We start from the raw sequence: 57,671 nt of genomic DNA on the forward strand, positions 1-57,671 counted from the left end.
TAATGAGCGGTATTGCATGGGATCATATCAACGTATTCAAAACGTTTGACGATTATATAGATCAGTTCAGGAAATTCGTTGCAAGCATTACCCCGGGTGGTGTTCTGGTATACAATGAAGAGGATGCGGAAGTGGTAAAAGTAGTTGAAGCCGCTGAAAATTATTTCAGAAAAATCCCTTACAAAACTCCTGAATATGAGATCAGCAACGGAAAAGTATATCTGAAAACTGAAATGGGCGATGTTCCGCTTTCTGTTTTCGGGTCACACAATCTGCTGAATATGGAAGGGGCAAGACATATCTGCCAGCAGCTGGGTATTATGGATGAAGATTTCTACGAAGCCATTATGAGCTTCAAAGGAGCTTCAAAACGTCTTGAAAAAGTAGAAAGAGAAGATCAAGGTGTTCTATACAAAGATTTTGCCCATGCTCCGAGTAAAGTAAAAGCTACGGTAAAAGCTTTCTGTGAGCAGTTTAAAAAGGAAAAGAAATATGGTTTCCTTGAACTTCACACCTATTCAAGCTTAAACCCTGTGTTCCTGGAACAGTATGACCATGCAATGGATGGCCTGGATGAAGCTGTTGTTTTCTATTCTGAGGATGCTTTAAAAATCAAAAGAATGGAACCTATTTCTCCGGAATTCATTAAAGAAAAGTTTAAAAATGATACTTTAAGAGTATTCACAAATGCTGAAGACCTGCATGCCTACTGGGAAACTTTGGATAAAACAAACGGTGTTTTCCTGATGATGAGCTCCGGTAATTTCGGAGGTCTGGATCTTACAAAATAAATAATACATTCCCTATATCTTAAAAACGTTCTTTCATCAAAGGACGTTTTTTATTTTATATTTCCAATGAATTCATTCTGCTTTTAACAGGTGGATTATTCTGCTTCCAGGATAAGCTTTTTCAAAATATCCTCCGTTGAAAGTCTGCTGTAATCATGAACAGACTGCCCTGCCCAGATGCTTACAAAATCTGCATTGCTTACCATTTTTGAAACCCTTCTCAGCTCATTGGTTAGCTTATTCTGATAAGGATATGGCATGATATAGCCTGACTCTTCGATGCTTTCTATGAATTTATTTTTTATTCCTCTTGCATACCGCCCCGAAAAGCTTTTGGTGAGAACAATATCTTTTTCCGTTATATTTTGAAGTCTCTCTTTTTCAAATGGCTGCAAAGTGCTTTCCTGCGATGCCAATAACATACTTCCTACCTGAAAGCCCTGTGCACCCAGTTCTTTTGCCGCTCTTAAAGTTTTTCCGTTATAAATTCCGCCTGCATAGATCAAGGGAACCGTTACATGATCATAAACTTTTGAAAATAAGGACATTCCCCCGATTTCAGGAATATTATCTGCTTCAAATGTTCCTCTGTGTCCTCCGGCTTCAATTCCCTGTACACAAATAATATCAATTCCGGATTTTTCCAGGACTAATGCTTCTTGCAGTGAGGTACAGGTTCCGATAAGCGTCACTCTGTTTTCTTTCAGTCTTTCAATACTCCTCTCATCCAGATTCCCGAAAGTAAAGCTTAATATTTTGCACCCTTCTTCGATAACAGCCTCTACCTGATCGTGGTAACTGTTCAGCCTGATCTCTTCAAGATCCGGGAGTTTCACCTCTATATGATTTTCCTTCGCCAGATCAATGATCAATTGTTTTGCCTTAATAAATTTTTCTCTCAGAGAATCGGTAAGCTCAGGAATATCGTGAACAAAAATATTAACCGCAAAAGACTGATCTGTAAGTTTTTTGGTTTCTCTGATCAGTTCAGCCGATTTGTCCGCAGGAAGATCAGCCAGGGCCAATGACCCAAGACATCCGGCTTTTCCAGCTGCTGCTGCCATTTGGGGAGTACTTACTCCAAACATCGGGGCCTGGATAACAGCGTATTTTACTTTTAAAAGTTTATTGATGGAGTCTGGCCAAAACATAAGAATAATTTTAACCTGAATTTACAAAATCTAACAACAGCTTCAGGTTGATAAGATATGATATTGCTCACAGTATTTAGCAGTCATGCTTTTTTCTAACTAAAAATCCCGCAGATCAAACTGATTCAGCAGATGATTATATTAAAAAATCTGTGTTATCTGTTTGATCTGCGGGAAATATAGGTGAAATTTTCTATTAAATATCTGCTATGGATTTCAGCATCTTTTGCTCCCATTCAGGATCTTTAGGATCAAAGAACAGCCTTTTCCCTGTATCTAAAGAACGGACAATATTCATCTCATCTTCAGTCAGTTCAAAATCGAAAACGTTAAAGTTTTCTTCAATTCTGGAAGGGGTAACCGATTTCGGGATTACAACAAATCCTTCCTGAAGGTGCCATCTCAGAATCACCTGTGCTACTGTTTTATTGTATTTTTCTGCAATCGATTTCAGCTGGGAATTGTTCAAAAGATCTGCATTTCCGTTTCCAAGCGGGCTCCATGGCTGTGTTACAATATTATTTTCCCTGTCGTATACCTGAAGTTCTTTCTGCTGGAAAACCGGGTGAAGCTCAATCTGGTTGATCACAGGAAGAACCGTTGAATTGGCTTTCAGCTCTTCTAATTTCTCAACCGTAAAGTTGCATACTCCAATAGCTTTAATTTTTCCTTCATGGTAAAGCTCTTCCAGTGCTTTCCAGGCACCCAGAAAATCTCCAAAAGGCCAGTGAAGAAGATACATATCCAGATAATCCATTTGCAATCTGTCCAAAGTTCTCTGGAACGCACTTTTTGCTTTTTCGTAGCCGTGATCCTGAACCCAGATTTTTGAGGTAATAAACAGCTCGTCTCTGCTTACACCACTATCTTTTACAGCCTCCCCCACTGCGGTTTCGTTTAAATAAATAGCTGCCGTATCAATCATTCTATATCCTGTATGAATGGCTTTTACCACTGCTTTTTTACATTCATCCAGGTTTTCCATCTGCCATACTCCAAAGCCTAAAGCCGGAATATCCACTCCGTTATTTAATGTTACTACAGGCTGCCCTGCATATGTTTTCTTTTGCATTATTCTTTAATTTAAATTTTTAATATGAATCTAAGCTTAACAAATTTGCGATAAAAATTGGAAATTCTGCCTACCAATTTTACAGTTTTTTCATCTATTTTCAACCATTTGTTTTTTACCCCGAAAGCCTCTATGGCTTCAGATATTAAGAGAAAATCCCCTATTTTCCTTATTTTTGTGAGAAACCAAAACTATGTTATATCAAATCAGGCTGGCAAAAGCCGAAGATTATCCCAAAATCATGGAAATCTGGGAATCTGCCGTTACAGCAACCCATGATTTTCTTTCTGAAGAAGATTTTAATTATTTTAAACAAGCCATTCCGGAAAATTATCTCCCGCAACTTGATGTTTATCTGATTTCTGAAGATGATGAGGCAAAAGGTTTCGCTTCTGTAGTCGGGGATACCCTGGAAATGCTGTTTATTCATAATGATGCCAGAGGAAAAGGTTATGGTAAAAAGCTGTATGAATGGATGAAAGAAACCACAGGTCTCACTAAGGTAGATGTGAATGAACAAAACCCTCAGGCCATCGGTTTTTATGAAAAGATGGGGTTTAAAAGAGTCGGGAGATCGGAAAAAGATGGCTCAGGGAAAAATTATCCGCTGATCCATATGAGTTTATAAATGGAAAATTTTGTTTTTAATAAGATCACTTCAGGAGCGGATATTCCGTATGAATTGCTGCTGCTTGCTGACGAAACTCTGGAAGCCATCAACAAATACATCTTTGATTCCTCTATTTATGTTCTACATAACGGCTTTCAGGATATTGCTGTAATGGCGCTATACCCGAACAACACTAAAGAACTGGAAATTAAGAATATCGCGGTCATTGAAAGCTACCGAAGCAAGGGAATCGGCAGTATTCTGATGGATAAGGCAAAAGAAATAGCCAGGAAGAGCGGATATACAACCTTAACTGTAGGAACTTCGGACACAGGATTCCAGCAGATCAAATTCTATGAAAAGAACGGTTTTATAAAAAAGGGAATACGTAAAGATTTTTTTACAGACCATTACCCATTCCCTATTTATGAAAACGGATTACAGATGCGCGACATGGTTGTTCTTGCCCATAACCTTTCTGAATAAACCTTTAATATGATCGATCTCAGACTGATAACTTGTTTTCTTTCTGCATCCGAAATAAAGAGTATTTTCCAGCTTTTTTCTCCCTCCCAGATCAGCTTGATTTCTCCGCTCTCTATTTCATTTTTGCATAGAAAATGAGGAACTACGGCCAGACCGGTTCCGCCTTTCAGACAGCGGATGATGGAATTTAAATTGGGGACTATATAATTGGGACGGAAATTCGGTTTATGACCGAAATTCATGATCCAGAACTGGAAAAGATGTTCCATATCACCCGTCGTACCATACCATTTTTCCTGTTTCAGCCATTCTTCGGCATGCTCTATTCCTTTGGTTTCCAGTGTTTCCCGGAAACTTTCCGTATCTATATCTTTTCCGCCTACAAGAATGATCTGCTCGGAAGAGAAAGCTTCATGTTCAATATTGGGAGAAACCCCTTTTTAGGGGTAATGATCAGGTCCAGAATGCCTTTATCCAGCTGGTCCAGCATTTCCGGATATTCCCCGAAGCTGATAATCAGGTTGAAAGGCAAAGTAGAGACATACTGCTCCAGAGTGGTCTGAAAAGTCTCGAAACACATTCCAACACTGATGGTAGGAGTTAGTTTTTCCGTGGATTTCTGAAAATTTTTCTCAACATCTTCCAGTCTTGCAATGGGTTCAGAAACAGCATTAAATAACACTTTTCCCCGTTCCGTAGGTATCATTTTCCTTCCGGTCCTGTCGAATAATTTATATCCTACATATGCCTCCAGTGAACTTAAATGGAGGCTCACTCCAGGTTGTGAAATGAACAGGGAATCTGCAGCTCCTGTGAGGGTTCCGGTTTTATATATCGCTTTAAAAGTGCGGTACCATTCTAAATTGACCATAACTTTAATTATAAATATTCTGATACAAAATTACAAAATAATTATAATACTGATTGAATTATACAGATAGTAAATGTCAATGGTGAATTTTGCTTCACAAGTGAATGGTGAATTTATATTGACGGTTTCATAATTCACTATTCAAAATTGACAATATACTTTCCATAAAAATTCTGATAGTTTACTATAATTTATATTATTTTTATTATACAATGTCCGAATGTAACTTTGCATCATAAAATTTAAACAATCATAAAATGAAAAAAGTATTGATCATTAACGCAGGACAAAATTTCGGACATTCCGGAGGAAAATATAATAACACGATTGCAGAAAATACACTTGCAGTACTTAAGAAATTTGAAAATATAGAAGTAAAAACCACGCATATTGCAGACGGATTCGATAAGGATGAAGAAGTAAAGAAATTTGTATGGGCAGATTTTATTATCTACCACACTCCGATCTGGTGGTTCCAGCTTCCTAATGGATTCAAAAAATATATCGATGAAGTTTTCACAGCCGGTCATGCCAAAGGAATTTACATGAGTGACGGAAGAAAAGCTGAAAACCCGGAAATCAATTATGGAACCGGAGGAATGCTGGGCGGAAGAAAATATATGGTAACCACAAGCTGGAATGCTCCTGAAACAGCCTTTACACTTCCCGGAGAATTCTTCAATGAGACCAGTGTAGATAATGGACCATTATTTGGATTCCATAGAATGAATGCTTTTGTTTCTTTGGAAAAAATGGAAAGCTTTCACTTCCATGATGTAGAGAAAAACGCCAATATAGAGCGTGATATGAAACTTTACAGAGACCACGTTAAACAGGTTTTTGAAAAAGAACTTAAACCCCAACTAGCCTGATGAAAAATATACTGATCACTGGAATCACCGGTTATATCGGGGGCTCCGTAGCTAAGAAGCTGACAGAGCGTAACTACAAGGTTACAGGACTTGTCCGTAATGCAGAGGCAGCAGAAAAATTGAAGGAGGAAGGAATTGAATCCATTATAGGTAATATCCATGATGAAGCTGTTTTGAATGCAGCCATTTCTAATGCTGATGCCATTATCCATACCGCGGATTCTGCTGATGATGCCTATGCAGCTGACAGTTTTATCAATGCGCTGGAAGGAACCGGTAAAACGTTTATTTTTACTTCAGGTTCAGCTATTTTCGGAGGAAAAGAGAACGGAGAAAAAATGATTTTGTGTACACAGAAGATATTCCGCTGGATCCAAGGCTTGAAATGGCATCAAGGGTGCTGATTAACCAGTACATTCTTCAGTCTGCCAAAAAAATATAAGAAGCATCGTCATTGTACCTACGATGGTTTATGGTGAAGGTCTGGGCTTAAAAAAGACAGCATTCAGCTTCCGGCCCTGATCAATTTCTCTAAAGAAAAAGGATTTGGAGCTTACTTTGGAAAAGGTGAAAATATCTGGTCGAACCTTCACATCGAAGATCTTGCAGATCTGTATGTACTTGCGCTGGAAAAGGCAAAACCAGGTTCTCTTTATTATGCCGAAAACGGTTCTTCCACCATCAGGAATCTGGCAGAAAATATAAGCAGGCAATACAATCTACAACCGGCACAGTCTGTCAGCATACAGGAAGCTGTCAATACATTTGGCCCTGCGGGAGGGTATTTCGGATTTGCTTCAAACAGTTTATGTAATGCGGATAAAGCCAAAACAGAACTCGGCTGGAATCCACAATATCAATCCATCGAAAATTTTATTTAATATGAAAATTTATCTTACAGCAGTTATAAAAGCCAAAGAAGAATATCAGGCGGAAGTACTGGAAACCCTTCAGAATATGGTGCAGGAAACAAGAAAAGAAGAAGCCTGTGAGCTTTACAGTCTTCACCAGGGAATTGAGGATAAAAACCAGTTTATTTTCTATGAGATCTGGAAAAGTGAAGAAGGGCTGGCCCACCATAACCAGCAGCCTTATATTCAGGCTTTCGGGGCTATCATTAACGAAAAACTACAGGAAAAACCACAAATTTATACCACCCATATTCTTTAACATGAAAAAATTAGCATTTTTATTCTTAGCCTTACTGACTGTAGGGTTTATACAGGCACAACACCAAAAATCTAAACTTATGAAAAAGAAAATTTTATTTGTCGTAACAAGTCATGACAAAAAAGGAAGCACCGGCGAAGATACCGGATATTATCTTGGCGAAGTTTCCCATCCGTGGGAAGTGCTTCACAAAGCAGGATATGAAATTGATTTTGTAAGTCCGAAAGGCGGAACTCCTCCGGTAGACGGATTCGATTTAAAAGATCCCGTAAATAAAGAATTCTGGGAAAATACGGAATATAAAAACAAGATCGACCATTCTTTACAGCCTTCTCAGGTAAATCCGGACAATTATGCCGCAATTTTCTACGCAGGAGGCCACGGCGCCATGTGGGATTTCGCAGATAATACGGAACTGGCAGGTATTGCTTCAAAAATTTATGAGAAAGGCGGCATTGTATCGGCAGTATGCCACGGCCCGGCCGGTCTTGTGAATATTAAACTGAGCAATGGGAAATATCTTGTAGACGGCAAGAAAATCAATGCTTTTACCAACGAAGAAGAAGCTGAAGTGAAGCTTACCAATGTAGTTCCTTTCCTTCTGGAAGAAAAACTGAAAGAAAGAGGAGCAAAATTTGAAAAATCAGGACTTTGGCAGAATCATGTGGTAACAGATCAGAGAGTGATTACAGGACAGAATCCACAGTCTGCAAAAAGCGTAGGCGAAGCTATTTTAAAAGAACTTAATAAATAATCATTAACCACAAAAGAATAAAGCTTTTGTCTTTTGTGGTTAAATTTTAAATATAATTTATTCAAAACAAAAATGGAATACAGAAAATTAGGAAATACAGAACTGGAACTGTCTGCTATTACTCACGGAGCATTTGCCATCGGGGGAAATATGTGGGGCGGAAATGAAAAACAGGATTCCATCAATTCAATTCATGCCTCTCTGGACCATGGCGTAACTTCTATTGACACGGCACCTTTCTATGGTTTCGGGCTCAGCGAAGAAATGATCGGAGAAGCTATTAAAGGAAAAGACCGTACAAAAATCCAGCTGCTGACCAAATTCGGACTGGTATGGGACGGAAGCAATAACGGAAAAGGAGAATTTTTCTTTGATGCTGAGGATGAAGGAAAAACCCTTCCGGTTTATAAATATGCTTCAAAAGCCAATATCATCAAAGAAGTAGAGGAAAGCTTAAAAAGACTGGGAACAGATTACATCGATCTTTTACAGCTTCACTGGCCGGACAGTACCACCCTGATCTGCGAAACAATGGAAGCTATGGAACTTCTTATCCAGCAGGGAAAAATTCTTGCAGCAGGAGTGAGCAATTACACTGTTTCACAAATGCAGGAGGCTAACAGAACCCTTCATCTGGCGAGCAACCAGGTTTCTTACAGCATGCTGAACAGAGCTATTGAAAATGATCTGGTTCCTTACTCTTTAGAAAATAATTCGGGAATTATTGTTTACAGCCCGATGGAAAGAGGACTTTTGACCGGAAAATATTTTAAAGAAGATAAATTAAAGGATAACGACCACAGAAACGGCTATTTTTCACAGTTTGATTTAAACAAAGTGAAAACATTCCTTGAAAAAATCGAACCTGTTGCCAAGAAAAAAATGCTTCCCTTTCGCAGCTTGTACTACGCTGGACCACTATGCAGCCGGCAATTACCGTTGTACTGGCAGGGGCCAGAAACGCTCAGCAGGCTATCGAAAACGCCCAGGCTATGTCTATTGAACTTTCTCAGGACGAACTGAATTTCATCAATACAGCATTGAGCGAGATATAATATAAAAGCTGGAAGAGGGAGGCATGAAGATGGAAGGCTTACTAGTGTATTAGTAATTAAGAGGCTTCTATTGTATTTTTCTGAATATACTGAATATAAAAGAGATTCCTCCTTCGTCGGAATGACAATCTTGAAGTTATACACGAATCCAATCGATACAATTCCATCTGTTATCCGACTTCTATTACCCCCAACTTCCCTCTTCCGGCTTCCTTTCTCTTAAATCATAAATCTTTAAAAAACGAAAAAGAACCTGATTAAAATATTCGGGTTAGTAACCCTATTGACTATAAGCAGCATCACATTAAAGGCTCAGACACTTGTTAATCCGGAAGACCAATCATGGTATCCTTCTGCTTACGGTGCACAAGATGAGATCGGCGCAGCTAATCTGTTAACTCCTGAAGTCATAAAACAAGCTTTAGGACTGGTAAAAAAAGGTAAAACGCTGGCACTTGCTGTCCCTATTGATAAAAATCTTCCGGCTTTCAGACACAGAAGTTTCAACTTATACAATATCCAGCCCGGAGAACAGGGAGGAAAAAGTATAGGTCCCAATAAATTTACCTTCAATGATGAGCTTGTGAACGGATGGACCGGAGTGGGAACCCAGCTCAACGGCATCGGCCACATCGGAATTGATAATATATACTACAATGGAAACAAAGCGACCGACTTTGTAACTGTGGAAGGAGTAAAAAAACTGGGAGTTGAAAAAGTGCCGCCTTTCGTTACCCGTGGTGTCGTTCTCGATATGACATCTCATTATGGAAAATCAATTGTACCCGGAGGAACAGAGTTTACTGTTGAAGATATCAAATCCGTTTTAAAGAAACAGAAATTAACTTTGAGAAAAGGCGACATCGTCCTGTTCAATACCGGATGGCTGGAGCTGATCGGAAAAGAAAACCGGAAATTCCTGGAAACCGAGCCCGGAATTGGTATGGAAGCCGCGCAATGGCTTGCTGACCAAGGAATTGTTGCCTTCGGGGGAGACACCTGGGCATCAGAAGTTTATCCCAATCCAAAGTCTAAGGAAGAATTCCCTATTAACCAGTTTATGCTGGCCAAAAAAGGTATTTACAATCTGGAGCTGATTGACAGCCGTCCATTGGTGAAAGATAAGATCTGGGAATTTCTGTTTGTTCTGGGACAGCCATTATATGTAGGATCTACACAGGTGAATATCAATCCTGTAGCCATCTATTAGAATCTGATTCATCAAAATAAAATAGCCTTCAGTTTTGAAGGCTATTTTTATAATATTTTAAATATTAATTATTTAATAACTATTTTCTTGGAAACAGTATTCCCTTCAGCATTTATTTTTACGAGGTACACTCCTGACTGTATCCCGCTGCCATTCACTTTATTGATGCCTTTTTCCAGTTTCTCAGCCGGCTTGATCAGCTTGCCTGAAAGATCATAGATTTCATAATCTGCGGCACCTTTTATATTGGATTCAATAGTAAATTGACCGTTAGTAGCCGGGTTCGGATAAATTTTAATATTTTGAAGTTCGGATTTAATGGTTTCATCAACGGCGAGCAATTTGGCACAATTACCAATTCCTACCGCACACCATGCATTTTCTACCTGCTGCAGCTCGTTGGAATTTGCCCCGTAAAGATCAATAGCAGCCTGCTTGGATTGATCATAAGCGTTAATATAACCGCTGTTCGCCGTAAGGTAAGTAGTCAAAGTCCTGAATGCAATTTTTTCCGCTTTCTGGATGGTAAGTCCAGTCACATTGAATGCAGTTCCGTTATCATTAGTCCCTGAACCTCCCTGGGAAAGCAGATAAAACCAATAGTTTCCTACTCCACTGTTTTTGTGCACGCCTCCGTGATCATTGGTCTGGTTATACGGAGGGGCTGTACTTGCCCAGTTAGTCCCCTGATAAGTATCAGGCTGCTGCCCGCCAATCTGGTTGGAGCCTGCATTAGGATTGGCCATATTTCTGAAATAATTAGCTCCTAAACCAGGATTAGGAATTCCCTCTGCAATAGTCCAGTTTGGATTTACATTGGAATAGAATTCTATAGCTGTACCGAACATATCCGCAAAAGATTCATTCAGCGCTCCGGACTCGGCCTGATAAGCAAGGTTAGCTGTTCTGCTGACCATTAAGTGTGAATATTCGTGTCCTGCCACATCTATTCCCACAATAGGACCAAAATATCCTGCCTGTCCCTGGTATAACCCACTGCCATACACCATGGCTACAATTCCCTGCTGGTCAATTGCCGCTGCATTAGTCCCGTCAATTGGGGTTTGGCCTGCACCGGTGGTTGCATTCCTGTTAAAATTAATATTATAATAGTTTCTTATGATAGATCCGCTGCCGTCATAAGAGTTCCTGTTATGTCTGTTTACATAATAATCATGCGCTTTTTCCATTGCCCAATGTACTTCTACAGCGGGTTTGGTAGCTGCAGCCGTGTAGTTGGCCGTACTGTTGGAATATTCATTAATTGTACCTGTTAAACCTGAAGCAGCGCTTCCGTTACCGTCCCAACCGGTTCCGTCGAGGGTATGTACGTTTCTTGCATTATCCTTCAGACGGAAAGCTCCGTTGTAAGAATCTACAGTAATCTGCTGGTTTCCTTTATAATAGGTCGCACTTGTTGACGAAGTATCCAGAAAAGGAATTACCACAGATGTAAGTGCTGCTGAAAGCTTAACGGTTGAAATATTATTAATAACAGGAGCTACATTATGATGATGAATTTTTTCCAGCTTCTTTACGATCTGCTTTGTTTCGTTATCTATATAGTACATGTACCCCTGCAAAGTTTTCAGAGACAGGGCATCTATCTGGGAAACCGAATGCAGTTCTACGCCTTTACCGGCATATACTTTTGTTATTACCTGCTCAAAATCTGCAAAAGTTGTATCCTGTGTTCTCAGGTCGGCATTGACAATACTTTCAACTTCTGCTTTGGTAAGAGACTGCTGAACAGTCAGGTTGATATTCGCAGTTAATTCTCCGTTCACATAGGTTACTTTTCCATCCCTTTCATGTACAAGGATTAATTCATCTGCAACTCTTACATTTTTAAAGTAATGCTGAAAAACAGAATGTTTGATACCCAATTCATCCGTTTTGGCACTAACCAGTTCAAAAGTATGGTTGGCATCTGTTCCCAGCCACTTTTTCAAATTCGTCATTAGAAAATCCGTCGGAATATTCTGTCCGTTAAAACTTGCATAAAAGTTTCCCATTGCAGAAGAAGTGGAAATTTTAGGCAGATTCTTTACTGAAACCTCGGTCTCTCTGTCCTGTGCGTGTACTAAGACAAGAGGAGCAGATCCCAAAGATAATGTGATGGCTAAAGTTTTGATAATTGTAGTTGTTCTTTTCATATTATTTTTATTGATTTAGCAGTTAGTAGTAAAATGTCAAAAATGTTACAAATAGCATCATAATTCATGATAAAAAAATCAAAATCACATTATTTTTAATAAAAAACAGGAATAAAATTTTTAAACATAACAATCCCCAGCAGCGATCGCAACAACAAAATAGCCTTTCAAAAACTGAAAGGCTATTCTGATAATATTTTTTTACAAAAAACTATTTTGGAATGTCCATATGCGTACTTACAGCAATTCTGTTCCATGCATTGATGGTCACGATGGCCATAATGATCTGTGCAATGGCTGCCTCATCAAAATACTGTTTTGCCTTCTGGAATGTTTCTTCTGTAAGACCTTTATCGCTGATCAGGGTAATTTCCTCTGTCATCGCCAGGAGAACCTGCTCTTCTTCCGTGAAAAAATCTTTAGCTTCTCTCCAGCCGTTCAGAATGAAAATTCTTTGCGTTGTTTCACCGTATTTAAGGGCATCTTTTGTATGCATATCAAGGCAGAAAGCACATTTGTTGATCTGTGAAGCCCTGATCTTAATTAGCTCCTTTTGGATCGGGTTGAGTGAAATGGTCTGAAGGTATCCTTCCAGTCCAAGCATCGCTTTGTAAGCCGCTGAATCTACGCTGGCAATATTTAATCTTGCGCTCATACTATTATTATTTATGGGTTAAATGATCTATACTAAAAAAATACTTCGGCTGAACCGCCAGTAAAAATGCTCCGGCACTTCCTACCCAGACAGAGTAATCAAGCGGAGCCTTAACTCCCAATGCGATGGTCATAGACAATGCAAATACCAGCAGCAAAAGACCCGCTCCATAAGCTGCAATCCTGGTTTTCCAACCCACAAGAAGCATTAAAGGAAAAAGGATTTCAAAGAAAGTAGCCGCATAAGCCGAAACAGTACTTAAAGACTCCGGAAGGAAAAAGGTGAGCTTCCTGGTATATGCCTCAAAATTTTCCCAGTTTCCCCAGGCTGAACCGGCACCCCAGAAACCGAATCTGTCCGCAACTGCTGAAAGCATCGTTACGGCAATGGCAAGCCTTAAAAACAACTGCGGGAAGTTGATACTTCTGTCTGTCATGATACTGGTTTTTAATCACATGACAAATCTCCGACTTATAATCGGTAAAAATCTTAAACTGGTTTAAGAACGTAATTTTGCTCTGATTTCACTCAGGTATTCCGGAGTAAGGTTTAAAAAAGAAGCTATTAAATACTGTGGAATTCTCTGGATAAACCACGGGTACAGCGTACTGAAATGTACATATAATTCTTCTCTGGACATTTCATACAAATAACGGATTCGTCTTTCCGAAGCTGCGTAAGCCCTTTGATAGACCATTCTGAAATACCGTTCCATAACGGGATGTTTTTCCAGCAGAAGCTCCTGCTGCTGATTGTCTATCACAAGAATCGTAGAACGCTCCACCGCCTGGATACCAAAATCCGATTTGATCTGTCTTTCGAAGGCGAAAGTATCCGTGATCCACCAGTTTTCTATGGCAAATTCAGTGGTTTGTTCCGCTCCTTTTTCGTTGATGAAAAATTTTCTGAGACAGCCTATAGAAACAAAATACATCGATTTGCAGATCTCTCCATGAAGCATCAGGTTCTGCTTTTTCTTCACTTCCACTTCTGTAAAAAAAGAAAATATGGAAGCAAATTCCTCATCTGTAATCTTGATAAATTTATTTAAATGTGCCTTGAAACTGTCCATCTTTGCAATTAAGTAACCAAACTTAACTTTATTTTTTAGTTTTACAATGTCAAAAACATTAAAATCATGGAAGTCGTTGCTAAAATTCTGATCGCTGTCGTTGCCCTGGAACATATTTATATCCTGTGGATGGAGATGTTCGCCTGGGAAACCAAAGGGAAAGAAGTATTCAAAGCTGCATTACCGGCAGAAATGTTTAAGCCTACGAAAGGATTGGCGGCCAACCAGGGGCTTTATAATGGTTTCTTAGCTGCCGGACTCATCTGGTCTTTTTTAATTAAAGATCCACAATGGCAGACGAATGTAGCGCTTTTCTTTTTAGGATGTGTAGCCGTGGCCGGAATTTATGGAGCGATTTCTGCTACCAAAAAAATATTTTTCGTTCAGGCTTTGCCTGCCATCCTTGCGATTATTGCTGTTTTATTGAAGTAGCCTTATAAAGCTAAATTATAAAAGAACTTCCTAAAATAACCTGAACATCCATATTCTCTTAACTTTAATGATAAGAGAAAAATTTCCGTAAAACCACCACTTTAAAATCTTATTGAAAATCAACACTTTACATCTGTAAAAGTCCATTTAATATAAAATACGTAAATTTGCACCATCATAAAATTGATATCCAGTTTTTTGATGCTGGCAAGCATTTTGATCAAATGTAGCCATTCAAGTTGTTCAGTACACATATCTGTAATTACCTCATCAGTAATTTAATTATAGAATCTATATAAAAGACGAGCTTCTTTTATATAATACACTCTTTTTCTAGAGTATAATCTATTGAAATATTTAAAATAAACATAAGACCACAACAGGCCTTTATGCTGTTATTTTTTGTTTAAAGCTTTTATCATTAAAGGCTTAGCAAATTATTTTATCCTATTGCCAACAGCATGACAACTAATGCTAAACATATATAATGAATTGGTGTACAATTCTTTATATCAAATTATTAATTGAAAAATTCTGAATATGGAAAAAAATGAAGACATTAGAAAAGTAAAACTTAAAGTGGAAGACCTGACGATCATCTTTGGTAAAAACAAAGAAAAAGCACAGGAACTTCTTGACAAAGGTTTTTCCAAAAAGGAAATTCTTGAAAAAACAGGCTGTACCATAGGAATCAACAAAGCCAGTTTTGAAATTTATGAAGGAGAATTTTTTGTCATCATGGGACTGTCGGGAAGTGGAAAATCTACCCTGCTGCGCTGTCTAAACAGGTTGAATGAGCCTACTTCCGGAAAAGTATACATCAATGACGATGATATTACCGGCAAAAACAACAAAGAGCTGTTGGAAGTAAGAAGAACGGAAATGAGTATGGTATTCCAGAAATTCGGATTGCTGCCCCATCATACGGTTTTAGACAATGCGGGTTTCGGGTTGGAAATAAGAGGAGAAGATAAAGCTTCCCGGGATAAAAAAGCACAGAAAGCGCTGGACATCGTTGGATTAACCGGTTTTGAAAATCAATACCCTTCGCAGCTTTCAGGAGGAATGCAGCAGAGAGTAGGATTAGCAAGAGCTTTGGCAAACGATCCTGAAGTTTTGCTTATGGATGAAGCTTTCTCCGCACTGGATCCACTGATAAAATCTGAAATGCAGGACCAGATGCTTGAACTGCAGAATACATTGCAAAAAACCATTGTCTTCATCACCCACGACCTGGATGAAGCGATTAAAATCGGAGACCGTATCGTCATTATGAAAGATGGAGTCATAGAACAGATAGGAACGGCCGAAGAAATTTTAACCAATCCTGCAAGTGATTATGTAAAAGCGTTCGTAGAGAAAGTAGACCGTAAAACGATCATCACCGCAAAATCTTTAATGTTCGACAAAGCGACAGTGGTACGTTTCAGAAAAGACGGACCTGAAGGAGCTTTAAGAAAAATGAGGACTACCGGTCTGGAAAACCTGCCTGTTGTAGATTTTCAGAATAAATTTTTAGGATTTGTAACGCTTAACGATGTTGTCCGCATTGCCAAAAAGAAAGAACCAACAGTAGAATCTATTATCAACAGTAATGTTCCTTCGGTTTATCCTGAAGTAACTGTAGAAGAAATGTTACCATTAATTTCCGGAAGCAAATCGGCCATCGCTGTAATTAATGAAGATAATAAATTTTTAGGTCTTGTTACCCAATTATCACTTATTATAGAAGCTACCAAGTTTAATGAAGAAGAGATTATAGAATTAAAAGAAATTGCAAACAACCAATAAGATGAATAAAACTATAGATATAGGCCAATATGTAGAAACTGCAATCAATTGGCTCACAGAAAACGGAAAGCCTGTATTTGATGTCATAAAACATCTGGGAAACTCCTCCATTATGGGGATTGAATGGGTTTTAACAAACACTCCTTTTTATGTAATCATTCTCTTTTTTACCCTCCTGGCATTATGGAAAGCCGGAAAAGGCATTGCCGTGGTAACCGCAGCGGGATTAAGTCTGATATTTTTAATGGGACTCTGGAAAGAAACCATGGAAACGCTGGCGCTTATTTTTGTTTCCACCATTACAGCCCTTATTCTTTCTATTCCCCTGGGAATTTTAGCTGCCAAAAGCAAAATAGCAGACAAGATCATTCGCCCTTTACTCGATCTGATGCAGACCATGCCCGCATTTGTCTATCTGATTCCTGCTGTGCTGTTTTTCAGTATCGGTAAAGTACCGGGAGCTTTTGCAACGATTATTTTCGCTATGCCGCCTGCTGTTCGGTTAACGACATTGGGAATTGAAGCCGTTCCGAAAGATATTGTAGAAGCGGCAAGGGCATTTGGAGCCACCAATCGTCAGATTCTCTTCAAAGTAGAACTTCCTTTAGCGATGAAAACGATTTTAACGGGTATCAATCAAACCATATTGTTATCCTTATCCATGGTTGTTATTGCAGGAATGATTGCAGCTGGCGGTTTGGGAGAGAAAGTATTGGAAGGAATTAATAATCTGGATATCGGATTAGGATTTGAAAGTGGTTTATCCGTCGTGATTTTAGCCATTATCCTGGACCGTATTACGCAGGGATTTGTAAAGAAAAAACAATAAAATGAAGCGATTAAAATATCTTTTTTTCCCGTTTTAATGCTCGTATTTACGGTATTAAACTCGTGTGAAAACATAAAAAACTCAAAATATATCACCATCGGAATGGTCGATGGCTGGGCCGAGGATGTTGCGATGACCCACGTGGTTAAAGCTATTCTGGACAAACAGGGCTATCATGTTATTATTCAAAAAGCATCTACGGATATGATCATGGCTTCAATGAATAATGAAGATACAGATCTTTTCCTGGGAGTCTGGCTTCCTTACACCCATGCTAAAAAACTGGCTAAATTTCCGGGGCTGACTCATCTTGGAACCAATTATGACAATGGACGTATAGGATTGGTTGTACCGGAGTACGTTACTATTAATTCCATTGAAGAACTCAATCAGCACAAGGATCAATTCAACCACAGAATTATAGGAATTGAAAAAGGGGCCGGATTAACCACTGGTACAGACAAAGCCATTATAGATTATCAGCTGGATTATCAGCAGATCAACTCCTCTACCATTGCCATGATCACCGAATTGCAGAATGCTATACAGCGTAAAGAATGGATTGTGGTAACCGGATGGCAGCCTCACTGGATGTTTGGTAAAATGAAGCTTAAGTTTCTTGATGATCCCAAAAAGATATTTGGTGAAGCGGAACAGATTAAAACCTATTCCAGAAAAAGCTTTGCGAAAGATCATCCCGAGTTGGCAAAATTCTTTTCCAGACTCCATTTTGATGATGAAAACATGTCTGATCTCTTAATGAAAATGGAACAAAGTAAAAATAAAGAGGCTACTGCCCAACAATGGGTGGACGATCACTCTGAACTGGTACAGTCGTGGTTAAATAAAAATTAATAAACAAAATATTTGATCAAACTTAACATCCTCAACTCTACCCCGGGTTTGAGGATTTTTTTATCTATATATCAGAAACTCATTGATTCCTTAATTTTCTCCCTGTGAATAATCCCCCAGTTCACGAGCGTTTCAGTAACCGGTAAAACTGATTTTCCATATTCTGTAACGGCATACAATACGGTAATGGGTTTTGTATCCTGAATGGTTCTGGTAATAAGAAGATTCATTTCCAGCTCTTTCAGTTCTTTGCTGAGCATTTTGGCAGAAATTCCGTCAATTCCACGCTGCAGTTTTTTAAAATGAATCTGCTGGTCTGTCCTGTTCGTCAGGTAACGCAAAATCATCAGCTTCCATTTTCCTCCCAAAACATCGAGGCTGTCGCGCATTGCAAAAAGCTCTTCTGTACAGCTTGCTTCCCTTTCTATACCGTTTTCAATAATTTTTGCCATAATAGTTTCATTAAGGTAACTAGTTACCAATAGTTAACTGGTAGCAAATATAAACTATTCTCACTTTACATTTGTGTATCAAATTTACTGATATGAAAGTTATTGCATTAAATAAAAATTTCCAGCTTGAAAATGCTGTGTTTGAAAAACCTGTTCCAAAAGATCACGAAGTTTTAATTCAGATTAAGGCGAGCGGTTTCAACCCGATTGATTATCAAATGATTGAAAATGAGCTTGAACGAAAGCTGGTCAGCTCGCCTGTTTTAGGCCGTGAGCTTTCCGGAATAGTTGTAGAAAAAGGAGCCAACGCCCATCAGTTCAACATCGGAGATGAAGTCTTCTGTGGAAGCGGTTCGATGGGAAGCAACGGGACTTATGCCGAATATATTGCCGTCCCGGAAGCTATCGTTGCATTGAAGCCCAAAGGAATTTCTTTTGAGCAGGCTGCAGCTATTCCTTCGGCGGGACTTACCGCGCTACAGACCTTCAAGCGTTTGAAATTAAATCCCGATGATACTATTTTAGTTACCGGAGCTACAGGCGGAGTCGGCTCTTTTGTGATTAAATATTTAACGGCAAATCGTTTCCGCAATGTTGTGGCAACTGTCGGAAGTGAGGAAAACAGGCAGATTCTATTAAAAATTGGTTTACAAAATCATCAGATTATTAATTATAAAGAAGAAAATCTTGTTGACGATCTTTTAAAAGCCAATAACAATAAGCCTTTCGATTTTGGGATAGACCTCGTCGGAAATTATATGTCTGAGGTCACTGCAGAGGTCTTGAAAATTAACGGAACCTATGCCGATGTTACCGCCCTTGTTACAAAAGATGCTCATGAAACCCTTTTCAATAAAGGAACCGTAATTGTGAATATTTCCAATTATTCCTACACCATGAGCAAGGATTATCAATATTACAAAGGAAATCTGGAGGAAATCTCCAAGCTTATTGAAAACGGAATTATCAGCCCGCCTCAATACAGAACAGTCGGGGATCTTTCGCTGGAAACAGTATTGAAAGCCCATTCCATTCTTAAAAATAATCAGACCCAAGGTCACAAACTCATCATGAAACATGAATAAAATACCCAGACGCATTGTCACTGGAATCAAAAACGGGAAATCTGTTATTATTGAAGACCGGCAGGCAGAAAATGTAGTGGAACATCTTCCGGGGCTTATCATTTCAGACATCTGGAACACGCAGAAAATGCCGGCAGTACTGGATATTGAAACGAAAATTCCTAACACAGGATTTCCGCAAACCCCGAAAAACGGGACTTATTTCCGTTACGTTGTCATCCCTCCCGATAAAGATCTCGGGGTGGAATTTAAAGCCGGAGCACCTCATCCCATGATGCATCAGACGCAGACTTTAGATTACATCATCATTCTTTCCGGTGAACTTTACCTGATCATGGAAGAAGGTGAAACTTTACTTAAACCTGGAGACATTGTCATTCAGAGAGGAACCAATCATGCCTGGAGCAACCGGTCGGAAGAGCCGTGTATCCAGCTCGCAGTACTTATTGATGCTGGTGAAAATTGAAACATTAAAACATTAAGAAATTAAAAGATTAAAAAATTCAAAGATTCAAAGATTGAAAGATTATTCCGCTATAGAAATATCCGGCAACAAGAAATCTGCTCAATCTGCAAAATCTGCGAGAGAAATATCCATCATTGAGAACCTTTAGGTGAAGCAATCTAAAGTTCAAACAAAAAAAATTATTGAGATTGCTTCGTCGCTTCGCTCCTCGCAATGACATCAGAAAAACAGTTACAAAGCAGAAATTTCCAGAAGTTTCTGCTTCATATTTTCCGGCAACCAGAGACCTTCATGATAATACACTAACTTCTGATCCTTATACAGAACAATCCACAAGGGATAAACAGGCTGGCCCTTATTTTTAGACAAAGCCAATGCCAGCTCGTGAATTCCGGAATTTCCATTCGGCAGATATTCAAATTCTCTTCCCTGAAATTTTATCTTTTCTTTCGTTTTTTCAGCCTCAAAATTGATCAGATAAAATTTTTCATTAATCAGCCTCACTATTTCTTCATCATTATTCAAAGCTTTTTTTTCCATTTTACAAACTGAGCACCAGTCTGTGTACAAATGGATGATAACCGGTTTAGGATCTTTTTCCATTAAAGTTTCGAGATCAGAAAAGGTGCCTGTCTTCATTTGCGACAGATAAAAACAGGGCACCAACATTAAAAATAAAATTCTTTTCATTTTAAAGTATATTTTACGCCCAGAAAACCTCTGATCCTTTGCATAGGGGCATATCCGTAAGCCGTATCAAAAGTATAATGGTTCGGATTGCTTATTGGATCATCCGCATGCTTGTCAAACGGGTCGAAAGGCCTCATCAAAGGATCTTTCGGCGTGAAATTGAACAGGTTTTTAATCCCGCAATACACTTCAAAACCGGATTTAAAGCTTTTTGAAACCTGAATATTGGCTAAAGAATAAAAAGGTGAGTATTCAGGCCGATAATCATTGGGAAGTACCGGTAGTCTCATTGGTCCATAGAACTGCCCCGTAAAATCAATACTAAGATCATTCGGGAACTTATAAGAAAGATTATAGGTTCCGCTCCATTTCGGGGCGTGTAATTGTTGTGATTTTGTTTGGTCTCCGTCAAATTTCTGGTAAACATCCAGATAGGTCACTCCCAGGCCGACACTTAAAGGAAAACTGAAGCTGTAATCCACATTCAGTGATGCTCCTCTTGAAATTCCGTATCCATGGAGATTGTCATAAATGATTTTATCCGGATCGGTATCAAAATCCCCTACAATTTTATTGCTGAAATAGGTATAAAATGCCGAGGCATCCCATTGCAGCATGCGGTTTCCCACCGGAATTTTCCAGATATAGTTCAGATTTCCGTTGACCGATCTTTCAGGTTTCAGATCAGACTTAATCAGTACCTCACGGGAACCTGTAAGCGCAGCATGATCTTCCGTAAACAGGTTCACCACACGGAAACCGGTCCCAAAATTGAACCGCAAAGTATGGTAAGGATTGGGAGAATATTTCCATGCCAGCCTTGGCGAATGTACTTCATGATGGATCTTATCGTAATCAAACCTGTATCCTAGCAATAGCGTATTTTTTTCGTTAATTTCCCATTGGTCCTGTAGAAAAGCTCCCCAGATTGGTGATTTCATCGGGGCATTGGTAATTCCGTCCGAAGATAGAGTTCCGGGCGTATTATCATCATAAAAGGTGCTTTTGAAAGTAACTCCTCCGGTAAGATCATGGCTTCCTATTTTTTTACTCCAATAGGTCTGTACAAATGCCACTTTTTGCAGGGCATCATAGGGATTACTGCCGTAGAAAGAATTCTGGTCATGGTAATTGTAAGAAAATTGGGTTACGATATATTCTTTCAAGGGCCACTGGTAAAGCCCGAACACCTCTGCCCTGTTCGTATAAATACTTTCGCCGTACACATCACCACTTCCACGGTAAGATCTGTTCCACTGCATTTCTCCTCCGAAACGGTCTTCGTATAAATATCTCAATGCCACACTTGCCTGACGGTTTTCTTTTCTCTTAAAATTCCATTTATTAAAAATTGAAATCCTGCTTTGCAAGGCTGCATCCGTAAAATTATCATTGTTCTGGTCTATTTTTTCTTTAAAGCTGAAATAATTTAAACTCAATAAAGAGGCTGCACTTTTTCCAATATTAAATTTCGTTGAAACATCAAGATTATTTTCACTCCAGGTACTCGTCATCAGATCGACACTTAATTTAGGAGCCGTCAGTGCATTCTTGGTAATAATGTTGATCACTCCGCCCATCGCCTCGGAACCATAAATAGAGGAAGCCGGCCCCTTTACCACTTCAATTCTGTCCACAAGACTGTTGGGAATCCCGCTTAAGCCGTATACTGTGGAAAGAGAGCTTACAATAGGCATTCCGTCAATCAGAATCATTGTATAAGGACCTTCCAGGCCGTTGATATGGATATCTCCCGTGTTACATACTGAGCAATTCAGCTGCGGCTTCACTCCATTCACCATTGCTATAGCTTCAAAAATGCTTGGCGTAGGATTTTTCTGAAAAAATTTTTGACTGTAAACCTCTACGGCTACGGGGCTTTTTGATCTGCTGAAAGGCTTTATGGTTCCGGTAATAACAACATCTTCAATAGTACTCGTTTTCACTTTTGTTTTTAAAACTGCTGCAGAATCGGCTTTTACATTTTGCTGTAAATTCAGGCTGTCTGTCTCCTGAGAAAAACAAAAAGAGGATAAAAGAGTAACAGAAAATAATATTCGTTTCATGAAATTAAAATTGTTAGACAAATCTAACAATTATTTTTGAATTACAAAACACCATGATAAATGTTGTTGGAATGAATTCATGAAAAATGATTAAATTTGAGAAACTACATATAAAAGTAAAATGAGATATCATCAAGCGGGAAATATCCCACAAAAAAGACACACGATTTTCAAATCGCCGGAAGATAAATTTTACTATGAACAGCTTTTCGGAACAGAAGGCTTTCACGGAATTTCCTCATTATTATATCATATACACCGCCCTACCCAGATAAAATCGATCGGGCCGGCAAAAGATGTGACGCCAAAGATCGCAGTAGAAAAAAACGTTGCTCCAAGAATGTTTAAAGGCATGAATGTAACTCCTGAAGACGATTTTATGGACAGCAGAAAGATCCTTCTGATGAACAATGACCTGAAAATGGGATTATCGAAGCCGAGAAAGTCGATGGACTATTTCTATAAAAACGCAGAATGTGATGAGCTTTTATATGTTCACCAGGGAACAGGAATCCTGAAAACTTTCGTTGGAGATCTGGAATTTGTGACCGGTGATTACCTCATTATTCCCCGCGGGACCATCTATCAGGTAGAGCTGAAATCAGAAGATACCGTATTTTTTGTCCTTGAAAGCCACTCTCCTATTTATACCCCGAAACGCTACAGAAACGAATTCGGCCAACTGCTGGAGCATTCTCCTTTCTGCGAAAGAGACATCATAGCTCCGGTTTTTAAAGAGCCTAAAGATGAAAAAGGTGAATTTTTAATTAAAGTAAAAAAAGAAAACCAGATCACGGACTTTATCTACGCCACACACCCTTTTGATGTCGTAGGATGGGACGGATATTTTTATCCTTATAAATTCAATATTAAAAACTTTGAACCTATTACCGGAAGAATTCACCAACCGCCTCCGGTACACCAGAATTTTGAAGGTCACAATTTCGTAGTCTGTTCGTTCTGTGCCAGAATGTATGACTACCATCCTTTAGCTATTCCGGCACCTTATAATCACTCAAATATTGATTCTGATGAGGTTTTATTCTATACAGAAGGCGACTTTATGAGCCGAAACCACATCGACCTGATGGACTTCACGCTGCATCCGGGAGGAATCGTACACGGACCTCACCCGGGAGCTATGGAAAGAAGTATCGGTAAAAAATTCACGGAAGAATATGCCGTAATGGTCGACCCATTCCGTCCATTGAAAATCACAGAAGAAGCTTTGAAAGTAGAAGACCCTTCATACAAAACCTCATGGCTGGAAGAATCAGATAAAACCATGGAAGACCGTTCCCAGGAATAAAAAAATCACTCATAAAAATTTCATTATGTACAATTATATTAGTGCAGAAGAAGCGATATATACTGTAAAAAGCGGAAACCGCGTATTTTTCCACGGAAGTGCGTGTACTCCGAATTATTTAATAGACGAACTGGCAAGACAATCCCACCGTCTGCAAAATGTAGAGATGGTTTCCATCACCCAGCAGGGAAACGTTGAAATTGCAAAACCGGAATACAAGGACAGTTTCTTTGTTAATTCCTTATTCGTATCAACACCAGTGAGGGACGCGGTGAATTCAGACAGAGGAGATTTTGTTCCTGTGTTCTTAAGCGAGATCCCTATTCTGTTCAGAAAAAACATACTTCCGTTGGATGTGGCTCTGGTAACCGTTTCTCCACCGGACAAACACGGTTTCTGTACTTTGGGAACTTCTGTAGATGTGGCAAGAGCTGCCGTTGATACCGCCAAAATTATTGTTGCCATCGTTAATCCTTTAATGCCGAGAACGCACGGAGACGGGATGATCCACATCAGCAGGATTCATAAGCTGGTCTGGCACGAAGAAGAGCTCCCGACTGTAGATTACGGTTCAAAAGTAGGTCCCGAAGAAATGCTTGTGGGAAAAAATGTAGCAGAACTTATTGAGGACAGATCGACATTGCAGATGGGTATCGGGACTATTCCTGATGCTGTTCTGAAATGTCTAAACAATCATAAAGACCTCGGTGTTCATACGGAAATGCTGAGTGACGGCGTTATAGACCTGATCCAGAATGATGTGATCAATAACAAATACAAAGGCTACAACGATAATAAAACCATCACAAGTTTCTGTTTTGGAACCAGAAAGCTCTACGATTATGTGGATGATAATACCGTTTTTGCCTTCAAAGATGTAAGCGATGTGAACTTCCCGATCAATATCATGAGGAATAAAAAAATGGTAGCCATTAATTCTGCCATTGAAATAGACCTTACCGGACAGGTATGTGCGGATTCCATCGGGACATTGCAATACAGCGGAATCGGAGGCCAGATGGACTTTATGAGAGGGGCAGCGCTGAGTGAGGACGGAAAACCGATAATTGCCATCACCTCAAGAACCAAAAAAGGAGTTTCAAGGATCGTTCCTTTTCTTAAACAGGGAGCCGGTGTGGTGACAACAAGAGGACATATCCATTATGTAGTGACAGAATACGGCACAGCTTATTTATATGGTAAAAATCTCCGCCAGCGGGCTCAGGAGCTTATCAGCATCGCACACCCGGATGACAGGGAAATGCTGGAAAGAGCTGCTTATGAACGATTTAAACACTAAGAAAATCTCAGCTTTATTCCGCCTGACTGTTTTTTTATAAATTATGATAGCATATTAATAACTCAACAAAACTGGTCTTAGAAATAATTTAACATTTTGGCAGTGTTTTTGATAAACTCATTCAAAACCAAAGGAAATTGAAAACTATATATAATTCGATAAGAGAAGAAGTTGGAAAGCATGAAAAAGTAAGAAATTCAGTTTTGGGGAATGTGAATGAGTGGAAAAGAAGCCATTATATTATTCTTTCTGAAATTATAAAAGATGAATTATCTGAAGCTGAAGAACTAAAAGGGGGAAAAAATTTGAAATAGGAAATACAATATCACATGTCACCCTGCAACGTTTTTTCGAAAACGATTATCAGGACAAAACACATAATGATCTCAGATTTCTGAAAACACTGGATAAAATCTGCATTTTTCTGGGCTATAAAGACCTGAACGACTATATACAGTCCATGAAGCTGAAAAGACCGGAAAAAGAACCGGTAGAAGGAGACCTTGAATTTCTCACCAAAATGGTATACGATTATTGTGCTACGGCATTTGAATTTTACAAGAAATTCCCGGAGCATAATACAGAAGTATTTAAAGATCTGGTATTTGACGGTTCTCCGTTTCTGGAAAGAGCTTCCGGGTTCAGCAAAGAATTATGTGAAAGAGACTTTCACCTGGTGACTAAAAACAACCGTTCCAACTACGAGGTTTTTGATATTCATCTGGTTACCGACGAACCTGAAAAAAAATACTGGAAACCCAGGAATTCTGGAATCTTCTGTTCAAAGTAGGTGAAACCGGAGAAGAACACTTCGTAAACCAGCTTAATACCCAGATTTATTTTATCCGTAAAATAAATAATACATGGAAAATATGGGATAATTATAATCCCGATGCAGGCAGATTAAACAGAAAAGCCTGAATACAAAAATAGGGAAAGCCGTAGAAATTTCTACGGCTTTCCTTTTTTCGAAAATATTTTTTTTCACTTATTGGTGTATCAAAGATAGATATCCAATTTAATTATAAAGAAACTTAAATATACTTAAATGAACTCTTCTTTAACATTATGTTAAGTATATTGAAGGAATCTATTCCAATACTTTCGCTATTTCTAAGATTTTTGTAATTTGCATTCATTAAAATAAAAGTAAAAATAGAAATATGTCAACACTTACATTTGCCGAAAAAATTGCTCAAGCTGAGAATTTTTTACCTATCAACGGTACAGATTACATTGAGTTTTATGTAGGAAATGCTAAACAGGCCGCCCACTATTACAAAACCGCTTTCGGTTTTCAGTCTGTAGCATATGCTGGTCCTGAAACAGGAGTAAGAGACCGCGCTTCTTATGTTCTTCAGCAGGGGAAAATAAGATTGGTATTAACAACAGGGCTTAAATCCGACTCACCTATCAGCGAGCACGTAAAAAAACATGGTGATGGAGTGAAAGTTTTGGCACTTTGGGTAGACGACGCCTACAAAGCTTTTGAAGAAACTACTAAAAGAGGCGGAAAACCATATCTGGAGCCTGTAACTTTAACAGATGACAACGGTGAAGTAAGAATGTCCGGAATTTACACATACGGAGAAACGATCCACATGTTTGTTGAAAGAAAAAATTATACAGGAGCCTTCATGCCAGGATATGAAAAGTGGGAAAGCGATTACAACCCTGAAGAAGCAGGCTTATTATATGTAGACCACTGTGTAGGAAACGTAGACTGGAACAGAATGATCCCTACCGTAGAATGGTACGAAAAAGTAATGGGATTTGTGAACATCCTTTCTTTTGATGACAAGCAGATCAATACGGAATATTCTGCATTAATGTCTAAAGTAATGTCCAACGGAAACGGATACGCAAAATTCCCGATTAATGAGCCGGCAGAAGGTAAAAAGAAATCCCAGGTAGAAGAATATCTTGATTTCTATGAAGGTGAAGGAGTGCAGCACATTGCAGTAGCTACAAAAGATATTATCCACACGGTAACCGAATTAAAAAAACGCGGAGTAGAGTTCCTTTCCGCTCCACCAGAGGCTTACTACGATATGGTTCCCGAAAGAGTTGGACATATTGATGAAGATCTTAAAAAATTACAGGAGTTAGGCATCCTTATTGATCATGATGAAGAAGGTTACCTGCTTCAGATCTTTACGAAGCCTGTAGAGGACCGTCCTACTCTATTCTTTGAAATCATTGAAAGACACGGTGCACAGAGCTTTGGTGCCGGAAATTTCAAAGCATTATTCGAAGCATTGGAAAGAGAGCAGGAAAGAAGAGGAAATCTTTAATTTAAATATAGAATATAAAGTTTTGTCAGGATGAAAAGTCCTGGCAAAACTTTTTTTAAAACACACATTTATGAGAAAATTATTAATCGGGGTTTTATTTTTCGGAACATTGGGGCTTAAAGCTCAGTATGGAACCCTTAATGAGATCCTGAACCGTTTGGAAGAAAGAAAAGGCATCAATCAGCATCTTGAAAACGTGAATGTAGACAATAAAAAATTTGTCTTCATTAAGGACGCGGAAGATCATACTGAAAGAGATTTTATCGTTATTAAAGGTAAAGAAGCTACCTATGTGGAAGTTTTTGATGACAAAGCGACCGGAGAAAGCAGTTCAAATGTTTTTACGGGAGATATCATCAGAAAAAAATATTCTTTCCCTGAGAGCGGATAAACTTGAAAATAAAAAAGTTCCTCTGCCCGTTACCAAAACCTTGCTGCTGACCAAGCAGGATGATATCCTGTATCTTATTGATGTCAACACAAAAGACAGGTGGATAGATGAAGCCTCTTATTCCAAAAAGAAATAATTCCCGGAGAATCAGGTTAGCAGATCTGGATAGATTTGTTATCTTACCATTTTAATTTAAATTCCAAAAAAATTATGAAATCATTTGTAGAATATTCTTCAGATTCAGACTTTTCTATACATAATATTCCTTTCGGGGTAGCCGTTTTTAATAAAGAATATATCGGATGCTGTACAAGAATCGGTGACCAGGTCATTGATCTTGCCACCCTTTACGACCTTGCCTATTTTGAAGATATTGAAGGATTGGCTGATAATGTCTTTGAAGCTTACACCATCAACGAGTTCATTGAACTGGGAAAGCCTGTTACCAATGTAGTCCGTACCAGAATTCAGGAGCTTCTTCAGGAAGGTTCTATCTTGTCAAAAGATGAAAAAACCATCGAAGACGCATTTTATGACCTTGATAAGGTAAAAATGATGATGCCAGTACACATCCCGAATTATACGGATTTTTACAGCAGCATAGAACATGCTACAAACGTAGGAAAAATGTTCCGCGATCCTGCCAATGCACTGCTTCCAAACTGGAAACACCTTCCGGTAGGTTACCACGGCAGAGCTTCATCCATCGTAGTTTCAGGAACGGAAATTAACCGTCCGAAAGGCCAGACCAAGCCTGCAGATGTAGAAAAACCTGTTTTCGGACCAAGCAAGCAGCTTGATTTTGAACTGGAAATGGCCTTTATTCTTAACAGAAACACGGAAATGGGCGAAAGCATTTCTACAAAAGACGCTGAGGATGCCATCTTCGGAATGGTTGTTTTCAATGACTGGTCTGCAAGAGACATCCAGTCCTGGGAATATGTTCCACTGGGACCTTTTCTTGCCAAAAACTTCGGCTCATCCATTTCTCCTTGGGTCGTTACCCTGGAAGCCCTGGAGCCATTCAGAACAGCTTCTCCAAAACAGGATCCTGAAGTTTTAGATTATTTAAAGTTTGAAGGTGACAAAAACTATGATATCAATCTTGAAGTATACCTGAAGCCGGAAAATGGCGAAGAGAACCTGATTTCAGAAAGTAATTATAAATTCATGTACTGGAATATGGCCCAGCAGCTGGCTCACCATACGGTAAACGGGTGTAATGTAGAGGTTGGCGACCTGTATGCCAGCGGAACCATCTCAGGAAGCGATCCAAAATCATTCGGGTCTATGCTTGAGCTTACCTGGAGAGGACAAAACCCTTTACAGCTAAGCAATGGCCAGGAAAGAAAATTCATTGAAGACAACGATACGGTTACCATGAAAGCCTGGGCAGAGAAAGATGGCGTGAGAGTAGGTTTTGGTGAGGTTTCAGGAAAAATTATTCCAACGGTTTAACCATATAAATTAAAATTAAACACTTAAGTTTATTAAGTTAAATGGTTATGGAAATTTAAGTTCACTTTAGTTTTTTGAAAATCGTAGATTTTCAACATATTTCTTTGCTCATGATTACACAAAAACTGATTAACGAACTTTCTTATAAAGTTGTTGGAGCTTGTATAGAGGTTCATAAACTGGCAGGCCCGGGTTTATATGAAGAAGTGTATCATCAGTGCTTAGAAAAAGAATTCAATCTAATAGGTTTAAAATATCAAAGTGAACTTGAAATTCCTTTCATTTATAAAGGACAACATATAGACTGTAAGCTAAAGTGTGATTTTTTGATTGAAGATTTAATTGTCTTAGAGCTAAAATCTGTTTCTGAAATTCATCAGATTCATAAAGCTCAAACACTGAATTATATGAATCTTTTAAAAGTACCTCGTTCAATATTGGTTAATTTTAATGTTACCAACCTATATCATGAAGGTTGTGAGTTTTTTGCTGCTAAATCTTTTAAAGGACTGCCAAAAGAATGAAAATCTACGATTTTCAAAAAACTCAAGTGTACTTATAAAAAATACACCAAAAAAACTAAAATTAACTTAAGTGTTAAACAAAAACAATGAAAACAGTAATCCCCTCCGAATTATCTCCCGTACAGCTTCAAACCATTATGCAGACCGCTGTGTCACCGCGACCGATTGCTTTGGCTTCTACAGTTGATAAAAACGGAACCATTAATTTATCTCCGTTCAGTTTTTTTAATATGTTCAGCACCGTTCCTCCGATCTTGATTTTTTCACCATCGAGAAGAGTGCGTGACAATACCACAAAACATACTTTGGAAAATGTACTGGAAGTTCCTGAAGTAGTAATCGGGACTGTAAATTTTCCGATTGTACAGCAGATTTCTTTAGCTTCCACAGAATATGAAACCGGAGTCAATGAGTTTATTAAGTCCGGCTTAACGATGAAAGAAGCAGACCTTGTACAGCCTAAACTGATTGAAGAATGCCCTGTCAACTTTGAATGTAAAGTTTTGGAGGTAAAATCATTAGGCGATCAGGGAGGTGCAGGAAACCTTGTGATCTGTGAAGTGCAGAAAATCCATATCAGGGAAGAATACCTGAACGAATCTGGAAATTTAGACCAACAGAAGCTGGATATGGTAGCCCGTTTGGGAAGCAACTGGTATTCCAGAAGCAATGAGAACAGCCTTTTTGAAGTTCCGAAGCCGTTGGTAACAAAAGGCATCGGGTTCGATCTTTTGCCGGATTCCATCAAATATAGTAAAGTATTTACAGGAAACGACCTGGGAATGCTTGCCAATGTAGAAGTTCTTCCTGCCGGAGATTTTCATGCAGATGAGAATGTTCATTTGGATGCTCAGAAATTACTTCTGGAAAGCAGAATCGAAGAAGCCTGGATACTTTTAACAATACAATGATTCACACTTCCTCAATAAAAAAAACCAGCCTTGATGAAGGCTGGTTTTTATTTTTTCAACAGATCTGGAACTGCTTACATAGACTTGAGAACTTCAGTAACCTTAATTTTTTCTTTCTCAGTAAAATCTGTTATTTTCCCATTTTTGTCAATAGCAACATTTAGATTATCATTCTTGGAGTCATAAAAGATGGATGTGGAATACCCGGGGCAGTCATGCTGCTTACAGCCTGTTACCTTATAGATTCCGTTTTCGGATACAATTTGGGATTCTACATTGAAGTTATTAAAAATTTCATCGTATTGTGCCCCTGTAATTTTCTTAACCCTGTCTGTAAAATCTTTATTTTCAAATAATTTGATATCATGAGGGTATTTTCCTATATTATTCGTAATGATATTACGGGTGGAAGATGCGGAAGAAGCAGCTGAGTCTGCTTTTATTGTTACAGAATCTTTAATCATTGCTGAAGATGGATCAATTTTTGTCTCTTTTTTACAGGAAACTACTGTCAATAACGAAAACGCACAGGCGTTTAAGATCAGTTTTTTCATAATATATCATTAATACGTGAAAAACTGATACTCAAATTTTATGCCATATATTAATATTATTTCATGTTTTTATTAATAAAATCAATGCACTTTTCGGTTATGATTTTAAGATGTTCAGGAAGTCTGTTTTCCATCCAGGGTTCTTTTGCCCCAAAAGTATGATCTGCGCCTTCAACTAAAAACAGCTCAGAGTTAGGGTTAAGGATATGAAGATGTTCTGCATTTTTCACACTTACACTTTCATCATGGGTTCCGTGGATGATCAGCACATAGGCTTTTGCCATTTCCGTTGCCCTTTCTACATCGAAGCGGTGAATGTTTTTTTCAAAATCTTCATAAAACTGGTAGTAATGCGGCATTTCCTGTTTTGTCCTTCCGTTCAGCACATAATATACGCCTTCTTTTTTCCAGTTTTCTAACGCCTCATCTTTTGGGAAACGTTCCAGAGTATCTACACTTGCCAGAGTGATAAGCCCGTTGATTCTTTCATCTTCAAATGTTTTGATGATAGAAATTCCTCCTCCCCTGCTGTGCCCGATGAGAATAATCCTCTGGTCATCCACATTCGGTTCTTTCACAAAATGATCGATCACCACGCCCAGGTCCGAAAGTTCTTTTGAATAGTTATTATTTCCGAAAGCCTCGAGATCCCTAAAATTGTGGGGATCTTCAACAGTGGTTCCGTTATGGGACGAATTGAATTTGACAAAGTAAAAACCTGCTTCTGCAAACCTTTCCGCCATCAGATTCCAGGCTCCCCAGTCTTTGTAACCTTTATAACCGTGTACAAAAATCACTAACGGCATTTTTTCACCGGTATCAGGATATAGAGCATCAGCCAGAAAATCCCTGGTTTCTTTGTTTTGCAGTTTTATATTAAGCTTTTTTATCAGTTCCATATGAAAATTTTAATTGCAGTTCTTAGTTATTGTTCAGAGCTGAACCATTGACTTTAATTTAAATATATAAAAAAATTTAACCCGGAAAAGTTAATCTTCTGCCCTTCGATTGATTCAATAGTATGAAAAATAACCTTATTTTTGCGGTATGCTGGATTTAAGAACGGTAACCGTCATGCGTTACATCCTGCCGCTGAGAGAAGGCGGATCCCTTCCTGCTTTGGCAGAAGCTGATGATGATTTTAAATATGTACTGAAATTCCGGGGCGCAGGCCACGGAGTCAAAATGCTGATCTCCGAACTTTTAGGCGGCAAGATCACGGAAGCCTTAGGCCTTAAGATTCCCGAGCTGGTATTTGTCAATCTGGATGTTGATTTCGGAAGAACAGAAGCTGATGAAGAAATCCAGGATCTGCTGAAATTTTCGGAAGGTCTGAACCTCGGTCTGCATTATCTTTCAGGTTCCATTACCTACGATCCGGGGGTAAAGGTAGATCCTCTTTTGGCATCGAAAATTGTGTGGCTGGATGCCTTTATCACCAATATTGACCGTACTTTCAGGAATACGAATCTCCTGATGTGGCACAAAGAGCTTTGGGTGATCGATAACGGAGCATCATTTTATTTCCATCATTCATGGCAGAATTTTGATGCCGCTGCAAAAACGCCGTTTAAATACGTGAAGGATCACGTACTTCTTCCAAAGGCAAAAATGCTGGATGAAGCCGATCAGTTTGCCCATGAAGTACTGAATGATAAATTGTTCAGGGAAATCGTCAACTTAATTCCGGAAGCATGGCTCCACTGGGATGATGCCGATGAAACTCCTGAAGAAATCCGTGAAATTTATTTTCAGTTCCTGAAAACCAGGTTGGAAAATTCTCAAATCTTTGTAAACGAAGCTAAAAATGCAAGAGGATAAAATATACGAATACGCCGTTATACGCCTGGTTCCTAAAGTTGAAAGAGAAGAGTTTTTCAATATCGGACTTGTGATGTTTTCCAAGAAGGAGAAATTTATCCGTGTGGAATTTTACCTGTGTCCGGATAAATTCAGACTGATGCACAGCAAACTGGACTATGATGATGTGATCCATAATCTTGAAAGTTTTCAAAAAATTGCCAATGGTGATAAAGACGGAGGACCTATTGCCCTGATGGATATTCCTGAACGTTTCCGCTGGCTGACGGCTGTAAGGAGCTCTTCTATTCAGACCTCAAGACCTCATCCGGGAAAATCCAAAGACCTGGAAAAAACGTTTGGTAAACTTTTTGAGGAGTTAGTAAAATAACACTCCACCACAAAAAGTATACTATGAAATCTTCAATCAACAACATATCAATCTACAGGTTTTTTACAAACCTGTTTTTTGTTCTTTTTTTAGGCTTTTGCAATTTAAGTTATTCACAGGGCCCGCCGGAACCTATAATTAAGAAAAGCAGTCTTCTTCCGGAAATATCATCAGTCTCAGAAAATATTGTTTATAAAACCAATGCAAAAGGAGATCCTGTTGCTTTAGATCTCTATACTCCCAAAACAGTTTCCGACGGTAAAAGGCCTGTCGTTATTTATGTACATGGAGGCGCATGGGTAAAAGGTGATAAAGCAATCACGGATAGCAGCTATATTGAGACCTTCATCTCAAAGCTGCTCGATAAAAAATATGCAGTCATCAGCATCGACTATACTCTTCTGAACGACAGCATTCACTTTCCCCTTCCGTTAGAAGATACCAAGGATGCAGTAAGATGGGTCAGAAAAAATGCTGCAAAATATAATTTCGATCCGGATAATATAGGACTTTTTGGAGCTTCATCAGGGGCACACCTTTCCATGCTTGCGGCCTATACACCTGATCATCAGTTCCCCGGAAGTCCCGAGCTTTCTTCTTATTCCTCAAAGGTAAATTATGTTATAGATCATTACGGACCTTCTGATATGAATAAGCTGCTTCATACACGGCTGGGAAAAGTACCTGTATTCTTTTTCGGACTGGCAGCAAAGAAAATCGTTGACCTCAGGACCGATCTTGTAAGAGGACTGACAGGATATGACATTAAAAAAGATAAAAGCAAAGTAATAGAATATTTTGAAACCATTTCCCCGATAACGTATGTTTCACAAGGAGTTCCTACATTAATCGTTCAGGGAAATAAAGATAAGGTAGTTCCTATGAAGCAGTCTAAAAAACTGCATCGAAAGCTTAAAAGAGAAAATGTTCAAAACACCCTGATCATTGTTGAGGATGGTTTGCATGGATTCAAAACCACAGATAAAAACTATATGGACAAGCTGACTGATCAGATGGTGGATTTTGTTGACTCTCAACGAAAATAAATATATAATTTGATTTAACAAAAGCAATAAACACCTGTAAATCAAATAACAAAACATTTCAATAAGTTTTAAAAGGCACAAAATTGCTAGATTAATATACATTTCATCGTTTTTATTCATAAAATAATTAACTTGGCTTTTGTTTAAATTATTCTTAACAAAATATCCAATATTTTTAATTATTCATCCTTAAAAAACCGATGACATGGATTTTCTGAACAACACCAATGCGCTTACCCTGATTTTTGTGTCAGTCCTGATCTTTGCGATTGCTTATCGTTTTTATGGTATTTTTATTGCCAATAAAGTTCTGAGACTTAATGATAAAAACACCACTCCGGCAGTAGAATTTGCCGATGGCAAAGATTATGTTGCCACCAATAAAAATGTACTTTTCGGGCATCACTTTGCTGCCATCGCTGCAGCAGGCCCTTTGGTAGGACCTGTTCTTGCTGCCCAGTTCGGGTATTTGCCAGGAGCATTATGGATCCTGATCGGATGTGTACTGGGTGGTGGAGTGCACGATATGGTCGTTTTATTTGCTTCAGTAAGGCATAAAGGACAAAGTCTCGCGACCATAGCTTCAAAAGAAATAGGTAAGGCAACCGGAACTGTAGCAGGTTTTGCCATTTTATTCATCCTGATTCTTACGCTGGCCGGATTGTCCCTTGCTTGTATCAATGCCATGCATGAAGCTTCATGGTCACTCTTTACTGTGGTGATTACGATGCCTATTGCAGTTATCATGGGGCTTATTATGAGATACAGAAAAAACAGTGTGCTTTTTGCCAGTATCTTAGGAGGTATACTTTTGGTGGCGGGTATTATCGGCGGCCATAGCCTGATGCAGAACGAAACAATGAATAATCTGTTTTCCTGGGATATTAAAACCATTTCTATTGCCATTCCTTTGTATGGCTTTCTCGCTTCCGTACTACCTGTATGGCTTCTTCTGGTACCAAGAGATTATCTTTCAACTTATCTTAAAATAGGAACCATCATCATGCTTGCTGTGGGGGTAATCGTTATTCATCCAACGATTCAGATGCCTGCGCTTACAGAGTTTATAAAAGGTGGCGGACCAGTTATAGGAGGTCCCGTGCTTCCTTTTATCTTTATTGTTATCGCATGCGGAGCAATTTCCGGTTTTCATGCTGTAATTGCAACGGGAACAACGCCTAAAATGCTTAATAAAGAGAAAGAAATCCTTTTTGTAGGCTATGGAGCTATGCTTGTAGAAGGTTTTGTCGCTTTAATGGCTTTGATTGCCGCATGTACATTAATGCCAGGTGATTATTTCGCCATCAATACTCCGAAAGAATCTTATGATGCTTTCCTTGCTGCCCATCCTTCCCTTCATGGGGTAGATATCGATTATTATTCACAGAAAATAGGCATCGAACTTCACGGAAGAACCGGCGGGGCCGTATCTCTGGCCGTGGGAATGGCCCATATATTCAACAAGATCCCGTATATGGATCAACTGACCGCCTACTGGTATAATTTTGCCATCATGTTTGAAGCCGTATTTATTCTTACCGCCATTGATGCAGGAACAAGAGTGGGCCGTTTCTTTTTACAGGAAATGCTGGGTTCTGTCATTCCTAAATTCAATGATAAAAACTGGGTTCCCGGAATTATTATCAGCAGCCTTTTATTTACCTTCGCCTGGGGATATCTGGTATTTACAGGCAATGTAAGCAGTATCTGGCCGCTGTTCGGGATCAGTAACCAGCTATTGGCAGCCTGTGGCCTGATCGTCTGTACAACGATGCTGATCCGGATGAACAGAGGTAAATATGCATTATGTTCTGCAGTTCCCGGAGTTTTCATGGCTGGAATTACTTTCTGGGCCGGATATATTCAGGTGACAGCCATTTATCTTCCTAAAGAACAGTATCTGCTGGCCACTTTAGCCGTTACAGCCATGGTATTGATGCTTATTGTGTTCATCGGGGCTTTTATCAAATGGTATCAGCTTCTGCAGATCAAGACCACAGAGACAGATTATTACGGAGAGCCCGTGAAAGAGCTTGTAGAAAGGTAATCAGCATGGAACTAATATAAAAACGAAGCCCGCCCGGAATATCCGGGCGGGCTTCTCACTAATTACTATTTATTTAAAAATTGAAGTTGAGCCTTGTAAACACATATCTTCCGTTCTGCCCGAACTGGGATGTTGAACGGGAATAGATAAACTGATCGTTGTTAGTAGATGCTGTAAGGTTTTTATCAGGATAAATATCAAAAAGGTTATTTACTCCCAATGTAAGCCCTACATTCTTTGTAAACTGGTAGGCCAGTGAAAGGTCAGTGATGATTTTATGTCCGATCTGCTGGTGCTCATTGAACCCTACGACTCCGTCACCATTCACATCAATAATATCTGCACCGGTCACTTTTCCGAAATAGGTATTTCTAAGATAGAAACTTGCATTCTTCCATGTAAGGGTGTGAGACAAACTTGCTTTTACCCTTGGAACGGCTTCTTCCAGGTATACTCTGGATTTTTCGGAAAAATAGATTTTCTCAAGATTCGGAGACTGCAGAAGTCCCGAGGAGTGGATATCCCCTACTTTCCTGGTTTCACTGATATTGGCAGCAAAGCTGTTATCCAGTTTCAAACCGGAAAATCTTACGTTATGAGAAATCACAAGGTCGATTCCTTTTGTTTCCGTATCTATGGCATTGGTGAAGAACTGAGCTGCATTGATTCCCTGAGCATCAAAGGCAGCCTGTGCAGCAGGAGGTACATCTGCTCTTAAGAACTGATCCGTAAGAATAATCCTGTTGTTAATTCTTGTAAAATAGCCGTCTGCCGTAAAAGAAAGGCTTGCAGAAGGAATCCTGTAGGTAAACCCTACACTGGCAGATTTAGAAGTTTCCTGCTTTAGTTTTGGCATTTCCAGCAACCCTGCAATTTCCGAATCATTGCTGAAGGTTCCTACTTCCAGAAGCTGACTGTTGGTAAACAAAGTAGAAGTCACATTATAATAAATCTGATGGATGGATGGCGCTCTGAACCCTGTGGAACCAGCCAATCTTAGATTAAAATTGGGAGCTACTTTGATCCTTGAAGCCAATTTATAGTTAAACGTAGATCCAAAATCTGAATAATTTTCATACCTCGCTGCCGCATCTACCAATAACCAGTTGGTAAAATTGAACTCCACATCTGCATAAGCTGCCACTGCCTGCCTGTTTTTATCTACAGCATTAACAGGTTTAAACCCACTGAAAACCTGCGATCCGCCGGGAAGTACATTTCCAAAGAAATCCGTACCTCTCGGGCTGGTATTATTCCATATATTTCCTGCGGCATCATAAGTGGTGTAAGAAGCTTCATCACCCTGTGTTATTTTAAAATTCTCATACCGGTGCTCTGCTCCGAATGCTACGTTAATCCCGCTCCAGACATCATATTTTTTGGAGAAATCCAAATTGATGGTGTTCTGGGAGAACCTTAAGCCTCCTGCATTAAATTCGTCAGGGGAAGCAAACCGTAAAGAGGTATTTCCTGTGTTTCTTATGTTATAGCTAAACGAGTTTTGCCCGAATGTATTACTGAAATCGACATTCCAGCCGTCCCAGTTTCCTTTGATTCCGGCTGAAAGCGACAGATCCTGGATATCCGTTCCGATCTGTGGCAGGTAACCGTCTGGATACAGCCCTGTAAAAGTTCTGCTCTGGTTAGGTTTTCTGTAAAATCCGCCTGAACTTCCGTGTCTGAAGCTGTATCCGCCAAACGTATACACTTTCCAGTTGTCATTAATCGGAACTTCAATATTGGCAAAAAGCTGATGATTGTTCAGTTTCGACTGCCCTACCTGCATATTGAAATCCTTCCTGTCCAGTCCTCTGTAAGCCAGTTCCTGATCTGTAAAATCTCCTTTTAATAAACCTTGCAGAGCACCGATCGTATTGGCAGCCTGAATCTGATTCTGAAACTGAGGAGAGAAATAGCTTACCCCCTGCGCATACTGATGGATATAATTAATAAGCTGCTGCGGGTTGGGAACATTATTGATATTGGAAAAAAGTGAGGAAAGATTCACACCATCATTTAAAGCACGTTTTTCGATAGCATTATATGCATTATAGATTGTCCCGCTTTCCGTGCCGGCTCTGAAGGTCGGATTTCTGAATTGAGATGACCATGTGATATTATAAAAACCACCTTTATTTCCGATTTTATTTCCATAATTAAGGTCTACCTGAATATTCTGTCCGTCAAAGTTTCCGGTATGGTCATTGGCTGTCGGAGTTAAATTTCCGCCATAACTTACCTGTCCCGTTAACTTTCCGATATCCTTTTTCAGTTCAAGGTTGATTACCCCTGCGATGGCATCTGATCCATACTGAGCTGAAGCACCGTCACGCAGCACCTCAATTCTGTTCAGAGCAAATGAGGGAATGGAGTTCAAATCGGTTCCCACTGTTCCTCTTCCCGGCGTCCCGTTCACATTCACCAATGCAGAAGTATGCCTTCTTTTGCCATTCACTAAAACCAGTACCTGATCCGGGCCTAATCCTCTCAGCTGGGCAGGATCCAAATGGTCCGTTCCATCCGAATTGGTTTGAATGGTCGATGTGAAAGACGGTGCTACCGCATTCAGAATCTGTCCTATACTGGATTGTGGAAGTACCACCGAAGTTTCTTTTATGTTGAAGACATCCACAGGAACCGGACTGTCTGTTTTGGAACGCGCACCAGCTCTTGAGCCCAGTACCACAACTTCTTCCACCGCATTGGTTTTTACGCTGTCTTTTTCTTTTTCCTGTCCGAAAGCATACGTTCCGAGGAAAAAAAGAACGGATGCAGATAAAATAGTCTTTTTATTTTTCATACCCATACATCAATTAATAGTTTATGTTTTTTTGAGTGGCAAATGTAGACTAAATTTATTAGTCCACAAAATCAATAGACTTTTGTTTTGCAAAAAATCATAATAGTCTTCTTCTATTGAACATAGAATGGTAAAGTTTTATAATAAGTTGATGAATGCTAATTTTTAGAAAATAGATTACTTTAAATACATTTTTAACGCAAAGCTTCATATTCGAATCGTATTATTTTTAAGCGAAGCAAAGATGCCGGCTATGCCGTTGACTAAGCAAATGATAATACGAACGCTTATTCAATCAATCGGAGATTGATTTCACCTTTGCAACCTAAGATAATGCAATATTAAAATTAAACTTTGCGTCAAAAAAACTCTGCAATTAAAAAAACGGATCCCAAAATGGAATCCGTCTTAAATTATTATTATCAGCTTATGCAACTGATAGTTTTATATTTTCGTAAGCTTAGCATATTTTAAGATAAGGTTTTTCTCCCCTTCATGGATGAAAATGACCTTAGCCTTGATATTTTGAGGATCCGTACCATCCAGGAAAGAAACTTCCCCTATTCCGAAACGGTCGTGCCTTACCTTATCACCCACTTCAATATCCTGAGAAGAAGCTCCACTAGGATTGATAATTTTAGCAGTGCTTACAGGTTTCAGTTTTCTGACTTCCGGTGCCGGTTTTAAACTGTCTCCTTTGTCAATCGTTTTCTTTTCAACTTTTTTGAAAGAACGTTGCTCGGAAGGATGATCATCAAAAATATTGGATTTGATTCCGGCATTATTGATGAACCTCTTCTCCATAGCAGGATTCAGGAATTCAATATATTCATCATCTATTTCACTTAAGAATCTTGAAGGTTCCGCATCCGTAATTTTCCCCCATTGGAAACGTGAAACCGCATAAGAGAAAAATACTTTCTTTTCAGCTCTTGTCAGTGCTACGTAGAAAAGACGTCTTTCTTCTTCCAGATCTTCTCTGGTAGCTGAACTCATAAAACTCGGGAAAAGATTTTCTTCAAGACCTACAAGATGTACCACCGGGAATTCAAGACCTTTTGACAGGTGAATGGTCATTAATGAAACCATATCTTCATCTGTATTTTTATCCTGGGTATCCGCAGAAAGGGCAATATTTTCAAGGAAGTTCGGAAGGCTCGGGTCTCCGTCCTCCAGCTGCATCTGCTCTTCAATGAACCCCTGCATGGAGTTCATTAATTCCTGAACGTTTTCTACACGGGAAATCCCTTCCGGAGTCTGATCATCTTTTAAAAATTTGATCAGTCCGCTTCGCTTGGCCACTTCCATTGCAACACTGTACGCAGTATCGGTTTTCAGCAATACCTGAAAGGCTTTGATCATAGACCAGAAATCATTCAGCTTATTTAAAACACCATTATTAAGCCCCAACTGAGGAGCATACATCGGTAAATTGCTAAGCACTTTTGAAACAGCGATATTCTGAGAGTCTGCAAAAACGATCAGTTTATTCTGTGTGGTTTCCCCTATTCCTCTGGCAGGATAATTAATGATTCTCATCAGAGCCTCTGAGTCGTTTTCATTGACCAGAAGACGCAGGTAAGCAATGAGATCCTTCACTTCTTTTCTTTGGTAGAAGGAAAGCCCACCGTAAACTTTATAAGGGATATTTTTACGTCTCAGTGCATCTTCAAATGCCCTGGTCTGTGAGTTTGTTCTGTATAAAATGGCAAAATCACTATATTTTCTCTGGTCGGTGTTTCTAAGCTCCCAGATATTTCCGGCTACGAAATTGGCTTCATCAGCATCGGAAAGGGAACGGTAAATCTTAATTTTGTCTCCTTCTTCATTATCACTGAATACATTTTTTTAAACTGCTGAAGGTTTTTGGCAATAACCACATTGGCAGCATTAACAATGTTCTGGGTTGAACGGTAGTTCTGCTCCAGAGAAACCGTTAAGGCATCAGGATAATCTTTCTTAAAGTTTAATATATTGTAGATATTGGCACCACGGAATGAATAGATGGACTGTGCATCATCCCCCACCACACATATATTTTCAAATTTTGAAGCCAGTGCTTTTACAATAAGATACTGGGAATGGTTAGTATCCTGGTACTCATCTACCATGATATATCTGAACCTGTCCTGGTATTTGGCAAGCACTTCTGGAAAACGGGTCAGCAACTCATTGGTTTTTAACAATAGATCATCAAAATCCATAGCTCCGTTTTTGAAGCATTCTTCCACGTATTTCTGATAGATCTTCCCTATGAATTTCATGTTTGCCTTTTCATCTGCCTCCATCAGTTCAGGGTTGTTGAAATAAGCTTTTACCGTAATCAGGTTATTCTTGTAGGTTGAAATTCTTGCCTGAACTTTTTTAGGTTTATAAAGATCAGCATCGATATTCATGTCTTTGATCACTTTCCTGATGACATTGAGTGCATCCTGCTGGTCATAGATGGTAAAATTGGAAGGATAGCCCAGGTAATGGCCTTCAATTCTCAGGGTTCTTGCAAAAACCGAGTGGAAGGTTCCCATCCATAAGCTTCTTGCGTTGCTCTCTCCTACCACTTTGGCGATACGCTCTTTCATTTCGCGGGCCGCTTTATTGGTAAAGGTTAATGCCAGGATATTGAAAGGATCCACCCCGTTGTGGATCAGGTGGGCAATACGCATGGTAAGCACACGTGTTTTTCCTGAGCCGGCGCCCGCAAGAACCATTAATGGTCCCTGTAGAGAGGTAACGGCTTCATATTGTGATTCATTGAGTCCTTTCAGATAATCCATACTGCAAAAAATTTGGGAACACAAAATTAATGTATTCGGAGGACAATTCAAATTTTTGGAAATTCATTAATTTATATTCCACTTCTTTCCGTCGTATTCATATGTTGTATCGGTTGAAAACCTGTTACCCTCAGAAAGAAAAATCTTAAGTTTATACGGATCATGAAATTCAATCCTTACTGTAACAACAACTGATTTTTCATCTAAACCTTTAGAAATAGCTAGTCTTGGATTATCTTTTTTGTAGTATTTCATGATAAACGAATACAGGGAAGGATCTGCAAATTCTTTAAAATCAGGCATTATAGCCGGAAAAAATTTTGTGGAAAACAATATTGCATTAATTTCTTTTTGGTGATAAAAATTCTCTAACGCTGTTTTATTCCAAAACTTTGAACTTAAATAATTAGATGGTGTGGTTTTCCAATCCGGGCAGCATCCCGGCAAATCGCAATGGATATCCCAGTCGATCAATCCGGTATAAAGCGTAATACTGTTTAGATGGTACTTTTTAATAGGATCAAGAATCCTTTTGCTGAGTAAATTATAAATCTTATCAATATCTTTATAATTAGCTCTGAGATTTATCATTTTCAGGCTATCACCTATTCTTTTTGCATTGCAATCCGGCTTATAAGGTTTAGGACAACCATTAAATTCTTCAAAACCTTTGATCGTAGGGCATTGGTCGTCTTTGTCCAATATTCCGTCACCATCCGTATCCGGCCACGGACAACCCTCATTCTCTTCCTGGCCATATTCCTTGGAACACTTATCCAGATAGAAGAGAATTCCATCACCGTCTTCATCAGAAAGACAAAGCCTTTTACTGAATTCTTTTATGCATTTTTTAAATATAGAATCATTTTTGTATTCCTGGGCTGAAAAAGAAGACAAAAGAGACAAATTTAAAAATATAAACAGTAATGTTTTCTTCATTTTAATTGCTATTAGAAGATTTATCTATAAGCTGCCAATCTTTATTTTTATACTCATAGGTTTTATAAGTACTTTCTTTGTAGTGTTCATTATATATGAATTCTATAGTAATTTTTCTACCCGGTTCATTGGTAAACAACAACTCCAAAGTATTAAAGTTTTCAGTGGTACCTGCATCAGTAGAGGTGGAATTTAATATCAGACTTTCATTTTGATAAGGAAAATAAAAAAAATTTCTTCCTCAATATATCTTTTAGTCCCAATAATATTAATTTTTTGATAGGTTCCTTTCTTTTGTTTCCTTGTTGCAACTACTAATTGACTGAGCGCAGGCTTTCTTTCATATATTGAAGTAGGTTTTAAGTTAGGCAGTTCATAGATAAATTTGTTGATCAATCCATTTTTAGGAATGATATTTTTCTTTAATATCCCTGCAATAGCTTCTATATTCTTTTTTGTCCAGAAAACTTTGTCATTGTAAACAGGACTGTCGGAAAGCCTTTCAAAACAACATTCACAAGGCTCATTATCAAAGGGATTCCTTGTGACCTCATCATGATAATTAATGATCAGGTTATCAAACGGAATTTTACTTGTATCTATATCATTTATAATTCTCTGCGTAAGTTTTTTGTAATTAACATCTTTAGATTCTGTCTTGAGTTTCCGGTATAAAGCACTGTCCGCTATCTGCATATTATGGCATCTGGCAGTATCTTTGAGACTCTGTGAAAATCCCATGAAAAAGCAAATCGAAAAAATAAAGATGGATAAAGATTTCATTATGATACTTCCATTTTGAAATTTTAATTCTATTTGCATTTTTTCTTCAAAATTACCTTTTAAAGTGTAACAATTAACATATTTTCTCTACTAATTGTTCCAAAACAATTTCTACTTTATGAAAAAGCGACTTCTTACTGCTGCAGCGGCCTCTTTCTTCGGAATGATTCTGAATGCACAGCAAATAAAATTCGAAGAGTACGATCTTCCAAACGGTCTTCACGTCATTCTTCATCAGGACAATTCTGCACCGGTAGTCACTACCGGAGTTATGTACCATGTGGGTGCCAAAGATGAAGTAAAGGGGAGAACGGGTTTTGCCCACTTCTTCGAGCACCTTCTTTTGAAGGTACACCTAATATCAAAAGAGGTGACTGGTTCAAGATTGTATCTTCCAACGGAGGTCAAAATAACGCAAACACCACGAATGACAGAACATATTATTATGAAACTTTCCCTTCCAACAACGAACAGCTTGGCCTGTGGATGGAATCTGAAAGAATGCGTCATGCAGTGATTAACCAGATAGGAGTAGATACTCAGAGAGAGGTTGTAAAAGAAGAGAAAAGGTTAAGAATGGACAACCAGCCTTACGGAAACCTTTTCCCTACCATTCAGAAAAATTTATTTACGAATCACCCGTACAACTGGCCTACGATCGGTTCTATGGAGGATCTGAATTCTGCAAAACTGGAAGAATTCCAGGCTTTCTATAAAAAATACTATGTTCCGAACAATGCTACATTAGTGGTTGCAGGGGATATCAAACCTGAGCAGACTAAAAAATGGATTCAGGAATATTACGGAGCCATTCCAAAAGGAACGCTTTACCCTAAAGATTTCCCGAAAGATGCTCCTATCACCCAGGAAAAAGAAGTAACGGCTACGGACCCGAATATTCAGCTTCCTGCCTATATTTTCGCCTACAGAACTCCGGCTAATAAAGAAAAGGATGCCTATGTTCTTGACATGCTTTCCTCTTATCTGAGCAACGGTAAGTCTTCAGTTTTATATAAAAAATTAGTGGATCAGGACAAAAAAGCACTTGCTGTACAGGCTTTCAACCAGGGGCTTGAAGATTACAGTATTTTTGCATTCTTCGCCATCCCGATGGGCCAGACTACGAAACAGACTTTACAATCTGACATCGATGCTGAAATTAAAAAGCTGCAAACTACTCTGATTTCTGAGGAAGATTATAAGAAGCTGCAAAACCAGTACGAAAATCAGTTTGTGAATGCGAATTCAAGCATTCAGGGGATTGCCGCTTCATTGGCAACAAATCACGTATTGATGGGTGATACCAATTTGATCAATGAGGAAATTGACATCTACAGATCAATCACGAGACAGGATCTGCAGAATGCTGCCAAGAAATATCTGAATTCTAACCAAAGGGTGATCATTAATTACGTTCCTGAAAAAAGTAATCATTTAAAACTTCAGGTTTAAAATATGATTATTAAAAATTAAATTTTTTACAAATGAAAAAGCAATTAACATATATAGCTGCAGCGTTTTTATTCGCAGGAACGGTTTCAGCACAAAAAATTGACATTAATGCAATGCCGAAGCCGGGGCCTACTCCTGCGATCAATATTGCAAAACCAAAAACTTTCCAGCTGAGCAACGGCCTTACCGTAATGGTGGTTGAAAATAATAAACTGCCAAGGGTAAACACTACTCTTTCCATGGACAGACCTCCTTTTCTTGAAGGAAGTGTAGCCGGAGTAAGCTCTATCATGGCTGAACAGTTCGAAAACGGAACAACCAACCTTAGTAAAGAAGAGTTCAACAAAAAAGTGGATTATCTGGGAGCTAATCTTAATTTCTCTTCCAATGGTGCTTTTGCCAACTCTCTTTCAAAATATTTCCCTGAAGTATTGAGCTTAATGGCCGATGCGATCATTAATCCTAAATTCTCTGCTGAAGAAATTCAAAATTCCAAGGAAAGAGCTATAGAAGGATTAAAATCTGAGGAAAAGAATGCTTCTTCCATTGCCTCTAAAGTTTCCAATGCATTAATGTATGGTAAAAACACCGCAAGAGGTGAATTTGAAACCGTGGAAACCATCAACAAGATCCAGTTGGCTGACGTACAAAACGTTTATAAAAAATATTACGCTCCGGACAATGCTTATTTGGTGATTGTAGGTGATGTGAAGTTTGATAAGGTAAAATCGCTGGTAGAAAAAGCTTTCAGCGGATGGAAAAAAGCCAATACTCCTGCAACTGCACTGGAACCGGCTTCCAATCTTGCCAAAACGGAAATTAATATAGTAGATGTTCCTTCGGCTGTACAGTCTGTGGTTTCGGTAAACAACCTGAATAATCTTAAAATGAAAGATCCGAACTATTTTGCTGCTATAATGGCCAACTACATCCTAGGAGGAGGCGGTGAAGCAAGACTTTTCATGAATCTTCGTGAGAAGAACGGGTTTACTTACGGTGCTTATTCCAGTATGAATGCGGGTAAATATTCTTCCGATTTCTCTGCTGATGCCAGTGTGAGAAACGAGGTTACAGATAAAGCGGTTAAGGAATTCATGAACGAGCTTAATGCTATTTCTACCGTAAAACCTGAAGAACTGGAAAATGCTAAGGCTAAACTGAAAGGTTCTTTCATCATGTCTCTGGAAAAACCTGAAACAATTGCAAAATTTGCTTTAAACCAAAAGGTTCAGGATCTTCCTGCCGATTTCTATACCAATTACTTAAAATCAATTGATAAAGTAACTGCTGCAGACATTTCCAATGCTGTTAAGGCTACTATTTTGCCCAATCAAAGCAGGATTTTCATTGCCGGTAAAGCGTCTGATATCTCTGCAGGCCTTGAAAAACTGGGCTATCCTGTAAAATATTACGATAAGGAAGCCAATCCGGTGGCAAAACCAACGGCACAAAAAGTAGATGCTGCAGTAAGTGTAGCTTCTATCGCCGATAAATACATCAATGCAATCGGAGGCAAAGCAAATATTGCTAAAATTTCTTCTTACACGATGAATGCTTCCATGTCTATGCAGGGCCAGAATATTGATTTTAAAATCATAAAAGCTCAGGGCGGTAAAGAATTAACTTCAGTTACTGCCATGGGACAGGTGGTTCAGAAGCAGGTTTTCGACGGAAAAGAAGGATATTCGGAACAAATGGGCCAAAAAACGCCTATGAAACCTGAGCAGGTTGCTGAAAAGCAGAAAAATACTGAGCTGTTTGAAGAGTTAGGTTTCGCCAAATCTTCAGATTACAAGGTGGCAGGCATCGAGAAAATCGGTGGTGAAGACTCTTATGTTGTAAAAGGAAATAATACTACCTATTATTATAGTGTAGCTACAGGACTAAAAACAGGAGAAACCAGAACAGCAAAAGCGCAGGGACAGGAAATAACCATTCCTACCACTTTCTCTAATTATAAAGATGTGAGCGGTGTGAAAATGCCATACACTATCTCTATCAATCAAATGGGAATGGACATGGTGATGAATGTAAAATCATACGAAGTGAACCAGGCCAAAGATTCTGATTTCAAATAAGAATACTTTATATATAAAAACGGCAGCTCACGCTGCCGTTTTTATTTTTAACAACATTTCTTCCATCTTCTTTGTCATTCGATAAAAAAAGATTAAATTTGCCCATTCAAAAAGATATCAGAATTAATGGATACTATATTTACACTATTGATGGTTCTTATTATGATTGCCAGCGTTTTATTGGTAATCATCGTTATGGCTCAAAATCCTAAAGGAGGAGGCCTTTCCAGTACTTTCGGAGGTGCATCATCTGCACAGTTTGGAGTACAGAGAACCAATGATTTCATGGAAAAAGCAACATGGACTTTAGGCGCGGTAATTATCGTTCTTATCCTTATAAGCGTTGTGATCACCGGTAAGCCAGCTACAGCAGCTCCAACACAACAGCCTGTGAAGAAAGAAACTACAGCTCCGGCTAAGCAAACGACTCCGGCAGCTACTACAACAACTCCGGCTCAGACTCCTGCAGCTCCGGCAAAATAATAACAGATTTATCTACCATAAAACAAAAGCAGTTCAAATTGAACTGCTTTTTTATTTTAGTTTGATCTTCTCTATTTTATGACGAAGCTTCAGACCTGCTTTCAAAAATGAATACTGCATAGGCTTGGATTCTTTATAATATTTATCAATAAAGATCTGCATTGCACCATAGAAACGCTCGAGGTACACTTCATCTTTAACGGTACTTTCTCCTTTATGGTGAAGAAGGGAAGCTTTCCCGTAGTAATAGTTTTTATAGCCGTTTCTTAGCAGTGTATAACAAAGGTCAATATCTTCCCCGTACATAAAATAGCTTTCATCAAGGCCTCCGGTTTTTTCGTAAACCTCTCTTTTTATCAGTAAAAAGGCTCCGGTAACCACATCTACTTCAGCTATTGCATGTTCATCAATATCACTTCTGTAATAAGATTTTGAATTACTTCTCTTAAAATTGGTAAACAGCTTCTCAAAAGAATTGAACATATCAGGAACAGAACGCTTGCTTTCAGGAAGGAAATTTCCTTCTGCATCATGCATCATTATCCCAAGACACCCGAAATCCGGTTTGGAATCTGCAAAATCCAGAAGATCTTTCATATAGAATCCTTCCAGCTCTGTATCGGGATTTAAAAGAAGGATATATTCTCCTGTTGCTGTTTTTACTGCCTTATTATTGGCAATCGCAAAACCGTCGTTATGTTCTGAAGATATAAAACGGACTTTAGGAAATTCAGGAATAAGATCACTCCACGAAGCATCTGTAGAGGCATTATCAATCACAATGACTTCATAATCCTCTCCTTCCGTATATTTCTGGATAGACAGGAGGCAGTTTCTCAATAACCTGGTCACATTATAATTAACAATGATGATGGAAAGCTTCATATTAATCCTTTTCGTTGTATGGCAACCTGTTGATAATGGATCTTCCCAAAGACACCTCATCTGCATATTCCAACTCATCACCTACTGCGATCCCCCTGGCAATACTTGAAAAATTAACATTGAAATTCTTAAACTTTTTATAAATATAATAGGCTGTCGTATCCCCTTCCATAGTTGCGCTTAATGCAAAAATAAACTCCTTCACTCTACCTTCATTCAATTTCCTTTCAATGCTCGGAATATTCAGCTGATTCGGGCCAATTCCTTCCATAGGAGATATTTTTCCGCCCAGGATGAGGTATTTCCCGGTAAACTTTCCTGTATTTTCAATAGCAATGACATCCCGTACATCTTCAACAATGCAGATCAGCTCACCGTTTCTTTTTTCATTACTGCAGATTTCACAGACATCAAAATCTGAAAAATTATGGCATTCCTTACAATATTTTATTTCGTTAACCAGATTGATTAAAGAGTTTCCAAGGATTACTGCTCTGGAACTCGGCTGCTTCAACAGATGCAACGCCAGCCTCAAGGCTGTTTTCCTTCCGATACCCGGCAGCCCCGAAATTTCGTCTACTGCTTTTGCCAAAACTTTACTAGGATAATCCATAGATACAAAAATAAGGAATATTGTTGAGAATTGGTGTGGTAGGAACGGGTTTCGGGTTGCGAGTTGCGGGATTCGAGTTTAAGAGTTATAGTGTTGTAGGGTTATAGTGTTTGAGGGTTTGAGTATATAAGTCTAAAAGATGGTTGCTGGTTGATAGTTGTTGGTTGCGGCAGTTAAGAAGCATATTCCGATATCTGGGAAATTTGATATCTATAAAAATATTGAATATAGAACTGCTATCTGGTGGCTGAGGCTCTCGAAGCCACCAATACCATCCTCTCATGTCTGAAATCTGATATCTGGCATCTGATATCTAAAATCTTAAATCTTAAATCTTGACTCCTGACTCTTGACTCGCGATTCTAAAAAAACCTTTATCTTTGGGATTCTAATATGAAAAAAATAAACTAATGGTACTTAAAAATCTAAATTATCCTCTGGATTTCAAATTTAAAATCTCCACTTTAGCGAGTGACTTCAATATTACTGACAGGAACGGAAACTATGTAGCCTATGTTCGTCAGAAAATGTTCAAGCTGAAGGAAGATGTTATTGTGTTCAATGACGAAAGTAAATCCAAGGAACTTTTCAGAATTAGAGCTAATCAATGGATCGATTTCAATGCTTCTTATTCTCTGAATGACCTTACTGACAACAAAAACTACGGAAGATTGGCCAGAAAAGGAATGCGCTCGCTTTGGAAAGCAAGCTATGATATCCTTGATTCGAATGACCAGCCGAAATTCAAAGTTCAGGAAGACAGCGCATGGGTAAGGTTCTGGGATAGTTTTGTAGGAGAAATTCCTCTGATCGGAATGTTTACCGGATATTTCCTGAATCCTTCTTACACCGTAACTGGAGTTGACGGAAAAGCATATTTTAAAATGAAAAAAATGCCTTCATTCTTCGGAAGAAGATTCCAGCTTGACAGAATGATCGATATTGATGACGAAGACGAAAGTTTAGTAATCTTATCTTTATTGATGATGGTTCTGCTGGAAAGAGCCAGAGGCTAAAAAAAAACCACACAGACAATGAAATATTTAATCATTTTCTTTTCAGCGTTTCTTTTAACCGCATGTAAAAAAGACAAGGAGACCATTCAAAGTTCTGCTTCGGCAGATTCTTTAACCGTCGTTAAAGATTCAGCAAAAGCGCAAACAGCATCAGGAAAAATACAGGTAGACTTTATCCCTTTCCCTAAAGAGATTAAAGAGTGTTCTTGCTATTTTGCCAGAAATAAAGCGGATTTTGAAGCAGAGAAATACATTTACGCCGATGATGCCGGAAAAACAGCCTATATGAAACTTGACGGCAAAAGACTGGCCATGAATCTGATCTCGTCAAGCGACATGGAAGTAGATGAGGAGCTGACGAAAGAAATTGAAAGTGACAACTACAAAATCTCCGTAAAAGGCAAAAAAATAAAAAATGAAGAAGCGTTATTATTCGAAGGTACACTGACGATTGAAAAACCGGATGGTACTGTGGAGACGCTGCCTATTTATGGAGAGTGCGGATGCTAGAGATAATGAGCGAAAAGGCTGAAAAGCAAAAAGGCAAAAGGGCAAAATGGTAAAAAAGCGGAGGAAGCAAAAATAGCTGATAAAGCAAATTGGCTATCTTAGTCCTTTTGCTTTTCAGCCTTTTCGCCCTAACACAACTATAAAAAATGCTTCCGGATTCACGGAAGCATTTTTTATTTTGTAATTTTGATAAAAATAAAATTTCATGGAATTATCGAACATAGAACCGCAGATAATCTGGAAAAACTTCTCCAAATTAAATGCAGTTCCAAGACCGTCTAAAAAAGAAGAAAGGGTGATTGCCTTCATCAAAGAATTTGGTGAAAATCTGGGGTTGGAAACAACCGTAGATCAGGTAGGAAATGTAATCATCAAAAAACCTGCTACTCCCGGAATGGAAAACCGTAAATCCGTTGTCCTTCAATCGCATCTGGATATGGTATGCCAGAAGAACAATGATGTGAACTTTGATTTCGAGACCGAAGGAATCAAAATGGAGGTTGACGGAGACTGGGTAAAGGCAAAAGGAACTACTTTAGGGGCCGATAACGGTTTAGGAGTGGCTACCATCATGTCTATCCTTGAAAGTTCAGATATTCCTCATCCGGCCATGGAAGCTCTTTTCACAATAGATGAAGAAACAGGTATGACAGGTGCACTAGGCTTGAAACCAGGGCAGCTTACAGGAGAAATCTTATTAAATCTTGACACCGAAGAAGATGATGAGATCGATATCGGCTGCGCAGGCGGTGTAGACGTAACCATTACCCAAAATTACGGAACAGAAGCTGTAAAAGGACAGATCGTAAGACTTGAGGTAAAAGGCCTTCAGGGAGGACATTCAGGAATGGATATCCATAAAGGTTTCGGAAATGCCAATATTATCCTCGGAAGACTTTTCTACAGCGGTTTAGCCAAGCAGAATATCCAATTGATCTCTGTAGACAGCGGCGGATTGAGAAATGCCATTCCAAGAGAAGGTGTGGCCCTTATCTCTGTGAGAAATGCCCAGGAGTTCATTGAAGAAGTTACTGTTCTGAAAAAGAAATTCTTGAAGAATTTGCTACTGTTGAGCCAGGTTTACAGATCAATATCGAAAATTCCACTACTTCAGATAAAGCTATTTCCGAAGAAGATTCAAAGAAGATTATTCTGGCTTTAAAATCTCTTCACAACGGTGTTTACAGAATGAGCCCGGATGTGAAAGACCTTGTAGAAGCGTCTAACAATGTGGCAAGGGTTGAATTAAAAGGCGGTGAGCTTAAAATATTAAACCTTACCAGATCATCTGTGGATTCATCCAAGTATTCTGTTGCAGAACAATTAAAATCTGTAGCAGAATTAGCAGGAATGAACGTTGAATTCAGCGGTTCTTATCCGGGCTGGAAACCAAAACCGGGTTCTGAGATCGTACAGCTGATGGAAAAGATCTACACAGAAAAGTTTGGTGAGAAACCTCATGTAGTAGCTTGTCATGCGGGCTTGGAATGCGGGATCATCGGAGCCAATTATCCTGAAATGGAGATGGTAAGCTTCGGCCCTACCATCAGAGGGGCACACTCTCCTGATGAGAAAGCTAATATTCCTTCTGCACAGAAGTTCTGGAGCTTTACTAAGGATATTTTAGCGAATATTCCTGTTAAAAATTAAAAATAACACTCAATGGATCCGATAATTTGGAAAGGTATACTCTATCATTCTCTTGAATATTTCAACCTGATTGAAAATGAGGAAAATTATGTGGTAACCTCAAAAATTATCGGTTCTTTTGAGAATACAGCCTATTTTGTACATTATCAGATAACGATCGACAAAAACTGGCTCATTCAAAAATTCACCGTTGAATATGAAGTCAATGGAAAAAAATCCAACATTACAGGACTAAAAAACGGGAACAGCTGGAACATTAATGATGCCGATCGTCCCGAATTTTCAGATTTCAAATACATTGATATCTCACTAACTCCTTTCACGAATACATTACCTATCAATAATTTAAATCTATCTGAAGGACAATCCAGTGAAATAAATGTTATCTATATCAATATTTTAGAGGACAAAATCAAGCCTGTCAAGCAACAGTACACCAAAATAGGTAAGTCCGGATATATCTATGAGAATATTCCCAAAAATTTTAAAGCCCAGATTTCTGTTGATGATTCAGGTTTAGTTGAAAATTATCCCGGGCTTTTTGAAAAAGTATACTATAAATGATGATGAAAAGTATTACAGTATTCTGCGGCTCAAGTTTCGGCTCGGACGAAATCTATAAAGAACAGGCAACCTTGCTTGGAAAAACACTGGCAAAACAAAACATTCAGCTTATATATGGCGGTGCAGATGTCGGCTTAATGGGAGCTGTGGCAGATGGAGCCTTAAGTGAAAACGGAAAAGTGACAGGAGTTCTTCCCCACTTTCTGCAATCCAAAGAAATTGCCCACAAAAACCTTACGGAACTTATTATCGTAGAAACCATGCACGAAAGAAAAACGAAGATGAATGATCTTTGTGACGGAGTCATCGTTCTGCCCGGCGGCTACGGAACCCTGGAAGAATTCTTTGAAATGATCACCTGGGCACAGCTTGGGCTTCATAAAAAACCTATCGGGATTTTAAACATTGACGGGTTTTATGATGAACTGATAAAACTGGTTCAGACAATGGTTGATAAAGGATTTCTAAAGCAGATCAATCGTGATATGCTTCTGATAAGTGACAGTATTAACGAAATTTTGGATAAAATGAAAAATTATCAGGCTCCTACTGTTGGGAAATGGATTTCGAAAGAGGAAGTATAAAACAATCTTTCACATAAACAAAACCTCCTGAAGAAAATCTTCAGGAGGTTTTTATATTAATGAAATTTAATACATTTTAAGGATAAGGAGCAATCTCCACTTCAAGACCTTCCATTTCATCCATGATATGCAGCTGGCATCCCAGTCTGCTGTTCTCTTTTACGTGGTAAGCTTCCGCCAGCATGGCATCTTCTTCATCGCCCATTGGCTCAAGGCCCGGATCATTGATCACATATACCTGACATGAGGCGCACATCGCCATTCCTCCGCATACCCCGATCGTTCCTTCTTCCGCCAATTCATAAGAACGGATGATCTCCATTAGGTTCATAGACATATCTGTAGGCGCTACAACATCATGGGTTACCCCTTCCCGGTCGGTGATCTTAATATTGATATCTGACATAATAATGCAAAATTAGTCAATTTTTTCACAACTGCTTTTTCTGCTTCCTTACGGCTTCCGTCAAATCCGTCTACCCCGCTTACGGTTGTATATTTCAGTACAAATTTCTTTCCTGGATTCAGCCTGTTGTAAACACTCTGACACATTAACGTCGCTTCATGGAAACCACAAAGGATCAGCTTTAATTTTCCAGGATAAGTATTGATATCCCCTATCGCATAAATCCCGTCAATATTGGTTTGGTAGTCCAATGCATTATTCACTACAATGGCATTTTTCTCGATATTCAATCCCCAGTTTCCGATCTCACCCAATTTTGGAGTCAGTCCGAATAAAGGAATAAAGTAATCCGTTTCAATATCATAAGCTTCCTGCCCTTCAATCTGTACTGTGATCGCTTCCACTTTGCCGTCCCCTTTGATTCCGGTAACTTCAGCAGGGGTAATTAATTTAATTTTACCTTCATTCTTAAGATCCTGAACTTTTTCCACTGAATCCAAAGCACCTCTGAACTCATTTCTTCTGTGGATCAAAGTCACTTCACTTGCAACATTGGAAAGGAAAACACTCCAGTCCAATGCAGAATCTCCACCTCCGGCAATCACTACTTTTTTATTTCTGAAATGTTCAGGTTCTTTTACGAAATATTCAAGACCTTTTTCCTCATAATCAGCAACATTTTCGAAAGTAGGTTTTCTTGGTTCAAAAGTTCCCAGTCCACCGGCAATGGCAATCGCTTTACATCTGTGAACCGTTCCTTTGTTGGTCACTACTTCAAACCATTCATCATCCACTTTTGTATAGGAAACTGCAGTTTCTCCCAAAGTAAATCCAGGCTGGAACTGCTTGATCTGTTCCATTAAATTATCTACCAATTCACCTGCATTCACTGAAGGATATCCCGGAATATCGAAAATAGGTTTTTTCGGATAAAGCTCTGCTAGCTGTCCTCCCGGCTGTGGAAGCGCATCGATAATATGACACTTCATTTTTAATAAACCTGCTTCAAAAACAGCGAAAAGCCCGGTTGGTCCGGCCCCTATGATCAATATATCAGTGGTTATCATAATAAAAAGATAATTTAATTATACATGTAAGTGCAAATTTACTAATTTTAATGCGAAGCATATTTAATTGATTCTAAATAAAAACCTGAGATTTGTCAAATCCCTGTAAATACTTAAGAATCTTTAATTTGGCAATGTTTTTGTTAAATGTCATACCATGAAGAAAATTTTAAATCTTTTTGCAATATTCATGTTCCTTTTAGGCCATGCCCAGATCGACAATATTGCTGACGGTGAATCTATTACATTCAGAATCCATTACGGAATCCTGAATGCCGGAACCGCCAACCTTACTGCAAAAAAACCAATTATATGGGCGCTCCCCATCTTTACGTGAAAGGTACAGGGCAAACTACCGGTGCCGTAAAAGCGTTCTTTAAAGTAGAAGATTTATATGAAAGCTTCATCAATATGGAAACCGGACTGCCGAGCTTTTACGTGAGAAATGTACGTGAAGGAAGCTACCGCCAGCATTTTGAAACCGTTTTCAACCACAGCAATAATACACTGATCCTAACTGATAAAAAGACTCCCGCCAACGGCTCAAAAGTGATCAAATCCGTGAAAGGAGTTCAGGATATGCTTTCATGCTTTTATTATTTAAGAAGCAAAAGTACAAGTGAACTGAAGGTGGGAACCGTTATCAACATGAATGTATGGATTGATGATGAAATGTTTCCTTTCCAGCTAAAAGTGACCGGAACAGAAGATCTGAAAACAAAATTCGGGACCATCAACTGTTTAAAGATTATCCCGTCTGTAAAAAGCGGAAGGGTTTTCAAAGAAAAAGAAGGGGTAACCATGTGGGTAACCAACGATGCCAACCATATTCCTATGCTGCTGAAAGCTGAACTGGCTGTCGGTTCACTGAAAGCAAGTATTGATGATCTTAAAAATGTAAAATATCCTTTAAAATATAAATAGAAGACCATCAGTCTTTTAAATAAAAAAATACCGGCAAAAAAATCTGCCGGTATTTTTTTATTCTGAGAATGTAATAGATTTTAATTTTTGATTGTCTTATTAATAGCAAGCAGGAAGGACAGGCAATATACAAGATTAGTCGCCGTTCAGCGTGGCAAGGTAAAAACTAATAATGTTTCATTTAGAAACTCACGTTGTAATTTTCAATACAATCGTTTTTAATTACGTTTTGTTTCTTAGGTCAGTAATTAAAAACAAAAACCTCCGGAAATTCCGGAGGTTTGATTTTTTATAGTGTTTTAAACTGTTCTAAAGTTCTGATATCATTTTCGAAGAACATTCTGATATCGCTCATCTGGTAAAGCAGCATTGTAATTCTTTCAATACCCATTCCGAAAGCATAACCCGAATATTTTTCAGAGTCGATGTTTACATTTTTCAGAACGGCAGGATCTACCATACCACATCCCATGATTTCCAGCCATCCTGTTCCTTTCGTGATTCTGTAATCTGTTTCAGAGTTTAATCCCCAATATACATCGATTTCAGCACTCGGTTCTGTGAACGGGAAATAGGAAGGTCTCATTCTGATCTTCGACTTTCCGAAAAGCTCGGTTGTAAAGAACTGGATCGTCTGCTTCATGTCTGCAAAGCTTACATTCTCATCAATATACAATCCTTCAATCTGATGGAAGATACAGTGTGAACGTGAAGAAATAGCCTCATTTCTGAACACTCTTCCCGGAGAAAGAATTCTGATCGGCGGCTGGTTTTCTTCCATATAACGGATCTGCACGGAGGAAGTATGCGTTCTTAAAAGGATATCCGGATTCTGCTCAATAAAGAACGTATCCTGCATATCTCTTGCCGGATGGTATTCAGGAAGGTTAAGCGCCGTAAAGTTGTGCCAGTCGTCCTCTATTTCCGGACCATCTGCTACTGCGAAACCTATGGATTTAAAAATTTCAATGATCCTGTTTTTCACCAGATTGATCGGGTGTCTCGACCCAAGGTCCAATGGAAAAGCAGGTCTTGTAAGATCTTCCTTTTCAGCAACAATAGCAGACTGGGAAGCATCTTTCAGATCCTCCAGTTTTACTGCAACAGCCTGTTTTAAAGAATTAATCTTTTGCCCGAATTCTTTTTTCTGGTCGTTTGGAACTTCTTTAAATTTTTCAAAAAAATCATTCAGAACACCCTTTTTACCATTATACTTAATCCGGAAGTTTTCAATTTCCTCTTTAGACGTAGCATGGAAGCTGTTTACTTCGGTAAGTAGTTCTTCTATCTTTTCTATCATTGTTTTACCCTTTCAAAAATGTTTTGCAAAAATACGTTTTTTAAGTTTAATAATGAATCTGTGACAAAAAAATCTGCCCCTTTACGGGAGGCAGACTTCAATCACTTATTTCACTTAAATAAAAAAATTATTTCTTTTCCAAAGCTTTAACGTTGATCTGAAGAGTTACCTCATCCTTAATCACTCCGTTTTCAGCAGGAGCCTGGAACTTTACGCCAAACTCTTCT

53 protein-coding genes and 6 pseudogenes (2 of these 59 cut by a window edge) are annotated in these 57,671 nt (G+C 38.8%); 37 read left to right on the plus strand and 22 right to left on the minus strand.

Annotation, left to right across the window (positions count from 1 at the left end; genetic code table 11):
* Positions 1-791, plus strand: the 3' portion of a protein-coding gene (locus tag N4G44_RS21415) for a UDP-N-acetylmuramate--L-alanine ligase (protein ID WP_474929831.1). 547 nt of this gene lie to the left of the window's left edge; the window shows 791 of its 1,338 coding nt (coding positions 548-1,338); the start codon falls outside the window, past its left edge; it ends in the stop codon at positions 789-791.
* Positions 792-886: 95 nt separating this feature from the next.
* Here the strand turns inward: N4G44_RS21415 and N4G44_RS21420 are convergent, their stop codons facing one another.
* Positions 887-1,942, minus strand: coding sequence for an NAD(P)H-dependent flavin oxidoreductase (locus N4G44_RS21420; protein WP_474929832.1), 1,056 nt, complete (start codon positions 1,940-1,942; stop codon positions 887-889).
* Positions 1,943-2,138: 196 nt separating this feature from the next.
* Positions 2,139-3,014 carry an aldo/keto reductase gene (locus N4G44_RS21425; RefSeq protein ID WP_474929833.1) on the minus strand — a complete coding sequence of 292 codons (876 nt, stop codon included), beginning with the start codon at positions 3,012-3,014 and terminating at the stop codon, positions 2,139-2,141.
* 193 nt (positions 3,015-3,207) lie between these two features.
* Between N4G44_RS21425 and N4G44_RS21430 the strand changes: the two genes are divergently transcribed.
* Positions 3,208-3,642 (plus strand): acetyltransferase, encoded by a 435-nt coding sequence (locus N4G44_RS21430; RefSeq protein WP_474929834.1) that lies wholly within the window; start codon positions 3,208-3,210, stop codon positions 3,640-3,642.
* A complete protein-coding gene (locus N4G44_RS21435) occupies positions 3,643-4,110 on the plus strand; it encodes a GNAT family N-acetyltransferase (RefSeq protein ID WP_474929835.1) in 468 nt (155 codons plus the stop codon).
* Here the strand turns inward: N4G44_RS21435 and N4G44_RS21440 are convergent.
* A pseudogene (locus tag N4G44_RS21440) lies at positions 4,063-4,981 on the minus strand (LysR family transcriptional regulator). The gene N4G44_RS21435 and the pseudogene N4G44_RS21440 overlap by 48 nt on opposite strands.
* A gap of 257 nt (positions 4,982-5,238) precedes the next feature.
* Here N4G44_RS21440 and N4G44_RS21445 point away from each other — a divergent pair.
* The 6 genes and pseudogenes from N4G44_RS21445 (at position 5,239) to N4G44_RS21470 (ending at position 10,042) form a co-directional block, all read left to right on the plus strand.
* Entirely contained in the window at positions 5,239-5,853 is a 615-nt protein-coding gene (locus tag N4G44_RS21445; protein WP_474929836.1) for an NAD(P)H-dependent oxidoreductase, read from the plus strand.
* Positions 5,853-6,257 carry an SDR family oxidoreductase gene (locus N4G44_RS21450; protein WP_474929837.1) on the plus strand — a complete coding sequence of 135 codons (405 nt, stop codon included), beginning with the start codon at positions 5,853-5,855 and terminating at the stop codon, positions 6,255-6,257. The genes N4G44_RS21445 and N4G44_RS21450 overlap by 1 nt, the downstream gene beginning before the upstream one ends.
* Before the next feature lie 478 nt (positions 6,258-6,735).
* Positions 6,736-7,023 carry a putative quinol monooxygenase gene (locus N4G44_RS21455; RefSeq protein WP_474929838.1) on the plus strand — a complete coding sequence of 96 codons (288 nt, stop codon included), beginning with the start codon at positions 6,736-6,738 and terminating at the stop codon, positions 7,021-7,023.
* Between the two features lie 79 nt (positions 7,024-7,102).
* Positions 7,103-7,777 carry a type 1 glutamine amidotransferase domain-containing protein gene (locus tag N4G44_RS21460; RefSeq protein ID WP_474929839.1) on the plus strand — a complete coding sequence of 225 codons (675 nt, stop codon included), beginning with the start codon at positions 7,103-7,105 and terminating at the stop codon, positions 7,775-7,777.
* Between the two features lie 72 nt (positions 7,778-7,849).
* A pseudogene (locus tag N4G44_RS21465) lies at positions 7,850-8,832 on the plus strand (aldo/keto reductase).
* A gap of 283 nt (positions 8,833-9,115) precedes the next feature.
* The gene (locus N4G44_RS21470; protein WP_474929840.1) at positions 9,116-10,042 is read left to right on the plus strand and encodes a cyclase family protein; all 927 of its coding nucleotides are present in this window, start codon (positions 9,116-9,118) and stop codon (positions 10,040-10,042) included.
* Between the two features lie 68 nt (positions 10,043-10,110).
* On the opposite strand, the gene N4G44_RS21475 is transcribed toward N4G44_RS21470, so the two are convergent.
* The 4 genes from N4G44_RS21475 to N4G44_RS21490 form a co-directional block, all read right to left on the minus strand.
* Complete coding sequence (locus N4G44_RS21475; protein WP_474929841.1) at positions 10,111-12,198, minus strand: M4 family metallopeptidase; 2,088 nt, start codon at positions 12,196-12,198, stop codon at positions 10,111-10,113.
* A gap of 211 nt (positions 12,199-12,409) precedes the next feature.
* Positions 12,410-12,853: a carboxymuconolactone decarboxylase family protein gene (locus N4G44_RS21480; protein WP_474929842.1), complete on the minus strand. Its 444-nt coding sequence runs from the start codon at positions 12,851-12,853 to the stop codon at positions 12,410-12,412.
* Positions 12,854-12,860: 7 nt separating this feature from the next.
* Positions 12,861-13,289, minus strand: a complete 429-nt coding sequence (locus N4G44_RS21485) for a DoxX family membrane protein (protein WP_474929843.1) — start codon at positions 13,287-13,289, stop codon at positions 12,861-12,863.
* Positions 13,290-13,352: 63 nt separating this feature from the next.
* On the minus strand, positions 13,353-13,925 hold the full coding sequence (locus N4G44_RS21490) for a Crp/Fnr family transcriptional regulator (RefSeq protein ID WP_474929844.1): 573 nt from the start codon (positions 13,923-13,925) through the stop codon (positions 13,353-13,355).
* A 66-nt stretch (positions 13,926-13,991) separates the two neighbouring features.
* Here N4G44_RS21490 and N4G44_RS21495 point away from each other — a divergent pair, with 66 nt between their 5' ends.
* The 4 genes from N4G44_RS21495 to N4G44_RS21510 all read left to right on the plus strand — a co-directional run bounded on the left by N4G44_RS21495 (position 13,992) and on the right by N4G44_RS21510 (position 17,832).
* Positions 13,992-14,357: a DUF1304 domain-containing protein gene (locus tag N4G44_RS21495; RefSeq protein WP_474929845.1), complete on the plus strand. Its 366-nt coding sequence runs from the start codon at positions 13,992-13,994 to the stop codon at positions 14,355-14,357.
* Between the two features lie 540 nt (positions 14,358-14,897).
* Entirely contained in the window at positions 14,898-16,148 is a 1,251-nt protein-coding gene (locus N4G44_RS21500; protein ID WP_474929846.1) for a quaternary amine ABC transporter ATP-binding protein, read from the plus strand.
* Position 16,149: 1 nt separating this feature from the next.
* On the plus strand, positions 16,150-16,977 hold the full coding sequence (locus tag N4G44_RS21505; RefSeq protein WP_110367868.1) for an ABC transporter permease: 828 nt from the start codon (positions 16,150-16,152) through the stop codon (positions 16,975-16,977).
* 102 nt (positions 16,978-17,079) lie between these two features.
* On the plus strand, positions 17,080-17,832 hold the full coding sequence (locus tag N4G44_RS21510) for a glycine betaine ABC transporter substrate-binding protein (RefSeq protein ID WP_474929847.1): 753 nt from the start codon (positions 17,080-17,082) through the stop codon (positions 17,830-17,832).
* Between the two features lie 71 nt (positions 17,833-17,903).
* Here the strand turns inward: N4G44_RS21510 and N4G44_RS21515 are convergent, their stop codons facing one another.
* Entirely contained in the window at positions 17,904-18,284 is a 381-nt protein-coding gene (locus N4G44_RS21515) for a winged helix-turn-helix transcriptional regulator (RefSeq protein ID WP_474929848.1), read from the minus strand.
* A gap of 92 nt (positions 18,285-18,376) precedes the next feature.
* On the opposite strand from N4G44_RS21515, the gene N4G44_RS21520 reads away from it, so the two are divergent.
* Both N4G44_RS21520 and N4G44_RS21525 read left to right on the plus strand, forming a co-directional pair.
* Positions 18,377-19,369, plus strand: coding sequence for a quinone oxidoreductase family protein (locus N4G44_RS21520; protein ID WP_474929849.1), 993 nt, complete (start codon positions 18,377-18,379; stop codon positions 19,367-19,369).
* Complete coding sequence (locus N4G44_RS21525) at positions 19,362-19,835, plus strand: cupin domain-containing protein (protein ID WP_474929850.1); 474 nt, start codon at positions 19,362-19,364, stop codon at positions 19,833-19,835. Before N4G44_RS21520 ends, N4G44_RS21525 begins: the two co-directional genes overlap by 8 nt.
* Positions 19,836-20,066: 231 nt before the next feature.
* Here the strand turns inward: N4G44_RS21525 and N4G44_RS21530 are convergent, their stop codons facing one another.
* Both N4G44_RS21530 and N4G44_RS21535 read right to left on the minus strand, forming a co-directional pair.
* Positions 20,067-20,525: a thioredoxin family protein gene (locus N4G44_RS21530; protein ID WP_474929851.1), complete on the minus strand. Its 459-nt coding sequence runs from the start codon at positions 20,523-20,525 to the stop codon at positions 20,067-20,069.
* A complete protein-coding gene (locus N4G44_RS21535; protein WP_474929852.1) occupies positions 20,522-22,591 on the minus strand; it encodes a TonB-dependent receptor plug domain-containing protein in 2,070 nt (689 codons plus the stop codon). The genes N4G44_RS21530 and N4G44_RS21535 overlap by 4 nt, the downstream gene beginning before the upstream one ends.
* 121 nt (positions 22,592-22,712) lie before the next feature.
* Here N4G44_RS21535 and N4G44_RS21540 point away from each other — a divergent pair, with 121 nt between their 5' ends.
* The 9 genes from N4G44_RS21540 (at position 22,713) to N4G44_RS21580 (ending at position 30,778) form a co-directional block, all read left to right on the plus strand.
* Positions 22,713-23,900, plus strand: coding sequence for a homogentisate 1,2-dioxygenase (locus tag N4G44_RS21540; RefSeq protein WP_474929853.1), 1,188 nt, complete (start codon positions 22,713-22,715; stop codon positions 23,898-23,900).
* Between the two features lie 25 nt (positions 23,901-23,925).
* A complete protein-coding gene (locus N4G44_RS21545; protein ID WP_474929854.1) occupies positions 23,926-25,200 on the plus strand; it encodes an acetyl-CoA hydrolase/transferase family protein in 1,275 nt (424 codons plus the stop codon).
* 137 nt (positions 25,201-25,337) lie between these two features.
* A complete protein-coding gene (locus N4G44_RS21550) occupies positions 25,338-25,514 on the plus strand; it encodes a hypothetical protein (protein WP_474929855.1) in 177 nt (58 codons plus the stop codon).
* A 146-nt stretch (positions 25,515-25,660) separates the two neighbouring features.
* The gene (locus N4G44_RS21555; protein ID WP_474929856.1) at positions 25,661-25,990 is read left to right on the plus strand and encodes a hypothetical protein; all 330 of its coding nucleotides are present in this window, start codon (positions 25,661-25,663) and stop codon (positions 25,988-25,990) included.
* A 373-nt stretch (positions 25,991-26,363) separates the two neighbouring features.
* Positions 26,364-27,494, plus strand: coding sequence for a 4-hydroxyphenylpyruvate dioxygenase (hppD, locus tag N4G44_RS21560; RefSeq protein WP_474929857.1), 1,131 nt, complete (start codon positions 26,364-26,366; stop codon positions 27,492-27,494).
* A gap of 70 nt (positions 27,495-27,564) precedes the next feature.
* Entirely contained in the window at positions 27,565-27,885 is a 321-nt protein-coding gene (locus tag N4G44_RS21565) for a hypothetical protein (protein ID WP_474929858.1), read from the plus strand.
* Between the two features lie 210 nt (positions 27,886-28,095).
* Positions 28,096-29,343, plus strand: a complete 1,248-nt coding sequence (gene fahA / locus N4G44_RS21570; protein WP_474929859.1) for a fumarylacetoacetase — start codon at positions 28,096-28,098, stop codon at positions 29,341-29,343.
* A 74-nt stretch (positions 29,344-29,417) separates the two neighbouring features.
* Complete coding sequence (locus tag N4G44_RS21575; RefSeq protein WP_474929860.1) at positions 29,418-29,867, plus strand: GxxExxY protein; 450 nt, start codon at positions 29,418-29,420, stop codon at positions 29,865-29,867.
* A gap of 86 nt (positions 29,868-29,953) precedes the next feature.
* Positions 29,954-30,778, plus strand: coding sequence for a flavin reductase family protein (locus N4G44_RS21580; protein ID WP_474929861.1), 825 nt, complete (start codon positions 29,954-29,956; stop codon positions 30,776-30,778).
* Positions 30,779-30,852: 74 nt separating this feature from the next.
* Here the strand turns inward: N4G44_RS21580 and N4G44_RS21585 are convergent, their stop codons facing one another.
* Both N4G44_RS21585 and N4G44_RS21590 read right to left on the minus strand, forming a co-directional pair.
* Entirely contained in the window at positions 30,853-31,332 is a 480-nt protein-coding gene (locus N4G44_RS21585; protein ID WP_474929862.1) for a hypothetical protein, read from the minus strand.
* A 56-nt stretch (positions 31,333-31,388) separates the two neighbouring features.
* A complete protein-coding gene (locus N4G44_RS21590) occupies positions 31,389-32,231 on the minus strand; it encodes an alpha/beta hydrolase family protein (protein ID WP_474929863.1) in 843 nt (280 codons plus the stop codon).
* 148 nt (positions 32,232-32,379) lie between these two features.
* On the opposite strand from N4G44_RS21590, the gene N4G44_RS21595 reads away from it, so the two are divergent.
* From N4G44_RS21595 to N4G44_RS21610, 4 genes are all read left to right on the plus strand, one after another.
* A complete protein-coding gene (locus N4G44_RS21595; RefSeq protein ID WP_474929864.1) occupies positions 32,380-33,153 on the plus strand; it encodes a HipA family kinase in 774 nt (257 codons plus the stop codon).
* Positions 33,140-33,523: a DUF3037 domain-containing protein gene (locus tag N4G44_RS21600; protein WP_474929865.1), complete on the plus strand. Its 384-nt coding sequence runs from the start codon at positions 33,140-33,142 to the stop codon at positions 33,521-33,523. The genes N4G44_RS21595 and N4G44_RS21600 overlap by 14 nt, the downstream gene beginning before the upstream one ends.
* Positions 33,524-33,546: 23 nt before the next feature.
* Positions 33,547-34,569 carry an alpha/beta hydrolase fold domain-containing protein gene (locus N4G44_RS21605; RefSeq protein ID WP_474929866.1) on the plus strand — a complete coding sequence of 341 codons (1,023 nt, stop codon included), beginning with the start codon at positions 33,547-33,549 and terminating at the stop codon, positions 34,567-34,569.
* A gap of 205 nt (positions 34,570-34,774) precedes the next feature.
* Entirely contained in the window at positions 34,775-36,616 is a 1,842-nt protein-coding gene (locus N4G44_RS21610; RefSeq protein WP_474929867.1) for a carbon starvation CstA family protein, read from the plus strand.
* Between the two features lie 73 nt (positions 36,617-36,689).
* On the opposite strand, the gene N4G44_RS21615 is transcribed toward N4G44_RS21610, so the two are convergent.
* The 4 genes and pseudogenes from N4G44_RS21615 to N4G44_RS21630 all read right to left on the minus strand — a co-directional run bounded on the left by N4G44_RS21615 (position 36,690) and on the right by N4G44_RS21630 (position 43,825).
* Complete coding sequence (locus N4G44_RS21615) at positions 36,690-39,416, minus strand: TonB-dependent receptor plug domain-containing protein (RefSeq protein WP_474929868.1); 2,727 nt, start codon at positions 39,414-39,416, stop codon at positions 36,690-36,692.
* 444 nt (positions 39,417-39,860) lie between these two features.
* Positions 39,861-42,190 (minus strand): annotated as a pseudogene (locus tag N4G44_RS21620) (ATP-dependent helicase).
* Positions 42,191-42,256: 66 nt separating this feature from the next.
* Positions 42,257-43,129: a hypothetical protein gene (locus N4G44_RS21625; RefSeq protein ID WP_474929869.1), complete on the minus strand. Its 873-nt coding sequence runs from the start codon at positions 43,127-43,129 to the stop codon at positions 42,257-42,259.
* Between the two features lie 198 nt (positions 43,130-43,327).
* On the minus strand, positions 43,328-43,825 hold the full coding sequence (locus N4G44_RS21630; protein ID WP_474929870.1) for a hypothetical protein: 498 nt from the start codon (positions 43,823-43,825) through the stop codon (positions 43,328-43,330).
* Positions 43,826-44,030: 205 nt separating this feature from the next.
* On the opposite strand from N4G44_RS21630, the pseudogene N4G44_RS21635 reads away from it, so the two are divergent.
* The 3 genes and pseudogenes from N4G44_RS21635 (at position 44,031) to secG (ending at position 47,925) form a co-directional block, all read left to right on the plus strand.
* A pseudogene (locus N4G44_RS21635) lies at positions 44,031-45,364 on the plus strand (M16 family metallopeptidase).
* 32 nt (positions 45,365-45,396) lie between these two features.
* Positions 45,397-47,442 carry a M16 family metallopeptidase gene (locus N4G44_RS21640; RefSeq protein WP_474929871.1) on the plus strand — a complete coding sequence of 682 codons (2,046 nt, stop codon included), beginning with the start codon at positions 45,397-45,399 and terminating at the stop codon, positions 47,440-47,442.
* Positions 47,443-47,568: 126 nt separating this feature from the next.
* On the plus strand, positions 47,569-47,925 hold the full coding sequence (gene secG, locus N4G44_RS21645) for a preprotein translocase subunit SecG (RefSeq protein ID WP_474929872.1): 357 nt from the start codon (positions 47,569-47,571) through the stop codon (positions 47,923-47,925).
* A 51-nt stretch (positions 47,926-47,976) separates the two neighbouring features.
* Here secG and N4G44_RS21650 read toward each other — a convergent pair whose 3' ends face one another.
* Both N4G44_RS21650 and recR read right to left on the minus strand, forming a co-directional pair.
* Entirely contained in the window at positions 47,977-48,816 is an 840-nt protein-coding gene (locus N4G44_RS21650) for a glycosyltransferase family 2 protein (protein WP_474930117.1), read from the minus strand.
* On the minus strand, positions 48,812-49,423 hold the full coding sequence (gene recR, locus N4G44_RS21655; RefSeq protein WP_474929873.1) for a recombination mediator RecR: 612 nt from the start codon (positions 49,421-49,423) through the stop codon (positions 48,812-48,814). The genes N4G44_RS21650 and recR overlap by 5 nt, the downstream gene beginning before the upstream one ends.
* A 410-nt stretch (positions 49,424-49,833) precedes the next feature.
* Between recR and N4G44_RS21660 the strand changes: the two genes are divergently transcribed.
* The 5 genes and pseudogenes from N4G44_RS21660 (at position 49,834) to N4G44_RS21680 (ending at position 53,747) form a co-directional block, all read left to right on the plus strand.
* Positions 49,834-50,439: an LURP-one-related family protein gene (locus N4G44_RS21660; protein WP_474929874.1), complete on the plus strand. Its 606-nt coding sequence runs from the start codon at positions 49,834-49,836 to the stop codon at positions 50,437-50,439.
* A gap of 18 nt (positions 50,440-50,457) precedes the next feature.
* Entirely contained in the window at positions 50,458-50,949 is a 492-nt protein-coding gene (locus N4G44_RS21665; protein WP_474929875.1) for a hypothetical protein, read from the plus strand.
* A gap of 205 nt (positions 50,950-51,154) precedes the next feature.
* Positions 51,155-52,599 (plus strand): annotated as a pseudogene (locus tag N4G44_RS21670) (aminoacyl-histidine dipeptidase).
* A 12-nt stretch (positions 52,600-52,611) separates the two neighbouring features.
* Positions 52,612-53,163 (plus strand): putative glycolipid-binding domain-containing protein, encoded by a 552-nt coding sequence (locus tag N4G44_RS21675; protein WP_474929876.1) that lies wholly within the window; start codon positions 52,612-52,614, stop codon positions 53,161-53,163.
* A gap of 2 nt (positions 53,164-53,165) precedes the next feature.
* The gene (locus N4G44_RS21680) at positions 53,166-53,747 is read left to right on the plus strand and encodes an LOG family protein (protein WP_474930118.1); all 582 of its coding nucleotides are present in this window, start codon (positions 53,166-53,168) and stop codon (positions 53,745-53,747) included.
* 76 nt (positions 53,748-53,823) lie between these two features.
* Here N4G44_RS21680 and N4G44_RS21685 read toward each other — a convergent pair whose 3' ends face one another.
* The gene (locus N4G44_RS21685) at positions 53,824-54,153 is read right to left on the minus strand and encodes a 2Fe-2S iron-sulfur cluster-binding family protein (RefSeq protein ID WP_265131617.1); all 330 of its coding nucleotides are present in this window, start codon (positions 54,151-54,153) and stop codon (positions 53,824-53,826) included.
* Positions 54,111-55,220, minus strand: a complete 1,110-nt coding sequence (locus N4G44_RS21690; RefSeq protein ID WP_474929877.1) for an NAD(P)/FAD-dependent oxidoreductase — start codon at positions 55,218-55,220, stop codon at positions 54,111-54,113. The genes N4G44_RS21685 and N4G44_RS21690 overlap by 43 nt, the downstream gene beginning before the upstream one ends.
* Before the next feature lie 157 nt (positions 55,221-55,377).
* On the opposite strand from N4G44_RS21690, the pseudogene N4G44_RS21695 reads away from it, so the two are divergent.
* Positions 55,378-56,144: pseudogene (locus N4G44_RS21695) on the plus strand (DUF3108 domain-containing protein).
* Positions 56,145-56,433: 289 nt separating this feature from the next.
* On the opposite strand, the gene pheS reads toward N4G44_RS21695, so the two are convergent.
* Together pheS and N4G44_RS21705 are read right to left on the minus strand one after the other, a co-directional pair.
* Positions 56,434-57,444: a phenylalanine--tRNA ligase subunit alpha gene (pheS, locus tag N4G44_RS21700; protein WP_474929878.1), complete on the minus strand. Its 1,011-nt coding sequence runs from the start codon at positions 57,442-57,444 to the stop codon at positions 56,434-56,436.
* A gap of 127 nt (positions 57,445-57,571) precedes the next feature.
* Positions 57,572-57,671 carry the end of a YceI family protein gene (locus tag N4G44_RS21705; protein ID WP_474929879.1) on the minus strand. Its footprint extends 560 nt past the window's final position, so the window shows 100 of its 660 coding nt (coding positions 561-660); its start codon lies beyond the right edge, outside the window — the gene reads right to left on this strand; it ends in the stop codon at positions 57,572-57,574.

The sequence above is a fragment of the Chryseobacterium sp. GTID13 genome (genome assembly GCF_056172655.1).

Bases quoted from the DNA above. Each gene is read 5' to 3' on its own strand.
- N4G44_RS21660 (WP_474929874.1), top strand. From the start codon at position 49,834: ATGGTACTTAAAAATCTAAATTATCCTCTGGATTTCAAATTTAAAATC.
- hppD (WP_474929857.1), top strand. From the start codon at position 26,364: ATGTCAACACTTACATTTGCCGAAAAAATTGCTCAAGCTGAGAATTTT.
- N4G44_RS21640 (WP_474929871.1), top strand. From the start codon at position 45,397: ATGAAAAAGCAATTAACATATATAGCTGCAGCGTTTTTATTCGCAGGA.
- N4G44_RS21530 (WP_474929851.1), bottom strand. From the start codon at position 20,525: ATGAAAAGAATTTTATTTTTAATGTTGGTGCCCTGTTTTTATCTGTCG.
- N4G44_RS21475 (WP_474929841.1), bottom strand. From the start codon at position 12,198: ATGAAAAGAACAACTACAATTATCAAAACTTTAGCCATCACATTATCT.
- N4G44_RS21500 (WP_474929846.1), top strand. From the start codon at position 14,898: ATGGAAAAAAATGAAGACATTAGAAAAGTAAAACTTAAAGTGGAAGAC.
- N4G44_RS21505 (WP_110367868.1), top strand. From the start codon at position 16,150: ATGAATAAAACTATAGATATAGGCCAATATGTAGAAACTGCAATCAAT.
- N4G44_RS21630 (WP_474929870.1), bottom strand. From the start codon at position 43,825: ATGCAGATAGCGGACAGTGCTTTATACCGGAAACTCAAGACAGAATCT.
- N4G44_RS21435 (WP_474929835.1), top strand. From the start codon at position 3,643: ATGGAAAATTTTGTTTTTAATAAGATCACTTCAGGAGCGGATATTCCG.
- N4G44_RS21445 (WP_474929836.1), top strand. From the start codon at position 5,239: ATGAAAAAAGTATTGATCATTAACGCAGGACAAAATTTCGGACATTCC.
- N4G44_RS21580 (WP_474929861.1), top strand. From the start codon at position 29,954: ATGAAAACAGTAATCCCCTCCGAATTATCTCCCGTACAGCTTCAAACC.
- N4G44_RS21430 (WP_474929834.1), top strand. From the start codon at position 3,208: ATGTTATATCAAATCAGGCTGGCAAAAGCCGAAGATTATCCCAAAATC.
- N4G44_RS21680 (WP_474930118.1), top strand. From the start codon at position 53,166: ATGAAAAGTATTACAGTATTCTGCGGCTCAAGTTTCGGCTCGGACGAA.
- N4G44_RS21615 (WP_474929868.1), bottom strand. From the start codon at position 39,416: ATGAAAAATAAAAAGACTATTTTATCTGCATCCGTTCTTTTTTTCCTC.
- N4G44_RS21420 (WP_474929832.1), bottom strand. From the start codon at position 1,942: ATGTTTTGGCCAGACTCCATCAATAAACTTTTAAAAGTAAAATACGCT.
- N4G44_RS21565 (WP_474929858.1), top strand. From the start codon at position 27,565: ATGAGAAAATTATTAATCGGGGTTTTATTTTTCGGAACATTGGGGCTT.
- pheS (WP_474929878.1), bottom strand. From the start codon at position 57,444: ATGATAGAAAAGATAGAAGAACTACTTACCGAAGTAAACAGCTTCCAT.
- N4G44_RS21595 (WP_474929864.1), top strand. From the start codon at position 32,380: ATGCTGGATTTAAGAACGGTAACCGTCATGCGTTACATCCTGCCGCTG.
- N4G44_RS21605 (WP_474929866.1), top strand. From the start codon at position 33,547: ATGAAATCTTCAATCAACAACATATCAATCTACAGGTTTTTTACAAAC.
- N4G44_RS21525 (WP_474929850.1), top strand. From the start codon at position 19,362: ATGAATAAAATACCCAGACGCATTGTCACTGGAATCAAAAACGGGAAA.
- N4G44_RS21610 (WP_474929867.1), top strand. From the start codon at position 34,775: ATGGATTTTCTGAACAACACCAATGCGCTTACCCTGATTTTTGTGTCA.
- N4G44_RS21675 (WP_474929876.1), top strand. From the start codon at position 52,612: ATGGATCCGATAATTTGGAAAGGTATACTCTATCATTCTCTTGAATAT.
- N4G44_RS21490 (WP_474929844.1), bottom strand. From the start codon at position 13,925: ATGGACAGTTTCAAGGCACATTTAAATAAATTTATCAAGATTACAGAT.
- N4G44_RS21555 (WP_474929856.1), top strand. From the start codon at position 25,661: ATGAAGCTGAAAAGACCGGAAAAAGAACCGGTAGAAGGAGACCTTGAA.
- N4G44_RS21585 (WP_474929862.1), bottom strand. From the start codon at position 31,332: ATGAAAAAACTGATCTTAAACGCCTGTGCGTTTTCGTTATTGACAGTA.
- N4G44_RS21690 (WP_474929877.1), bottom strand. From the start codon at position 55,220: ATGATAACCACTGATATATTGATCATAGGGGCCGGACCAACCGGGCTT.
- N4G44_RS21495 (WP_474929845.1), top strand. From the start codon at position 13,992: ATGGAAGTCGTTGCTAAAATTCTGATCGCTGTCGTTGCCCTGGAACAT.
- N4G44_RS21450 (WP_474929837.1), top strand. From the start codon at position 5,853: ATGAAAAATATACTGATCACTGGAATCACCGGTTATATCGGGGGCTCC.
- N4G44_RS21480 (WP_474929842.1), bottom strand. From the start codon at position 12,853: ATGAGCGCAAGATTAAATATTGCCAGCGTAGATTCAGCGGCTTACAAA.
- N4G44_RS21455 (WP_474929838.1), top strand. From the start codon at position 6,736: ATGAAAATTTATCTTACAGCAGTTATAAAAGCCAAAGAAGAATATCAG.
- N4G44_RS21540 (WP_474929853.1), top strand. From the start codon at position 22,713: ATGAGATATCATCAAGCGGGAAATATCCCACAAAAAAGACACACGATT.
- N4G44_RS21590 (WP_474929863.1), bottom strand. From the start codon at position 32,231: ATGGAACTGATAAAAAAGCTTAATATAAAACTGCAAAACAAAGAAACC.
- N4G44_RS21625 (WP_474929869.1), bottom strand. From the start codon at position 43,129: ATGAAGAAAACATTACTGTTTATATTTTTAAATTTGTCTCTTTTGTCT.
- N4G44_RS21685 (WP_265131617.1), bottom strand. From the start codon at position 54,153: ATGTCAGATATCAATATTAAGATCACCGACCGGGAAGGGGTAACCCAT.
- N4G44_RS21545 (WP_474929854.1), top strand. From the start codon at position 23,926: ATGTACAATTATATTAGTGCAGAAGAAGCGATATATACTGTAAAAAGC.
- N4G44_RS21425 (WP_474929833.1), bottom strand. From the start codon at position 3,014: ATGCAAAAGAAAACATATGCAGGGCAGCCTGTAGTAACATTAAATAAC.
- N4G44_RS21535 (WP_474929852.1), bottom strand. From the start codon at position 22,591: ATGAAACGAATATTATTTTCTGTTACTCTTTTATCCTCTTTTTGTTTT.
- N4G44_RS21515 (WP_474929848.1), bottom strand. From the start codon at position 18,284: ATGGCAAAAATTATTGAAAACGGTATAGAAAGGGAAGCAAGCTGTACA.
- recR (WP_474929873.1), bottom strand. From the start codon at position 49,423: ATGGATTATCCTAGTAAAGTTTTGGCAAAAGCAGTAGACGAAATTTCG.
- N4G44_RS21510 (WP_474929847.1), top strand. From the start codon at position 17,080: ATGGTCGATGGCTGGGCCGAGGATGTTGCGATGACCCACGTGGTTAAA.
- N4G44_RS21665 (WP_474929875.1), top strand. From the start codon at position 50,458: ATGAAATATTTAATCATTTTCTTTTCAGCGTTTCTTTTAACCGCATGT.
- N4G44_RS21485 (WP_474929843.1), bottom strand. From the start codon at position 13,289: ATGACAGACAGAAGTATCAACTTCCCGCAGTTGTTTTTAAGGCTTGCC.
- N4G44_RS21520 (WP_474929849.1), top strand. From the start codon at position 18,377: ATGAAAGTTATTGCATTAAATAAAAATTTCCAGCTTGAAAATGCTGTG.
- N4G44_RS21460 (WP_474929839.1), top strand. From the start codon at position 7,103: ATGAAAAAGAAAATTTTATTTGTCGTAACAAGTCATGACAAAAAAGGA.
- fahA (WP_474929859.1), top strand. From the start codon at position 28,096: ATGAAATCATTTGTAGAATATTCTTCAGATTCAGACTTTTCTATACAT.
- N4G44_RS21600 (WP_474929865.1), top strand. From the start codon at position 33,140: ATGCAAGAGGATAAAATATACGAATACGCCGTTATACGCCTGGTTCCT.
- secG (WP_474929872.1), top strand. From the start codon at position 47,569: ATGGATACTATATTTACACTATTGATGGTTCTTATTATGATTGCCAGC.